The sequence below is a fragment of the Micromonospora sp. CA-240977 genome (assembly GCF_050942285.1).
Classification (GTDB): Bacteria; Actinomycetota; Actinomycetes; order Mycobacteriales; family Micromonosporaceae; genus Micromonospora.
This window is the reverse complement of sequence record NZ_CP192055.1, coordinates 5,176,787-5,232,874: the sequence shown is the minus strand read 5'-3', so window position 1 is coordinate 5,232,874 and position 56,088 is coordinate 5,176,787. Positions and strand designations below refer to the sequence as shown.

Genomic DNA, 56,088 nt, shown 5'->3' with positions numbered 1-56,088 from the left:
CGACGCCGGCGCTGAGCGGGTTGAGGTGTGGCGTCACCGGCACCAGCAGGCCGAGGGCCAGCAGGCCAGCCGTCCGGGATCGGGAGACCCGGGCGAAGACCTGGTATTCGAGGGCCATGCGGCCGGCGAGGAAGAGCGCCGGGCCGCCGAGGATGGCGGTGAGCCAGGCCGCCGGGAGATGCCGGAGTGGCTCGGTGATGGCCAGTTCGAAGCCGACGCCGGTCAGTACGATCCCCGCGATCATGATCAGGTGGGCGAATGCCATGTCGGTGGCGAGTCGGGGGGCGTCGCGGGAGTGGCTGATGGCGGCGTCCAGGAGTCCTCCCGCGACGTGGAAGTAGATCCGCCACAGCAGGACGGTGGTCGCCAGGGCGAGGAGGAAAGCGCCCGTCTGTTCGGCGTGGAACTCGCTGCCGCTGAACGCCAGCCCGATGACGAAGATCGCCTCGCCGAGGGCGATGAGCAGGAACTGTTGGTACCGCTCGGCCAGGTGCTCGGCCGCGATCGCCCGGACGCCGAGCCGCCGCGCGCCGAGCCGCGGCGTCGGCCAGCCGAGGAACAGGCCGGCGTAGTCGATAAGCACGGCGACGGTCCAGAGTGGGCCTCGGACGCTTCCCTCGGCGGCCAGGGCACCGATGACCCAGAGCGGCGCGCTCATGCCGAGCCAGAACAGGACCCGGATGGATTGCCGAGGATCCGGTCGGCCGTGCCCGGCGACGTGGAAGTAGATCACCCGGCCGATCTGCAGGCTCACGTAGGTGATGGCGAACAGGGGTGCCCGCGCGCCGAAGCCGTCGGGCACCGCTACCGCCATCGTCATGGCGCCGACCACCGTCATCACGATGACGACCTGGACGATCGGCGCCTCCGGGTCCAGCCAACTCGTCGACCAGGCGGTCAACGACCAGACCGCCCACAGCGCCAGGAACAGCAGCAGGGCCTGACCGAGACCCGCGTACGCGCCCCGCTGGCCGTCGGTGAAGTCGCTGATCAGCCGCGCCGAGATCCGGGTGAGGGCGAAGACGAAGACCAGGTCGAGGAAGAGTTCCAGGAAGCTCGCTCGTTGCCGACTGGCGGCGCTGCGCACCAGCCCTTCGTCGCTCATCGGTCCGCCACGGGCCGGTGCCGTCGAACGACCACGTGCCCTCCCGTCGTGGTGATCCCCTCACCCAACGAGCGACGGTCGGCGGTGGCACGTGGGGGCGAAGGAATCGACCTGTTCGCCTTACGGTTGTAAGGTTATGCCGTGACCACACCGAGCACGCGGGCTCGCAACAAGCGCGGCGAAGGCGCCCAGCTGCGCGAGGAAATCGTCAGCGCCGCCGGCAAACTGCTGGACGGTGGCGACTCGCAGAGCGTGACGCTGCGGGCGGTGGCCCGGGAGGCCGGCATCTCGGCACCGTCGATCTATGCGCACTTTCCGGACCTGGACTCGATTCTGCTGGTGGTCGCCCAGCGCGCGTTCGCCGCCCTGGAACAGGAGTTGGCCGGGCCGGACGACCCGGATCCGGCCGAGCGGCTGCGAGCCATCAGTGCGGCCTACCTGACCTTCGCCCAGCGTCAGCCGCACCGGTACCGACTGATGTTCGGGGCGGTCGGGGACGCCAGCCAGGCCCGCGACCGGACGCCGGCGGTGGCGGACGACCTCGCCGTGCTCGGCATGGGAGCCTTCGAGTTCATCCACCGCACCGTCGCCGAGTGTGCCGCGAAGGGGCTCTCGACAAGCGCGGATCCCTTCGCCGACGCGACGGCGCTCTGGGTGGGGCTGCACGGGCTCGCCCAACTCCAGGTGGCGACGCCGCTGTTCCCCTGGCCCTCCCACCTGCGGGAGGCCCTCATCGGTCGGCTGGCACTACTGGTCTGACCGGCCCATACAGTCGCCAATCCGTCACCAGGCGACTGCGTCCGGTGTTCGCCCCTACGCTCAACTGCGTGCCCGGACCTGCCGAGAAGGCCACCGAACAGGACCGGCGTGACCTCATCGTCACTGTCGCGCGCGAGCTGGCCGAGGCGGAGGGCTGGGCGGGGGTGAGCACCCGACGGCTCGCCGAGCGGGCCGACATCGACGTCGGCGACCTCTACCGGCACTTCCCGGATCTTGACGCACTCCTCGCCGCAGTGGCCGTCTGCGCCTTCGCCGACCTGGCCGCCGATCTGGCCGAGGCGCACGCGGAGGCCGTCGGCAGCCCCGAGGGGGCCTGGCCGGCGGTCGCGACCGCGTACCTGGACTTCGCGTACACGTTTCCGGAGGTCTATGACGCGATGCTCGCGCTGACCCCCGACCTGGCCCTCGGCGTCGATGGCGTCCCGGCCGCGCCGCGGGCGGTCTTCGCCGAGCTGCGCGCGGCACTGACCCCGCTGGCCGAGGGACGTGATCCGGACACCCTCGCCGAGGTCGGTTGGAGCCTGCTGCACGGCGTGGTGATGCTCACCCGGGGCGGTCGACTCCGACCGGAGGGGCAGGAGGAACGCGAGGTGTTGATCGCCCAGCGGTTGCTGCGGTGGCCGTGACTGACGAACGCCACGCCGAGACGGTTCACGCAGGAGCCCGAAATCCAACGGCGATCTCCCGCCTATCCTGATCCCTTCGACTGGGCGGTGACGTCACGGGGAGGGGACGGTATGACGGACGGCGCGGCGGCGCGGCGAGAGGCGCAGGTGCTGATCTTCGATGCGGACGACACGTTGTGGGAGAACAACGTCATCTTCGAGCAGGTGATCGACGACTTTCTTGAATGGCTCGACCATCCCACGTTGGACCGCACCGAGATCCGGATGATCCTCGACGACATCGAGCGGGCCAACACTGTGGCGCACGGGTACGGCAGCAAGGTCTTCCTGCGCAGTCTGGCGGAGTGCCTGGAGCGGCTGCGTGAGCGGCCGGCCACCGACGCTGAGCGCCAGGAGATTGAGCGCCTGGCGGTCGCGCTCGTCGAGCACCAGGTGGAGCTGATGCCCGGGGTCGCCGACGCGCTCGACGAGTTGGCCGCCCGGCACGAGCTGCTGCTGCTCACCAAGGGGGACCAGGCCGATCAGCAGCGCAAGTTGGACGCCTGCGGGCTGCTGCACCACTTCGGGGCGGCGCACATCGTCGCCGAGAAGGACGTCGAGACGTACCGGTGGCTGGTCCGGGAACACCGCCTTGATCCGGCTCGCGCCTGGATGATCGGCAACTCCCCGAAGTCGGACATCCTGCCGGCCCGCGCGGCCGGGTTGAACGCGGTCTTCATCCCGAACGAGAACACGTGGGTGTTGGAGCACGACGAACTGGACCCCACCGACGCCGGGGTGTTGCGGCTCGCCGCGTTCCGCGACCTGTTGCGGCACTTCTGAGGGTGCCGAAAGCCAACAGCGTCAGCGATCATGGTCGCGTTACGCCGGCTTGTCTGATTTTCACCCTGAGATCAGTCACGCCGTCGGTCGCCCGGCACGGCTTGTCCGCCCGGTCCGGCTCGGCCTAACCTGGCCCGGCGCTCACGGCCTTCGGGGTGTCTGCCGGGAGCGCACCGGTGTTCGGCGGCTGGCACCGTGGAGCTGAGTGCCGGAGCTGTCCGCTCCCATCCGGACGGCCGAACGTCAGGGCCGGGTAGTTGCGGACCCGGCCCTGACCCGGCCACGGATCAATCAGACCCGACGCGCGGGGCAGACCGTGCGCCGGTTGGACTGTCAGGATGACCGGATGAACCGCAGAGCCCTCCTGTTCGGCGCTGTCGCGGGTCTGGCGGCACCGGCCCTGCTCGCGCCGACCGCCCCCGCGCTCGGCGCGACCCGGCCGACGCCGCTCTGGGGTACCGCGCCGTTGCCCCGCCGCGCCGGATCGAGCACGCCACGCCGCAACCTGGCCGCCCGGTTGACTACCCTGCCGACGCAGACTCGGCAGGTCATCGTCGTCGGCGCCGACAGCTACACCACCACCTACGCCACCCTTGAGGCGTACGTGCGGATCAGGGGCCGCTGGCAGCCGGCCTCGGCGGCGTTGCCCGCCCGCCTCGGCTCCAAGGGTTTCAGCGACAACCACGTGGAGGGCGTGCCGACCACTCCCACCGGTGTCTACTCGATCGGCCCCACCATGTACGGCATTGCCGCCAACCCGGGAGTGCGATACCCCTACCACCAGTTGGTCAGCGGCGACTGGTGGAACGAGAACCCGTCCTCCCCGCGCTACAACACCTTCGAGCACAGCTCGACCAACCCGGGTGGGGCCAGCGAGGCGCTGTGGCAGGAAATCCCCTCGTACACGCACTTCGCGGTGATCACCTACAACATGTCACCGAACGTGGCGACCCCGATCCCCAACGCGGGCAGCGGCATCTTCCTGCACCAGTTCCGGGTCAGCGGCGGCAACGCCACTGCCGGCTGTGTCTCGCTCGCGCACGACCACCTGGTGGGCGTGCTCAACTGGCTGGATCCGGCCCTCTCGCCGCGCATCGTGCTCAGCCCGTACGCGCAGCTCGACCGATACTGACCAGCGTCCGCGGCGGGGTCTGGCCTCAGGAGGTCTCGCCCCGCACGATCGCCACCGCCACCCGACAGAACTCGTCCATGTCCGGGTTGAACCTGGCCGCGATGTCGGGATGCAACCCGGAGCGCGTCTCCTCCAACAGTCGCTGGCAGACCTGCTCGACCGGCTCGCCGCCGTAGCCGGAGCGGACCCGGTCGGTGGCCGCCTGAAGCGCCGAGGTCAACTGCTCTTCCAGCGGGCCCCGCAGCTTCTGCTGCACAGGGTCGAGCCCGCGTGGGTCGAGCGTGACATGTGGCTCCGACATCGGTGCTCCCTTCATCGGCGTCCGCGATACCCCACCGCGGTCGTCGGTCAAACCCCGTCCGGTACGGCGGCGACCCGCACCTGGTACGAGAAGTCCTCGGCCGGTTCCTCCTGGTACGACAACCGGCGGATCTGCCGGTCGTCGTTGTAGAGCGCGACGTCCACAAGCACACCGAGGTGGGTGAGGCCGATGGACGACACCCGCTTCTTGTCCTGCAACACCGCGCAGACGCCGCCGAGCAGGGTGCTGGCGTCGCCCGTACGGTGCCCGGGCGGACACCGCAGGACCAGCTCCACCTCGACCGGCCCGGGCAACGGCGTCCAGCCGGTGCGTTGAGCCGCCGCCAGGGCGGCCTGGAGCAGGGTGCGCACCCTCGTCGCCTGCCGATGCCCGGCGGCGAAGATGGACAACGCTTCGGTCTTGACCGGTGGCAGGCCGCTCACCTCGAACGTCAGGGCGAGAGCGCGGGTGTCCTGCACGAGCACCTCCTCGTTGGGACGATCCTGCCGAACCGGGGAAGCGGCGGTGGGACGTTCCCGCGATTACCAACCGATCGGGCAGGCAGGGGGGCGGCCGGAGGCGTGTCGACGGCGGCGGCGAGCGCGCTGGCTGCGGCGTGAGGAAAACGCTAGCCGACGCCGCCCGCCCCCGGTAGTCGGCCAGTCACCCGATGGGGTGCGGCGAAAAGGCGCAGAACTCGTTGCCCTCCGGGTCGGCCAGCACCCACCACCGGGCCTGGGCGTGTGGCTCGCGCAGCAGTGTCGCGCCCGCGGCGATCAGCGCCGTGGGCTCCGGGTCGATGAGGTCGACGTCCCAGTGCAGCCGGTTCTTGACCGTCTTGGGCTCGGGCACCCCGGCGAAGACCCAGTAGTCCCAGGGGAACCCGGCCGCGCCGCTGACCGCCGCGTGGGTCGACTCGTCCTCGATGACGCCACCGACCACACCGGCCCACCAGGTCGCCTGTGCGACCGGGTCGGCCGCGTCGACGACCAGCTCGAACGGCCCCGGCCCGGTGCCCTCGCGAGGCGGGAACGCGCAGAACTCGTTGCCCTCCGGGTCGACGAGCACCCACCAGGTGGCCGCGCCGGACGGCTTGCGGACCAGCCGGGCGCCGGCCGCGAGCAACGCCGCCGGGTCCGCGTCGGCCATCCGCAGATCCAGGTGTACGCGGGTCTTGCCGACCCGCGGTTCGGGCACCTTGTTCACCCAGATCGATTCGGCCTTCGAGCGCGCCGAGCGGGGGTCCACCCGGGTGTCCTCGTCGCCGGCGTCGGCCACGTCGGCGTCGAGTAGCCGCGCCCAGAAGCCGCCGAGGGCGAGCGGATCGGTGGCGTCCAGACAGAGATCCTTGAAGCGCGCGATCATGAGTCGGCCGGCTCAATGCTGCTTGGCGTAACCGACGAAGGCCTTCCAGGCCGCCGGGTCGACGCGCAGGGTGCCGCCGTCGCGGTCCTTGGTGTCGCGCACCAGCACCACGCTCGGCAGGTTGTCGGCGACCTCGACGCAGGAGCCGCCGTTGCCGCCGGACCGGGTCGACTTGCGCCACTGGGGGGTCAGCATGCCCATGACTTCGCCACTTCCTTGATCAGCTCGGTTGACTGCCGGCGGGGGAGCGCCTCGTTCCGCACGATCTCCCACGTCTTCGCCAGCTTAGCGACGTCGGTCGCTGCGTCGACGAACTGCGCGGTGAGTTGGTTGTCGGCGTGAGCCACCCGCTCACCGTCCGGCATCTCGGCGATGATGAACTGGCCGGCCAGCCCCAGGTACATCCCAGCATCCACCGGCACGATGTGCACCTGGATATGTTCCGCCGCCGCCAACTGGACCAGGTGCTCGCACTGCTCGACCATGAGCCCCGGCTGGTCGAGCACCGGCCGGCGCAGCACCGCCTCGTCCAGGACGGCGATGAGCTGCGGCGGGCGCGGGCGTTGCAGGATCGCCTGCCGCTCCAACCGGGAGGCGACGATCCGGTCCACGTCCTCGGCGTCGAACCGGCCACCGGCCAGGGTGGCCCGCGCGTACCGCTCGGTCTGGAGCAGACCCGGCACGTACGCCAACTCGAACCAGCGCAGCGTGGTCGCCTCCCGCTCGAACTCGATCCACTCGCGCAGCCAGGCCGGCTCGGCGTCGAGCCGGGCCAACCGTTCCAGCATCCGCTGGAAGCGCCCGGCGGTCGGGTGGTGCGTGTCGATCGCCCGCATGTACTCCTTCGTGGGCGCCCGCCCGCCGGTCTCCACCGAGCTGACGTGTGAGCCCGAATAGCCGATGCCCCGGCCGAAGTCGTCCTGACTGAGCCCGAGCCCGGCGCGGAACAGGCGCAGCTCCTCCAACACGTAGTCGGTGACGGTCCCCATCGAATCCCCAACCTTCGCTCACTGTGGATCGGCGTGTCCCTCGCGGCTGCTCGATTGTGCGGCTGAGCTGCACGGATGCCGCGAGCACGTATCGACCGTAGTTGGGTCCTCGCAAACTGTCACCAGTGGCGGGTCCGCTGGTGGCCGGAACGGGCGGCGGCGGGCTCTGCCCGGGGTCGCTCCCGTCTCCCCCTTGCGGGAGCGGCCCCTTCACCGCCCCCGAGGAGGTCGATGTGTTGAGCCCGACAGGCCACCAGGACGAGACGCGGTGGTGGTGATGGTGGTCCGGCCGCCCGTCCCGCACGTCGCCATGCGTCCGCTGTGGCGGTGCCGTAGCTGCGGCCGGGAATGGCCCTGCCAACCGGCCAAGCTCGCCCTGCTGACGGAGTACCGGAGCAGCAGGACCGCGCTGCTCATCTACCTCGGTACCCTGATGAACGAGGCAACGGCCCAGCTCAGCCAGCTGCACCCGGACCACCCGCCGGCCAGGATGACCGAGCGCTTCCTCTCCTGGGCGAGAGCCCGCGGCTGACGTTGTGCGTACCGTCAGGCGGGTTTGACCCTGGTGGCGTCCGGGTGTGACGGGTCGGGGGCGGGCCGGCCGTCGCGCAGCGCCAGGCGACGTGCCAGCACCGTGGCGCCCGCGAGCGCGGCCAGGACCAGGGCGACCTCGGCGAGCACCACCGCCGGTGCCGTGCTGTAGTCGGTGGACCAGGCGAATCCGACGGTGACCGGGGTGACGAGCAGGCCGGCCGCCGGCACCAGGACGCTCATCATCCGAGCCGTTCGCCGGATCTGGGGCAGGTCACGCAGCCACATCCGCACCGCGACCACCGCTGCGGCGGCGACCACCGCGGCCGGTACGCCGTAGTAGACGGCGACGGCGAGCTGGATCGGTACGTCGATCGAGCGGGGGATGTCGACCATGCGGACGAAGATCGGGGCGGCCGCCATCAGGAGGCCGGCGCCGAGCACTGCACCGAGTACCGCGCCGACCAGGGCGGTGCCGAGGACGCGGCCGTAGTCGCTGCGTACGCGGCGGACGCCGGCCTCGTCGGCGAGCCGCCGCGCGAAGCCGGCCACGTCATCGCCGATCAACTGGGTGGGATCGCCCCCGTCGGCAGCCGCGGCCCGCAGGTCGAGGCGTAGGTCCGCGGCGAGGGCCGCCCGGTCGGCCGAGCCGACCCCGTGGACCCGCCACGCCTGGTCGACCTCGCCCAGTAGGCGGTCGATGGTGTCCATGGTCAACTCCTCGTGGGGTTCTGGTCGAGCGGGTCGAGAACGGTGCCGACGGTGGCGGCGAAGCGGTCCCACTGTTTCCGCCAGGCGTCCAGGTGGACCCGGCCGGACCCGGTGAGCGCGTAGACCTTCCGGGGTGGGCCGGTCGGGCTGGGCTGCTGCTCGTGCGCGACGAGACCGAGCCGGCGCATCCGGGTCAGCAGGGGATAGATGGTGCCGTAGCTGATGGCGCCGAAGCCGGCCGCCTCCATCCGGCGAACCAACTCGTAGCCGTGCGCGGGCTCGCGGGCCAGCAGTGCCAGCAGGCACATGTCGAGCGCGCCCCGCAGGAGCTGGGTCTGCCGGTCGTTGTCGTCGATCGGCTGACTCTCCGCCGCTATCATGCGACACATATTACCTTGCTAGTTGGCGTCGCGATATACCGGAACGGACGCCCGCTGGTGACAGCCCAGGTTTCGCGACTTCGCGGGTGGGGCAGAGTAGCCGCACAGAGCTTCCGGGTCGGGGCGTTTCCGCAGCTCCTCGACCTGGACATGGCTCGCCGTGCGCCGGGGCACGGACGCCCTCCCCGGTCTTTCGCCGAGGAGAGGGGGAGGGCGATGACGGACCCCGAAACGGCACGACACCGACGCCGGCCGATTGTTCGGCTGGGGGCTACGGCCGCCGCGTTGGCGCTTGTCGCACCGCTCGCCGCGTGCGGCGCGGGCGACGACGGTGGCCCACCGACGATCAACCTGTACTACCCGCCCGAGCAGAACCTGCAGAAGGTCGTCGACGACTGCAACGCGCAGGCACAGGGGCGGTACGAGATCGCCTACCAGGTGCTGCCCCGCCAGGCCGACGACCAGCGGGTGCAGCTCGTGCGCCGGCTGGCCGCCGAGGACACCGGCATGGACGTGCTCGGCCTGGACGTGACCTGGACCCAGGAGTTCGCAAGCGCGAAGTGGATCCGGGAGTGGACCGGCCAGGACAAGGCCGAGGCCGAGCAGGGCACTCTCGCCGGCCCGCTGGCCACCGCCCGCTACGAGGACAAGCTGTACGCGGCACCGAAGAACACGAACGTCCAGCTGCTCTGGTACCGCAAGGACCTGGTGCCCCAGCCGCCGACCACCTGGGACCAGATGATCAGCGCGGCCCAGCAGCTCAAGGAGCAGGGCAAGCCGTACCAGGTGCTCACCATGGGCGCCCAGTACGAGGGCCTTGTCGTCCTCTACAACACCCTCGCCGAGAGCGCCGGAGGAAAGATCCTCAACGACGACGGCACCCAGGCCGTGATGGACGACGGTACGGTCCGGGCGCTGGAACAGCTGAAGAAGTTCGCCACGTCGGGCGTGACGTCGCCGTCGTTCAGCAACGCCACCGAGGACCCGGTCCGGTTGGAGTTCCAGTCCGGCTCGGGCGCGTTCCAGGTGAACTGGCCGTTCGTCTACCCGGCGCTTCAGGAGGCCAACCCGGACCTGGCCAAGCAGGTCGGCTGGGCTCGGATTCCCGGCGTCGACGAGGGCACCCCCAGCAAGGTCACCATCGGCGGGGTCAACCTGGCGGTCAGCTCCTACTCCAAGCACCCGGAACTGTCCTTCGAGGCGGCCCGGTGCATCCGCAGCGCCGAGCACCAGAAGTTCTCCGCCATCAAGGACGGCGTGCCGCCCACCATCGAGGCGGTCTTCGACGACCCGGAGATGACCGAGGCGTACCCGATGAAGGACACCATCCTGGAAGAGCTGAAGGAACCGGCCACCCGTCCCCTGACGCCGGCGTACCAGAGCATCTCCACAGTGATGTCGGCGATCCTGTCGCCGCCGTCGGGGATCCGGCCGCAGCAGACCGCCGACGAGCTGCGCGACGCCATCGCCGACGCCCTCCAGTCGAAGGGGGTCCTCCCATGAGCATCAGCGCCACGCCGACCGGCGCGGACGTCGCCGCCCAGGAGACCCGTGCGCCCGCCGCCGTGCCCACCCAACGCGGCGGCCGCCGTAAGCCGCCGCTGAGCGAGAACAAGAAGGCCGAACGCCGGCTCGGCTGGCTGCTCTGCGCGCCCGCCGCGCTGGTGATGGTCGCGGTGACCGCGTACCCGATCATCTACTCGGTCTGGCTGTCGTTGCAGCGCTACGACCTGCGCTTTCCCGACGAGCGCGAGTTCATCGGGCTGGAGAACTACGTCACTGTGCTCACCAACGAGTTCTGGTGGACCGCGTTCGGGGTGACCGCGCTGATCACGGTGGTCACCGTGATCGTCGAGCTGGTGCTCGGCATGGGCCTGGCGATCATCATGCACCGCACCCTGGTCGGCCGTGGCCTGGTCCGCACCTCGGCGCTCATCCCGTACGGGATCGTCACAGTGGTCGCGGCGTTCTCCTGGCGGTACGCCTGGACGCCCGGCACCGGCTACCTGGCCGAGCTGTTCAGCGACGGTGCGCCGCTCACCGAGCGGGCCAGCGCGCTGGCGATCATCATGCTAGCGGAGATCTGGAAGACCACCCCGTTCATGGCGCTGCTGCTGATGGCCGGGCTGGCGCTGGTGCCGGAGGACCTGCTCAAGGCGGCCTCCACCGACGGCGCCACCGCCTGGCAGAAGTTCACGAAGGTGATGCTGCCGGTGATGAAGCCGGCGATCCTGGTCGCGCTGCTGTTCCGCACCCTGGACGCCTTCCGGGTCTTCGACAACATCTTCGTGCTGACCGCCGGGGGCAACGAGACCTCATCGGTGTCGATGCTCGCCTACAACAACCTGCTCCGGGGCCTGAACCTCGGCATCGGCTCGACGATGTCGGTGCTGATCTTCATCACCGTGGCGATCATCGCGTTCGTCTTCGTGAAGCTGTTCGGCACCGCTGCCCCCGGCAGCGACGACGGGGAGAGGCGCTGACATGGCTGTCGAAACCACCACCCGAGCGAAGGTGCGTTGGGGTCTGCTGGACGTCCTCGTTGTCGTCTTCGCGCTCGTCCCGGTGCTCTGGATCGCGTCGCTGTCGTTCAAGACGTCGGCCACCCTCACCGACGGGAACTTCATCCCGCGGGAGTGGACGCTTGACAACTACCGGACGATCTTCGACACCGACCAGTTCGTCCGGGCGCTCGTCAACTCGATCGGCATCGCCCTGATCGCCACGCTGATCGCTGTGGTGCTCGGCGCGATGGCCGCGTACGCGATCAGCCGGCTGGACTTCCCCGGCAAGAAGCTGCTGGTCGGCGTCTCCCTGCTGATCGCGATGTTCCCGCAGGTGTCGCTGGTGTCTCCCCTGTTCGAGATCGAGCGTCAGCTCAAGATCTTCGACACCTGGCCCGGGCTGATCCTGCCGTACATCACCTTCGCCCTGCCGCTGGCGATCTACACGCTGTCGGCGTTCTTCAAGCAGATCCCGTGGGACCTGGAGAAGGCGGCGAAGATGGACGGCGCCACGCAGGCCCAGGCGTTCCGCCGGGTGATCGCCCCACTGGCCGCGCCCGGGCTGTTCACCACGGCGATCCTGGTGTTCATCTTCTGCTGGAACGACTTCCTGTTCGCCATCTCGCTGACCTCCACCGAGCGGTCCCGCACGGTGCCGGCCGCGCTGTCGTTCTTCACCGGCGCGTCACAGTTCGAGGACCCCACCGGGGCGATCTGCGCCGCCGCCGTCGTGATCACCGTTCCGATCATCCTGTTCGTCCTCTTCTTCCAGCGCCGCATCGTGTCCGGTCTGACCTCCGGCGCCGTCAAGGGATAGGTGAGTAGTCATGGCTGACATCGTGCTCGACAAGGTGAGCAAGAGTTTCCCGGACGGGACCGTCGCCGTGCAGGACGTCGACCTGGAGATCGCCGACGGCGAGTTCGTGATCCTGGTCGGCCCCTCGGGCTGCGGCAAGTCCACCACCCTCAACATGATCGCCGGGTTGGAGGACATCAGCTCGGGCGAGCTGCGCATCGGCGGCCAGCGGGTGAACGACAAGGCTCCCCGGGACCGGGACATCGCCATGGTCTTCCAGTCGTACGCCCTGTACCCGAACATGACGGTGCGGGAGAACATGGCGTTCCCGCTGCGGCTGGCGAAGCTGGACAAGGAGACCATCAACCAGAAGGTCGACGAGGCGGCCAAGGTACTGGAGCTGACCCCGCTGCTGGACCGCAAGCCGGCCAACCTCTCCGGAGGGCAGCGCCAGCGGGTGGCGATGGGCCGGGCGATCGTCCGCCAGCCCAAGGCGTTCCTGATGGACGAGCCGCTGTCCAACCTCGACGCCAAGCTGCGGGTGCAGATGCGCACTGTGGTGTCCCGCTTGCAGAAGCAGCTCGGCACGACCACCGTCTACGTCACCCACGACCAGACCGAGGCGATGACCCTCGGCGACCGGGTGGTGATCATGCGCGGCGGCGCGGTGCAGCAGGTCGGCGCACCGCAGGAGCTCTACGACCACCCGCGCAACCTCTTCGTGGCCGGCTTCATCGGCTCCCCGTCGATGAACTTCCTGCACGCCGCCGTACAGGACGGCGGGCTGCACACCGCGCTGGGTGACGTGCCGCTCGGCGACCGGGTCCGCCGTGAGCTGGAGGCCGCCGACGCACCCCGGGAGCTGATCCTCGGCATCCGCCCCGAGCACTTCGAGGACGCCGAACTGATCGACGACGACACCCGCCGCCGGGGCATGGAGTTCGAGGCGCCCGTCGACATCGTCGAGTCGATGGGCTCGGACAAGTACGTCTACTTCACAGTGGAGGGCGAGAAGGCCAGCGCCGCCGAGCTGGAGGAGTTGGCCGCCGACGCCGGCGCCGCCGACTTCGCCGGTGGCGGCGGCAACCTGGTGACCCGGCTGTCCGCGGAGTCGCCGGTGGCCGAGGGCCAGTCGCGGCGGGTCTGGTTCAACCTGGAGAAGATCCACCTGTTCGACCCGGCCACCGGCCGCAACCTGACCCTGCGCGAGGGGCGGGCTGCCGGCGCGCTCGGCGACTGACAACGAGCCCGGCACCACGATCGCGCGGGAGGCCACCGCGACAGGGATTCTGCGCGATCGTGACGATGGGGTCGGCGGTCGAAACCGCCGGCCCCCGTCCGTGTCCTGCGCCGCGCCGCCGGTCGTGGCAAGGTGGTCGAGGGTCGCATCGTGAGGCGGGGGGCGGGATGGACCGACGACTGGCCGCGCTGGCCAAGGCGCACGGCGTGTCCACCTGGTACGACGACTGGCGGCACCGCCGCGTCGAGGTCGCACCGGAGACCGTGGTGGGTGTGCTCGGCCTGCTCGGTGTGGACGCCACCACCCCGGCGGCCATCGCCGACGGCCTCGCCGCCGCTCGCGCTGTCGACCGGACCGCGCTACCGGAGACGGTAGTGCTCACCCACGGCGCAAGCCGGGCCCTGCCCGGCCCGGGAATGGTGACCCTCGAGGACGGCGGCCGGCGCGCCGTCGACAGCGAGCTGCCGAGGGACCTGCCACTGGGCTGGCACCGGCTGGCCTGCGCCGGCCGGGAGGTGACACTGGTGGTGGTGCCCCGCCGGCTGCCGGTGCCGCCGCGCACCTGGGGTTGGCTGCTCCAGCTCTACGCGCTCACCTCGGACCGTTCCTGGGGCATGGGCGATCTCGGCGACCTCGCCGACTTCACCCGCTGGGCCGGTGACACCGGTGCCGGCCTGGTGCTGCTCAACCCGCTGCACGCGGTCGGGCCCGCGCACCCGGTCGCAGCATCCCCCTACTCGCCCGCCAGCCGACGCTTCGTCAACCCGCTCTACCTGCGAGTGAGCGACACCGCCGCGTATCGGGCGGCCGACCCGGCGACCCGGGCCGTGGTCGACGCCCTGCGCCCCGACCGTGGTGACCTGATCGACTACGACGAGGTGTGGACGGCCAAGCGGCACGCCCTGGAGCTGCTGCACCCGTACGCCCAGCCGGTCGACCTCACCGCGGATCCGGCGTTGGCGAGTTTCGCCACCTGGTGCGCCCTGGCCGAGCGACACGGCAACGACTGGCGGGCCTGGCCGGCCGAGCTGCACCACCCGGACGCCCCGGCGGTCGCCGCGCTGCGCGGCCAGCTCGCCGACCGGGTGGCCTTCCACGCCTGGCTGCAACACCTGTGCGATGAACAGCTCGACGCCGTCACGGCGGCGGCTCGCGCCGCCGGGATGCCGGTCGGCGTGGTGCACGACCTGGCCGTCGGCATCGACCCGGGCGGCGCGGACGGTTGGCAGCTCGCCGACGTGCTGGCCCAGGGCGTGCGGGTCGGGGCCCCGCCCGACGACTTCAACCAGCTCGGGCAGGACTGGGGGCTCGCCGCGTGGCGCCCGGACCGGCTCGCCGCGACCGGGTACGCGGCGTACCGGGACATGCTGCGCCGGACCCTGCGGCACGCGGGCGGCCTGCGGGTCGACCACGTCGCCGGCCTGTGGCGGCTGTGGTGGGTGCCGCCGGGCGGCGGGGCCGCCGAGGGCACCTATGTCCGCTACGACGCCGAGGCGATGCTCGGCATCCTCGCGCTGGAGGCGCAGCGGGCCGGCGCGGTGGTGGTCGGTGAGGATCTCGGCACCGTCCAACCCGCGGTGACCCGCGGGCTGCGCGGGCGCAACATGCTCGGCTCGACGGTGCTGTGGTTCGCGCGTGACGACGAGGGTGACTTCGTCCCACCGGCCCGGTGGCCGCGCAACGCTCTCGCCACGATCTCCACCCACGACCTGCCGACCGCGCCGGGCTTCCTCACCGGCGAGCACGTGCGGGTCCGCGACAAGCTGAAGCTGCTCGACACCGACGTGGCGGTGGAGCGGGCCCGCGCCGTCGCCGACCGGGAGCGCCTGCTCACCATGTTGCGGACCGAGCGACTGCTGCCCGACCCGACACTGCCCGACCCGGCCGCGACAGCCGACCCGACGCTGCCCGACCGGGACGCGACAGCCGATCCGGCGTTACTCGACCGGGACGCGACAGCCGATCCGGCGCTGGGCCAGCCGGCGGCGACGGTGCTAAGCCGGCCGGCCGCGACATCCCGTGACGGCGAGGTCGTGGTGGCGATGCACGCCGCGCTCGCGGCAAGCCCGGCCCGGCTGCTCGGCATCTCCCTCTACGACGTGCTGGGCGAGGTGCGCCAGCCCAACCTGCCGGGCACTGTCGACGAGTATCCGAACTGGCGATTGCCCCTGCCGGCCACCGTGGCGCAGATCCGCGAGGACCCCCGGGTGGCCCGGGTCGCCGACCTGCTCAACACGGCGCGTCCACGATCGGGTGACGCGCGCTCAACGCGCCCACGATCGGATGACGCGCGGTCGGCGCGCCCAGCCAAGGACTGACGCCCGGCCAGCTCAGGCCGGGACCGGGTCGGGGTCGGTCAGGTCAGGCGCGATCGGGGGCGGGCCGCTGCTCGTCGGTCGAGGGCAGCGCTCAGGCCGGCCAGTCGAAGCGGGGCGGCAGCCCGAGGAAGTCGGCGTACCGCTGCAATGCCTGCTCGACGCGGGCCCGCTCGCCGGACGACATAGGGGTCAGCGGCTGGATCGTGATGGTGACCGCGGCCCGGCCCACCTTGCGTTTCCAGACGCCCACCACCCGACCGGCGCGGACCACGGTGGCCTGGAAGATGCCGTTGTTGCCCGGCACCACCGCCGCCTGGTGCGCCGGGTCGAGCATCAGCGTGCGGTCGCGGTAACCAAGCAGGTACTCGTCGAAGCCGGGCAGCACCACCAGGTCGTCGAGTGTGCCGCGCGGCGCGTCGGCCAGCGCCGCGTCGACGTGCATCGGCTCGCCGTCGACCCGGACCAGGCTCAGCACGTCGCCGGCGGCGGCCAGCCCGCGCCGGGCGTCGGTCAGGGTGAGGCCGGTCCAGCCGGCGAACTCGCGGGCGGTGACGGGCCCGTGCCCGCGGACGTAGCGGTGGGCGAGCAGAGCCAGGGCCTCGTCCCGCTCCAGCCGGCGCGCGTCGGGCGCCCACTCGTCGAGCAGGGCGAAGGTCTGTTCGGTGCCGACGTTCGGAGCCACACAGGTCACCCCGCGCACACTGGCGAACCAGAGCAGGTGGTAACCGCGCTGACCGTCGGTGCCCAGGCCGGCGGCGCGCAGGGTCGCCAGGCACTCCGCGCGGGTGAGCCGGCCGCCGCCGGCCAACGCGGCGCCGAGGACGTCCACCGCCCGATCGGCGTCGGCCTCAGTCAGCCCGAGCTGCGCCCGGCGGGTCGCCACGCCGGCCAGCGAGCGAACGCCGGTCAGCTCCAGCATCCAGCGGGCGTCGGCGGGTGGGACGAGGTGCACGGTGCCCCGCATCGGCCAGGTGCGCAGCGCCTCGCGCCGTTCCAGGGCCGCCTGCACGTCCGCGACGGTGCGGCCGGGCAGCCGAGCGCCCAGCGACCACAGCCCGCTGGCGAGGTCCTGTGCCTGCATCGCGCCGAACCACTCGACCACGTCGGCGACGCCAGCGGGTCGGGTGCCCGGATGCGGGCACAGCAGCAGGCTGGTCATCCGCAGCGCCAACGCGTCGGCCGCGCTGAGGTCGACAGGCATCGGGCCGTCCTTTCGGTGGTGCTGGACGGCCAGCCTAGAGCCGGCCACCGACACCGCTGCTGATCGGAGGCGTAACGGTGGCCGTCGGGGGAAAGCGGCTCGGCGGAAGTGCGCGCCCCGCGCGTACGGAAGGGACTCTCATGACTGCCGCAAGCGAGCCGGCCCGGGGTGCCGGCGTATCGGCCGGATCCCGGAGCCATCGAGGCGACGACCGCGCGAAGACGAGCGCTGCCGCCACCTTCGCCCTGGTGTTCGGGGTGGCCGGTCTCTTCAGCGTGTTGACGGCGATCCTCGCCTGGTTGGGGCTGGTGCTCGGCATCATCGGCATCATCCTCGGCATCGTCGGCCTCAAGATGGCGCGCCGACCCGGGGTCACCGGGCGCGGCGTGTCGATCGGTGGGCTGGTGCTGAGCATCCTGGCCGTGCTGATCGGCCTCGGACTGGCCGCGGGCATCACCACGTTCGTCAACAACGAGAACGCGGTGGACCGGCTCCAGACCCAGGTCGACAAGCTGCGCGACAAGCTCGACTGACGCCGCGTCGACTCGGTCCGCGCGTACCGGTGCAGGGCGGGGCCGCCACCCGCCACGGCCTGCCACAGTAGGGTGGGCGGCGTGCTCCGCCAGGTCACCGCGATCCGCTACGTCACCCCGCTGCGCGAGGGTGGGTCGTTGCCGGGCGTGGTGGAGGCCGACGACCTGGGCACGTACGTGGCGAAGTTCCGCGGCGCCGGCCAGGGACCCAAGGCGCTGATCGCCGAGGTGATCTGCGCTGAGCTGGCCCGCCGTCTGGAGCTGCGGGTGCCTCCACTGGTAGTGCTCGACATCGACCCGGTCATCGGGCGAGCCGAGCCCGACCAGGAGGTGCAGGAGCTGCTGCGCAACAGCGGCGGGGCCAACCTGGGGATGGACTTCCTGCCCGGGGCGCTGGGCTTCGACCCGCTGGCGCACCCCGTCGACCCGGCGCTGGCCTCCCGGGTGCTCTGGTTCGACGCGTACGTGGAGAACGTCGACCGGAGTTGGCGCAACCCCAACCTGCTGATCTGGCATCGGGAGCTGTGGCTGATCGACCACGGGGCCTCGCTGTACTTCCACCACAACTGGCCGCGCGCCGAGGCGGCAGTGCACCGTGCCTACCGAGCCGACGACCACGTGCTCGCGCCGTACGCCTCCCGGCTGGCCGACGCCGACGCCGAGTTGGCTCCCCGGGTCACCCCGGAGTTGCTCACCGAGGTGTTGGCGCTGGTGCCGGGGGAGTGGCTGACCGCTGCCGACTTCGAGACGGCCGACGCGGCTCGCGCCGCGTACCTGGAGCACCTGTCCCGCCGGGTCGCCCGCACCGCCGACTGGCTGCCGCAGGGGAGCGCGGCATGAGGCACCCCTTCGAGTACGCGCTGATCCGGCTGGTGCCGCGCATCGAGCGCGGCGAGCAGATCAACGTCGGGGTGTTGCTCTACTGCCAACAGCGCGACTTTCTGGCCGCCCGTACGCACCTGGACGCCGAGCGGGTCCGCGTGCTGGCGCCGGACGTCGATCTGCCGGCGGTGGCCGCGGTGCTCTCCTCCTGGGACCGGACCTGCTCCGGTGACGGGCCGGCGATCCGGATGCGGCTCGGTGAGCGGTTCCACTGGCTGGCCGCTCCGCGCAGCACGATGATCCAGACCGGGCCGGTGCACACCGGGCTCACCGTCGATCCGGCGGCCGAGTTGGAACGGTTGATGGCTGCGCTGGTCCGCTGAGCGGCGGCAGCCGGGGTGGGCCCCTGATCGCGCTGCGCCAGCTCCGTTGCTGACGGAGCGCGATCCCCCGTTCAGGTGCGCGGTGCGGGGCGGCGGTTGGTTCCCGCCGGCACCGGTGGCATCAGGATCGCGGTCCGTAAGGGTCGCGTGGCCGAAACGGTCGGGAAGTTGCGGAAAACTTGAGCCGGCGGACCGGAACAGGGTCCGCGCGCCCTGTCGTTAGAGGTCCCGCCCACCGGGTAGTCGCGGGAGCTGACCCGAGACGAGGAGGGGACATCCGATGGCTGCCCAGATCAAGGTAGCGGTGATCTACTACAGCGCCACCAGCATCACGTACCAGATGGCGCAGGCCGTCTGCGAGGCCGCCGGGGATGCCGGCGCCGACGTGCGCCTGCGCAAGGTCCGCGAGCTGGCGCCGGACGAGGCGATCCGCTCCAACTCCGGCTGGCAGGCGCACCATCTGGAGACCCAGGATGTGCCCGAGGCGATGGTCGACGACCTGGCCTGGGCCGACGTGGTGATCATGGGCGCCCCGACCCGGTACGGCATGGTCGCGGCCCAGCTGAAGCAGTTCATCGACACCACCGGCCCGCTCTGGGCGCAGGGCGCGCTGGCCAACAAGGTCTACGCCGCCTTCACCTCGACGGCGACCGCGCACGGCGGCCAGGAAACCACGCTGACCTCGCTCTTCAACGTCTTCTACCACTGGGGTGGCGTCGTGGTCGCCCCCGGTTACACCGACACCAGCCAGTTCATCGCCGGTAACCCGTACGGTGCCTCGCACACGAGCAACAACGGCGAGATCGCCCCGGACGCCGTGGCGCTCGGGGCCTGCGCGCTCACCGCCCGACGTGCGGTGCTGCTCGGATCCGCATTGAAGGCGGGCATGGCCGGCTGACGCCGTGCGGCGACCGGTGGCACGGGCGGGGGCTCTCGGCCCGTCCACGCCACCGGTCGCATCAGCCCTACCCGGGCGACGGGACGGCTATGCGCGCCCGCCCGTGGCGGACAGTTCGTCGGCGCGCGGCGCCGGCAGCAGATCGGTCAGCAGCTCGGTGAGCACCGCGAGCCCGTCCGGGCTGAGCACCGACTCCGGGTGGAACTGCACGCCGGCGAAGCCGCGCCCCCGCAGGGCGTGCACGGCGCCGTCGCCCGCGTCCCGGGCCAGCTCCACCGGCCCGTACGCGCCGGTCAGCCGGTCCGCGTCCGCGCGTGCCGTGAACGTGGAGTAGAACCCGACCCGGCGGGACCGGCCGAACAGCGACACCTCCCGCTGCATGCCCTGATAGGGCGCCTCCCGGCGATGCAGGGGCAGCCCCAGCAGCCCGGCCAGCACCTGGTGGCCGAGGCAGACCGCGAGGGTGGGACGCCCGGTCGCCAGCAGCTCGGTCAGCAACTCCCGCAGCACCACCATCTTCGGCTCGTCGGGGCTGCCCGGGTCGCCCGGCCCGGGACCGACCACCACCAGGTCGTAGCCGTCGACGGGGCCACCCTCGTGCCACGGCCGCAGGCTGACCGCGAGGCCCAGCGCGCCCAGTTGGTGGGCCAGCATGCCGGTGAAGGTGTCCTCCGCGTCCACGATCAACACGTGGCGGCCGACCAGGCCGGGCAACCGGGACGCGTCCGGCGCCCGCTGGTCCAGCCAGAACCGCGCCAGTGGCGCGTTGCGCGCGGCCAGCGCGTCGCGTACCTCCGGGTCGTCGGCCAGGCGCGCGACGGAGCCGCCGCCGGCGGACGCCGCCGGACCGAGGCCGAGCGCGGCCAGCACACCGGCGGCCTTGGCGTGCGTCTCCGCCACCTCGCCGGCCGCCGTCGAGTGCCGGACCAGGGTGGCGCCCACCGGCACCCGCAGGTGACCGGTGGGGGAGATCTCGGCGGTACGGATCAGGATCGGCGCGTCCAGCGTCTGCCGACCGGCCTCGTCGTGGCCGAGCAGGGCCAGCACTCCGGCGTAGTAGCTCCGGCCCCGACCCTCGTGTCGGGCGATCACCCGGCAGGCGTTCTCCATCGGGCTGCCGGTCACGGTCGGGGCGAACATCGTCTCGCGCAGCACCTCCCGCACGTCGCGGGTGCCCCGTCCGGCCAGCAGGTACTCGGTGTGCGCCAGGTGCGACATCTCCTTCAGGTACGGGCCGATCACCTGGCCGCCGTCCTCGGCGACGGTGGCCATCATCTTCAGCTCCTCGTCGAGCACCATGTACAGCTCCTCGACCTCCTTCGGGTCGGCGAGGAAGCGCAGCAGCGCCGCCCGGTCCGCAGTGCCACCGCCGGACCGGAAGGTGCCGCTTATCGGGTTCATCATGACGAGCCCGTCGTCGACGCTCACGTGCCGCTCCGGGCTGGCGCCGACAAGCGTCCGGGTGCCGGTGTGCACGACGAACGTCCAGTACGCGCCGCGTTCGGCGACAAGCAACCGGCGCAGCGCGGCCAGCGCGGCCACCAGTGGTCGGCCCTGCACTGTGGCGTGCAGGGTGCGGTGGATGACGAAGTTCGCGCCCTCGCCGCGGCCGATCTCCTCGGCGAGCACCCGCTGCACGGTCCGGGCGTACTCCTCGTCGGTGACGTCGAAGGCGGCGTCGGTGGTGCGGACCGGTTCGTCGGGCAGCGTGGCCAGGGCGTCGGCCAGCGCGATCCGCCGATGCTCGCGGATCTGGAGGCACTCCAGCGGAGCGCCGTCGTCGACGCAGGCGAAGCCGCGCTCGGTGATCTGGCGGTACGGCACCAGGGCCAGCGTCCGCGCTCCGGGCGTGCCCGGCGGCAGCGGAATGTCGGCGAGGCGGTCGACGGTGTCGACGGGGCCGGTGAACAGCTCCAACTCGTCCGCGCCGTCGCGGCGCAGCAGCGCGAAGGGGCCCGGGTCGACGCCGCTGGTCACGGCGGTGAGCAGGTCGGTCAGGTGGGTCATCGAGGTCTCCGTGGGGCCGGGCGCCGCCGGTCGGGGCGGCCATCCGGGCCGGGGAGAACCGGCGGCCGCCTCGATGGCGGCCGCGTGGATGGAGCTACGCGCGGAAGGTGGCCGCCGGGTTGGCGGGCCACCAGCAGGTCGGATGCGCGAGCATGTGATCCACCCTACGCGCCCGGCGCCCGCCTGGCACCGGGTAACTTGACCGGCGATGAACATTCTCGCGCTCGATCTGGGTACCTCGTCGGTACGCGGGCTCGTGCTGGACGGGGACAGCCGTCCGTTGCCCGGTGCCCTGGCCCGGCGCAAGGTCGACCTCGCCATCGGCGACGACGGCACCGGCACGCTGTCCGGCCCCGGTTACCTCGCGTGTCTGATCGAGTGCCTCGACGAGCTGGCCGACGCCGGGCACCTGCAGGACGTCGACCTGGTGGCGGTGTCCGCCCAGTGGCACTCGGTGCTCCCGCTCGACAGCGACGGCACGCCGATGGGCCCGGTGGTCACCTGGCTGGACACCCGGCCCGCGCCGGTCGGCGGTACGGCCGGACCGGCCGATCCGGACGGCTTCCACCAGCGCACCGGCTGTTGGTGGCACCGCTCGTACTGGACGATGCGGTTGCCCTGGCTGCGCGAGCGGTCCGGCAGCCAGATCGCCCGGTTCGTCGGCCTGCCCGAGTACGTGCTCGGCGAGTTGCTCGAGGCCGCGCCCATGTCGGTGTCCCAGGCCTCCGGGACCGGTCTGCTGGACCTGCGCACCCTGCGCTGGGACGAGGAGGCGCTGACCCTCGCCGGGGCGCGGCCGGGGGACCTGCCGGCCCTCGGCGAGTTGGACTGGCACGGCCGCCTCCGACCCGACCTGGCCCGTCGGTGGCCGCAGCTGGCGCAGGCCCGGTGGTCACCGCCGGTGGGCGACGGTGGGGCGTCGAACGTCGGCTCGGGCTGCGTCGATCCGAGCCGGGCCGCGGTCACCGTGGGCACCTCGGCGGCCGTACGGCTGATGCAGCGGATCCCGGCCGGCGAACCGATGCCCCGGCTCCCCGAGCGACTGTGGCGCTACCGGGTCGACCACGACCACGTGGTCACCGGGGCGGCGTACGGCTGCGGTGGCAACCTGTTCGCGTGGGCGAACCGGGAGCTGCGGTTGCCCCAGGGCGCCGAACTGGACGCGGCGCTGGCGCTGGTGCCGGCGGGCGGTGGCCGACCGGCCGACCCCCGCTTCGGTGGCGACCGGCCGCCCGGCCTGGCGCCGGCGGGCAGCGGGCAGCTCCGTGAGCTCAGCTTCAGCACCACCTCGGTGGACATCCTGGCCGGGCTGATGCAGGGGCTGTGTGAGCTGGTCGCCGAGGATCTCGCGGTGCTGGAGTCCACGATCGACAAACCGGTCGGTGTGGTGCTGGGCGGGGGTGCGGTGGCCGCCTCGGTGTGGTGGCGGCAGGCCTTCGCCGCCGCGCTGGCGCCGCGGCCGGTGTCGCACCAACGCAACCCGGAGATCGGTGCCACCGGCGCGGCACTTGTGGCGTTGGGTCGGTTCGGAGACGCGATCGAGCTCGCCGACATCGGCCGGACGGACGAGCTGGTCTTGCCTGCCACGGCAGGACGTTCGCACCCGCAGTATCCTTCCTGAACCGTCGTTCGCCCGGGCCGTTGACAGCGCTCCCGAGCCTGGTTGGATGGACTGCGCTCCCCGGACCGCGGTGGACGCGGTAGGACCGAGGAGGCAGGGTGGCGGTGGGTTCCGACCCGGCGAACGGCAGGGTGTCGAACCACCGCCGACGCCGCTTCGACGTCCGAGTTGTGCCGCATCGACGCCGGTCTCCGTTCCGGCTGCGGGACTGGCGGATCAGCACGAAGCTCGCGACAGTGCTGATGGTGCCGTCGCTGGCGTTCCTGGTGCTCGCCGGCGTGCAGACCAGCGCCCTGGTGGGGCGGACGACAGCGTTGAACGACTTCTCCCGCCAGGTCGGCATCGGCCGGCAGATCACCGCTGTGGTGCACCAGCTCCAGCAGGAGCGTGACCGCTCGGCGGGGGAGCTGGGTGAGCTGCGCCGGGGCAGCGACCGGGAAGCCACGGTGAACAACCTGCGGCCGTTGCAGGCGGCGACCGACCGGGCGGTCGAGGCCCTGCGTCGGGCCGCCGACCCGCTCGCCGACGCCGACGCGTCGTGGCGGTTCGCCTACTCGGAAGCGTTGGAGGCGTACGACCAGGTCGTCGACATCCGCCCGGCGATCCCCCCGGCGGTGCTCAGCAGCGACACGATCCTGAGCAACTACTTCCGGGCGGTCAGCGCGATGCTCGACCTGCTCGCCGAGCCGACCCCTGGTCAGGGCCGGCCCGCGTTGAACGACGCGGTCCTGCGTTACGTGCAGCTGGCCCGGGTCAAGGAGCTGTCCTCCCGGATCCGGGCCCAGCTCTACGCCGCCTCCCGCGCCGGCGGGTACGGCACCGAGGACCGGGTGCTCCTCGCGGATCTGCGCACCCAACAGTTGACAGCGCTCGGCGCGTTCCGGGTGGCCGCGACCAACGACCAGATCCGCCGCTACGACGAGACAACCGTGAACCCGGCGTTCCTGGTCGCCACGCGGCTGGAGGAACGCAGCCTGCCGGTCGGCGACGCGGCGCCGGAGGTGCTGCCGTCGGAGCAGTGGTGGGCGGCCAGCCAGCAGCGCCAGGGCCTGCTGCGCCAGCTTGAGGCGGGGGTGCTGGACGACGCGGTGCGCCAGGCCGACGACGCCAGCGACGGTCAGCTGCGGGCGACCCTGCTGGTCGTCGGTGGAGTCGTCGCGGTCCTGCTTGTCGCCCTGCTGATCTCGTTGCTCGTCGGGCGGTCGGTGGCCCGTTCGATGCGGTTGCTGCGCAGCCAGGCGCTCCGGATCGCGCAGATCGAGCTGCCGGACGCGCTGGACCGCCTGAAGACCGTCACCGGTGGGGTGCCCAGCATCGACGTCGCGCCGGCGGTGGTCCGCTCGCTCGACGAGATCGGTGAGCTGGCCGAGGCGTTCGTAGCGGTGCACCGCAGCGCGGTCACCGTCGCCGTCGAGCAGGCGCTCATGCGGCGCAACGTCAACGCGATGTTCGTCAACCTGGCCCGCCGCAGCCAGGTGCTTGTGGAACGCCAACTGGAGCTGCTTGACGACCTGGAGCGGGAGGAGAGCGACCCGGACCAGTTGGAGAACCTGTTCAAGCTCGACCACCTGGCCGCTCGCATGCGCCGTAACGACGAGAGCCTGCTGGTGCTCGCCGGCACCGATTCGACCCGGCGGTGGAATCGGCCGGTCGCCATCGGTTCGATGCTGCTGGCCGCCGCCTCGGAGATCGAGCAGTACCAGCGGGTCCGCATCGAGTCGGTGGCCGACGTGTACGTGGTCGGGCACGCCGTCGGCGAGCTGGTGCACCTGTTGGCCGAGCTGCTGGAGAACGCCACTGCCTTCTCCCGTCCGGACACCCTCGTGGTGGTGACCGCCAGGGTCGAGGCGGCCTCCGCGCTTATCGAGATCGTCGACAGTGGGCTTGGCATGAGCCCGGCCGCGTTGGCCGAGGCGAACGCGGTGCTGGCCAGCCCTCCGGCAGCGGATGTCGCGGCGGTGGAGCGGATGGGTCTGTTCGTGGTCAGCCACCTGGCCGCCCGGTTGGGGGTCACCGTGCGCCTCGACGGGGGCCAGGGTGGCCTGACCGCTCGGCTCGTGCTGCCCGCGGTGCTGCTGGCGCCGGCGGGCGCGGTGGAGCTGGATCCACCCGCGCCGGCCCGGATGCTGGCGACGAGCGCCGCGCGGGGAGTGCCCGCGCAGCCCGGGGGCGCCTGGGAGGCAGGTGCCCCGGGGCTGGGCCTCGGAGCCAGGGACCTGCCGGTTGCCGGTCGGCGGCCGGCGGTGGCCGTGCCTCGTCAGGCCCGTCCGGTGCCGGTGCGCTCCGAGGATGTGCTGACCTCGCCCGCGGCCCCTTCCGGTGGTGCGGGCTGGTGGTCCCGGCAGGGTCCGTTCGCGCCGACGGTGCCCGCCGCGGCGGTGCCGCCGGCCATCCCGGTGACCGGCGGCACGAACGAGCGAGGGCTGCCGGTGCGGGTGCCGATGGCGCAGTTGAGCGCTGTCACCAACACGGCACGACCGACCTCGACGCCGGCCCGCGTCGACCTGGACCCGGAAGCGGTCGGCGGCATGCTCTCCCGGCTTTACAGCGGGGTGCGGCGCGCCGAGGCCGAGGACACCACCGAGATACCCGTGCCACCGTCCGGGGGGCACGACGAAGGGGGACGACGACAGTGACGACGTTGAGCCAGGAGGCGCGTGACCTGAGCTGGCTGGTGAGCGCGTTCGCGGAGCGGGTGCCGGGCGTGGCACACGCGATTGTGGTCTCGTCCGACGGGCTGCTGGTGGCGATCTCCGACCACCTGCCCCGCGACAACGCGGACAAGCTCGCGGCGGTGACCTCCGGGCTGATGAGCATCACGGCGGGCGCGGCGCAGATGTTCGACGGCGATGTCGTCAAGCAGACGGTGGTCGAGATGGGCCGCGGCTACTTCCTGGTGATGCAGATCCGCGACGGTTCGATTCTGGCCACCCTGGCGGCCGGGGACGCGGACATCGGTGTGGTGGGCTACGAGATGGCCCGGCTGGCCAAGCAGGCGGGGGAGATGCTCACCCCGGCACTGCGGGCGGAGCTGCAGCAGGCGCTGCCGCGCTGACCGGCCGGTCCGGACCCGGACGGTCACCGGCTCACCCGAGCCGAGCCGTCCGGGCCCGGCATTCCGGGTGGCGGCCCGCTCAGAAGCCGCCGTCGGTGATGACGGAGCGGTACCAGGTGGCGCTGCTCTTGAGCACCCGCCGCTGGGTCGGGTAGTCCACGTAGACAAGCCCCCAGCGCTGGTCGTAGCCCGCGTCCCACTCGAAGTTGTCGAGGAGCGACCAGACGTGGAAGCTCTCCAGTGGCACCCCGGCGGCGATGGCCCGGTGCACGGCGGTGAGGTGGTCGCGCAGGAAGCTGATCCGGCCCGCGTCGTGGACGGTGTCGTCCTCCGCCAGCGTGTCCGGTGTGGGCAGGCCGTTCTCGGTGATGGTGAGGGGGATCGGGCCGTAGTCGCGGGTGACCCGGGTCAGCAGGTCGTACATTCCCTCGGGGTAGATCTGCTGCCACTCGGCCTCGGAGGTCGCCCAGCGCCGCACGGTGCCGCCGTCGCCGGTGACGTAGATCGGTGTGTAGTACTGCACGGCGAGCAGGTCGACCGGCGCCGAGATGATCTTCAGGTCGCCGTCGCGGATGCCCTGGACCATCCGGCTCTGCGGGCCGAGGTCGGCCAGCAGGTCCTCCGGGTAGCTGCCCCTGAGCAGGGAGTCGAGGTAGAGGCGGTTCTCGTAGCCGTCGTAGAGGTGGGCGGCGGCGGCGGCCTGCGCGGAGTCGTCGGCGGGGTAGCAGGGGTGCAGGTTGAGCGCGGGGCCGATCCGGCTGTCGCTGCCGCTGGCCCGCAGCGTGCCGACGGCGAGCCCGTGCGCGAGTTGCAGGTGGTGGGCGACCAGGTAGGCGGCGTCCGGGTCCTGCCGGCCGGGGGCGTGGTGGCCGGTGAGGTAGCCGTTCTGCACCACGGTCTTGGGTTCGTTGATGGTGAGCCACGCCGGCACCCGGTCGCCCAGGGCGCGGAAGACCACGTCGGCGTAGTCGGCGAAGCGGTGGGCGGTGTCGCGCGACTCCCAGCCGCCGGCGTCCTGTAGCGCCTGCGGGAGGTCCCAGTGGAACAGGGTGGCCATCGGGGCGATGCCACGCTCGTGCAGGCCGTCGATGAGCCGGCGGTAGAAGTCGAGCCCGCGCTGGTTGGGCAGACCGCTGCCGTCGGGCTGGATGCGGGGCCAGGAGATGGAGAAGCGGTAGCTGCGCAGCCCGAGGTCGCGCATGAGGTCGAGGTCCTCGGCGTACCGGTGGTAGTGGTCGGCGGCCACGTCGCCGGTGTCGCCGTTTCGGGTGCTGCCCGGGACGCGGCTGAAGGTGTCCCAGACGGACTCACCGCGCCCGTCCTCCTTCGCGGCGCCCTCGATCTGGTACGCCGAGGTGGCCGCGCCCCAGCCGAAGTTGTCGGGGAAGCGCAGTGGGCCGGCGGGCCCGGTAGGTATCGACATGGATTCTCCTCATGGATACGGGGCCACCGCCGAAATTCGGGAGCGCTCCCAGAATAGGCCAGGGGCGGCCGGCCCGGTCAGCTGGCCGTCATGGCGGCCGGCGATGGCGGGTCGAGGCGGTTGGGGGCCCCAGACAGCGAACGAGGCCGCCGGGCGGCGCGGCGCGCCTGTCCCGTCGGCCTCTTTTCCCATCGTGTACGGGGGTTTAGTGTGGGGACGGGGGAGGGCAACCCCCGTCCCCACCGTAACTGCACACACACGGGCGAGATTTGGGTCCTGCCGTGCGTGTCGCGCGGGAGCCGGGCCACGCGAGTGGCTCTGGTTCCACCTCCCTCCATAAGGCGGGACGATGGCTGACGACGGCGTCCGGGCTGGCCCGTCGTCGGCCCTCGGGCTGGTTCGCCGAGCCCGTCAGAAACGACCTCAGCGATCTTCTTGTTGAACCTTGTCGATGGAAGCGCTCCCATCGACCGATGTTGCGACTGTAACGCCCGTCACGGCTTTGTGAAAGACCCAAAACGAGATCGAAACAACGAGCTGAACGAGTGGCGTCTGCGCTTGTTGTGGGAGCGCTTCCATGGCAGACTGTCGATTCAACGCGACAGGAGCCACATCGCGTGAGCGCGGGTTCACCGAGGGCAGCCGGGCAGCACGATTCCGGTCACGGTCACCCGATCGCAGCCGGCGGGACCCCCTCCCGTGCGGGCCGCACCGCCCTACCCCGGCCGGGCCCGGGGGAGACCACCTTCCCGGCGCCTCGAATCTCCCGCGGACCACCACCACCCTCGCGGGCAGGCGCCTTCGCCGGGGACCGTCCCGGCCTGGTCCGAGGAGACACCGCGCACATGAGACAACTGGCAAGACGCCGTCGAGTGGCGATCATCGCTGCCGCCGCGCTCGCCGCGGGCGGGGTGACCCTGCCCGCCGGCGCCGCACAGGCCGCGCCCGCCTGCGACGTGGTCTACGCGACCAACGACTGGAACACCGGCTTCACCGCCAACGTGACGATCAAGAACCTGGGCGACGCGGTGAGCAGCTGGACGCTCAAGTGGACCTTCCCGAACAGCAGCCAGCGGGTCACCCAGGGCTGGTCGGCCAAGTTCAGCCAGTCCGGCAGCGAGGTCACCGCGACCAACGAGTCGTACAACGGCAACCTCGGCACCGGGGCCTCCACCACCATCGGCTTCAACGGCTCCCACTCGGGCAGCAACCCGAAGCCCACCTCGTTCACGCTCAACGGCACCCCGTGCAACGGCACCCCGGCCAACCAGCCGCCGACGGTCTCTCTCGGCCTGCCGAGTGGGCCGTTCACCGCGCCGGCCGACGTGCCGCTGACCGCGACCGCCAGTGACCCGGACGGGACGATCAGCAAGGTCGAGTTCTACCGCAACGGCCTGCTCATCAACACCGACACCTCCGCCCCGTACGCGTACACCCAGGAGGACCTGCCGGCCGGCAACTACACCGTCCAGGCCAAGGCGTACGACAACGCCAACGGCATCGGGGTCGCCGAGAAGGCGTTCACCGTCGACGCGGCCAGCGGTCCGACCCTCGTCGCCACGCCGTCCGCGGTGAGCGTCAGCGAAGGTGGCACCTCCACCTTCAACCTGAAGCTCAGCGCCGCGCCGACGGCCAACGTGCCGGTCACCCTCACGCCCACCGGCGACGCCGACGTCACGGTCTCGCCGACCAGCACCACGCTGACCCCGAGCAACTGGAACACCGGGGTCACCGTCACGGTCGCCGCGGCGGAGGACACCGACACCCTGGGCGGCGCCGCCACCATCACCGCCGCCGCCACCGGCCTCGCCTCGCTGGCGGTCACCGCCACCGAGATCGACAACGACACCCCCGGCGGCGACAACGCCTACATAGCGAAGTTCCTCGAGCAGTACGGCAAGATCAAGAACTCGGGCTACTTCAGCCCCGAGGGCGTGCCGTACCACTCGGTGGAGACGCTGATCGTCGAGGCGCCCGACCACGGGCACGAGACCACCTCGGAGGCGTTCAGCTTCTGGCTCTGGCTGGAAGCGAACTACGGGCGGGTCACCCAGAACTGGGCCCCGTTCAACAACGCCTGGACGGTGATGGAGAAGTACATCATCCCGTCGCACGCCGACCAGCCCACCGCGGGCTCCGCCGGCACCCCGCAGTACGCCGCCGAGTACAACCTGCCCAGCCAGTACCCCTCGGCGTTGAACCCGAACATCTCGGTCGGGCAGGACCCGCTGCGCTCGGAGTTGCAGTCCACCTACGGCACCGGCGACATCTACGGCATGCACTGGCTGATGGACGTCGACAACACCTACGGCTTCGGTCACTGCGGCGACGGCACCACCAAGCCGGCCTACATCAACACCTTCCAGCGGGGCACCCAGGAGTCGGTGTGGGAGACCGTCCCGCAGCCCTCCTGCGACACCTTCAAGCACGGCGGTCAGTACGGCTACCTCGACCTGTTCGTCAAGGACACCGGCGCCCCCGCCAAGCAGTGGAAGTACACGAACGCCCCGGACGCCGACGCCCGCGCCGTGCAGGCCGCGTACTGGGCGCTGACCTGGGCCAAGGCGCAGGGCAAGCAGGCCGACGTGGCGGCCACCATCGCGAAGGCCGCCAAGATGGGTGACTACCTGCGGTACGCGATGTTCGACAAGTACTTCAAGAAGATCGGCAACTGCGTCGGGGCCAGCACCTGCCCCGCCGGCAGCGGCAAGGACTCGGCGCACTACCTGCTGTCCTGGTACTACGCCTGGGGCGGCGCGTACGACGCCAGCCAGAACTGGTCCTGGCGGATCGGCTCCAGCCACAACCACTTCGGCTACCAGAACCCGTTCGCGGCCTGGGCGCTGACCAACACCCCGGAGCTCAAGCCGCAGTCGTCGACAGCGGTCGCCGACTGGACCAAGAGCTTCGACCGGCAGCTGGAGTTCTACACCTGGCTCCAGTCGTCCGAGGGTGGCATCGCCGGCGGCGCCACCAACAGCTGGGACGGCAGCTACGCCCAGCCGCCGTCGGGCACCAGCACCTTCTACGGCATGTTCTACGACGTCGACCCGGTCTACAACGACCCGCCGTCCAACCAGTGGTTCGGCATGCAGGCCTGGTCGATGCAGCGGATCGCCGAGCTGTACCTGCAGACCGGCAACGCGAAGGCCAAGGCGCTGCTGGACAAGTGGGTGCCGTGGGCGATCGCCAACACCACAGTCGGCACCAACTGGTCGATCCCGTCGGACATGGCGTGGACCGGTCAGCCGACCACCTGGAACCCGTCCAGCCCGCAGCCCAACACCAACCTGCACGTCGAGGTGATCAGCAAGGGCCAGGACGTCGGCGTCGCCGCCGCCTACGCCCGGACCCTGATCGCGTACGCGGCCAAGTCGGGCAACGCGGCGGCCAAGACGACCGCCAAGGGCCTGCTCGACGCGCTCTCCGCCGCAAGCGACGCCAAGGGTGTCTCCACCACCGAGAAGCGTGGCGACTACCGGCGCTTCGACGACGTCTACAACGCGTCCACCGGTCAGGGCCTCTACGTGCCGCCGGGCTGGACCGGGAAGATGCCGAACGGCGACGCCATCGCCGCCGGCAAGAGCTTCCTCGACATCCGTTCCTTCTACAAGAACGACCCGGACTGGCCCAAGGTCCAGGCGTACCTCAACGGTGGTGCGGAGCCCGAGTTCAACTACCACCGGTTCTGGGCACAGGCTGACGTCGCCATGGCGTACGCCGACTACGGCAGCCTGTTCCCGAACGGCTGACGACGACCCGGGGTGGGTGGCGTGGACCGCCCACCCCGGGATCCGACCAGGGTCCGAGGAACGACGGACGCTGGTCGGCGGGACGGCCTGACACCCACGGTCAGGCCGGGGTGGGCCGGCCATCTGGCCGACGCAGCGGATCGGCTGGCCCACCCCACCGCCCGGACTGGAGCCAACCGCGAAAAAGCCCAGAAATTCGGGCCGTCACGGGATCACGCCGAGGTCCGCAACGGAGTAACGTACGTCACCGGAGAGGCCGCTCCCCCCGTGGCGGCCTCTCCACTTTTTTGCCCGCACAGCCCGGCTCGGCGCCGTCTCAGCCCGGCGGTGCCGTCGGCTCTCCGCCGACCGGATGACGCAGACCGGGGTGCCCGGCCGGCAACGACCGCCGCAGCACCACCCAGCTCACGGCCAGCGCCGCGGCGACCAGCGGCCAGGTCAGAGCCACCCGGGCCACCACCAGCGCGAGCACCTGCCCACCCAGGTACAGCGGCACGAACACCGCCAGCCTCAGCAGGTAGGTCGCCGTCCACACCCAACTCGCCCGGCTGTAGCCGCGCAGCAGCGCCCGGTCGCGCCGCCACCGGGTGCGCTGGCCCAGCACCCCGCCCACCAACACACCGAGCAGCGGCCAGCGCACCACGATGCTGACCGTCCAGGCGAGCGCGCTTGCGGCGTTGGACAGCACCTGAATGAGAAAGAAATCCTCGGCCCGGCCGGTGCGCGCCGCGATCAACGCCGCGACGCAGACGGCCAGCAGACCGATCAGCACCGACCGCGGCCGGTCACCCCGACGTAGCCGTACGCCGGCCACCAACGCGCCCACGGCCACCGCCGCGCCGATCCCACCCCACAGCGACTCGCCGCCCAGCAACCAACCCACAGCGAACGCGAGGGGCGGCACTGTGGCGTCGATGGCGCCGCCCCGCCCGCCCAACAGGTCTGCCAGCGACTCGGCCCGCGCCCGCCCGCCATGGCCCAGGTCGGTGCCCACCTGCTGGTCCGGGTCGGGTGCGGCCTGGCCACTGCCGTGCTCGGGTGTTCCGCGCATCGCCGCCTCCTCGCTCTGGCACAACCTAACCGTCGGCGGGCGGCGGGCCACCGGTCGGCCTGCCGACACCGGCCGCTACGGTGTGCGGATGCGCGCGACGGCACGGGGTTGGACCGCGGTCTGGTTGGTCGTACTGGCCCTTGTCCAGACGGCCGCTCTCTTCGCCGTGTGGCGGGTGGCCCTGCACACCGAGATCGGCCAGTGGGTGGACACTGTCGCCCTCACCGGCAACCGGATCGGGCAGGACACCATCGATGGTCCGGTCGATCGGATCCTCAACGCGATGTCGGTGGTCTCCCTGCTGGCCGCCACCGCGATGATCGGGTTCATCGCGCTGATCCGGGGACGGATCGCGCTGGCGATCACCGCGACCCTCCTGATCGCCGGGGCGAACGTCTCCACCCAACTGTTGAAGTACGGGCTGAGCCGCCCCGACTACGGCGTCGACCCGGAGCGCGCCGCAGTGGGCAACAGCCTGCCCAGCGGCCACGCCACGGTGGCCGCGGCGGTCGCGGTCGCGCTGGTGCTCGTGTTGCCGGCCAAGGTGCGGGCGGTGGGTGCCTTCCTCGCCACTGCCTATGCCGCCACCGCCGGGGTCGCCACTCTCTCCGCCGGCTGGCACCGGCCCAGCGACGCGATCGCCGCGTACCTGGTGGTGGGTGTCTGGGCGGCGGTGGCCGGGCTGGTCCTGTTGATCACCCAGCGGGAGCAGGCCGAGATCGCCCCCGGCGACGCACACCGGACGGCCACGCTGGTGCTCGGGGTGGGCGGCGTGCTCGCCCTTGTCGCCTGCGGGCTGTCCCTCACCTGGCTTGTCGACCTGCGCGACACCGGCCCGGACGAGTTGGGCCGCCAGCCCCTGTTCGTCGGGTACGCCGGCAGCGCCGCCGGGATCGCCGGCACGATGGCGGTGGTGATGGCGTTGGTGCTGATCGTCGTGCACCGGCTGGTGCCCAGGGTCAAGGGCTGAGCGGACCGATGGACCCGGTGCGCGCGGCGTTCTCCGCGGAGTGCGCCCAGCTCACCGAGGTCCTCGCCGAGCTGGTCGACGCCGACCTTGACCGGCCCACCAACTGCCCACCGTGGACGGTGCGGGAGTTGGTCGCGCACGTGCGCACCGGAGTCGGCCGGCTCGCCGACATGCTCGCCGCGCCGGCCCCGCCGCGCGCCGAGGTCGACGCCGCCGGCTATTTCGGCACTGCGAAGTTCACCCCGCAGGTCGACGCCGACCGGATCGCCGGAGGCCGGCGCGACGCGTCGCGGGTGGACCGGGCGACGCTGGCGACCGAGTTGGACCGAGCCTGGCGAGCCACCGACGCCGCCGTCGCCGCCGCGCCGCCCGACCGCGTCGTACGGACCCGGCACGGCGACGCGATGAACGTGACCGAGTTCCTGCGGACCCGGGTCGTCGAGGTGGGCGTACACGGTCTGGACCTGGCCGCCGCGCTGGGCCGGCCGCCCTGGCTCACCCCGCCGGCGGCCGGGGTGATCGCCGACCTGCTCACCGGGGGACGACCGACACCGGCCGGGTTGCGCTGGGACCAACTGACCCTGATCCGCAAGACCACCGGACGAGCGGCGCTGACCGCCCCGGAACAGTCCGCGGTCGCCGCCGCCGGCTTCCGCTGGCTCGCCTTCGGCCGCTGACGCACGCGGATCTCGGACGGCGACGGTGTCGCCCGGGGACTGGCCCGCTGACCGTCAGCTCGCGGCGCGGGGCGCGGGGACGTGCGGGGCGACGCCGCGCAGGTGGGTCAACACCACCGGGTCGATCCGCCCCGGCACCAGCCGCTCCTCCAGGTTCTCCAACCCCGCCCAGGAGACCAACGCCGCCTCGGTGCCGCCATCGGCCACCGGGTGGCCCAGCGCGGCGAGCAACGCCGCCACCTCGTCGGCGACCGCGCCGCTCAAATCGAGCAGGGTGGCCGGATCGGGCCGGCTGAACAGCATTGTGTGCACGGCGAGCAGCCGACCCAGCTCGGCGACCGGGTCCGGGTGGTCGTCCACCCGAAGGTCGACAAGCACGTCGCTGGTGCCGCCGTACCCGCCGCCACGCTCGACCACCAGCAGACCGGCGCTCTGCCGGCCCCGCCGGTCACCGCCGGCCTCGTCGCCGGCCCGCAACGCGGCCACCAGCCGCTCGGCGAACGGCAGCCCCGACCCGGCCAGCCAGGCGTCGCCCAGGGCGTCGACGACCTCCGGGCCGGTGAGCACGTTGCCCTGGGCGGCCCACCCGTCACCGGTCCGCCCGCCCGCCCACGGGTGGCAGGCCGGCCCGGTCCAGTTGGCACCCGGACCGTCGACGCCCACCACGCCGAGCTGGCGGTGCTCCCGCTCGGGATCCGCGGCGATCAGTCCGGCCACCACGTCGGCCGGGGCCACCCCGGTGCGCAGCAGGGTGAGGCCCTGCGGACGGTAGGCGAGGTTGACGTGCGCCTGGGTGGCCAGCGCGCCGACCTCGGCGGCGGCGGCCGGCACCAGCGCCCCGGCGGCGAGGAACTTGCTGGCGACGGCGACGCCGTGCAGGCGACCGTCGGCGGATCGGGCGACGAGCGAGAAGGTCACCCGCCGAGCCTAGACCCGCCCGGCCCGCACACCGCCGGGCCGTGCTCGGCTCAGAACGGTGGCGCGGCGGGCTCCGGCGGGGCACCGTGCGCCCGGCGGGCGTCGATGACAGCGACCCCTGCCAACACCACCACCCCGACCGCTGTCGCGACCACACCGGGCAGCCGCAGCAGCGGCACCGACGCCACCACCAGCACCGTGAGAGCGATCCACCGGGACGGGGAGATCCGCCCGAACACCTCGTACTCCAGGCGGGCCCGGCCGGCCAGGAACAGCGCCGGCCCGCCGAGCACCATGGCCAACCAGGCGCCGGGGATCCTCTCCAACGGATGCTCGATGATCAGCTCATAACCGACAGCCGTGGCGGCGAGACCGATCACCATCAGCAGGTGGGTGTCGGCGGCCGAGCGGCCGATGTTGGCGGGGTGCCGGGCCTTCACCACCGCCTCGCCCAGGATCCGCCCGGCCCGCTGGACGTAGATCCGCCACAGCATGATCGAGGTGGCCAACGCGAGCGCGAACGCCCACACGTGCCCCGACTCGTACGGCCCCATGCTGTACGAGAAGCCCGCCACCAGGATCGTCTCGCCAAGCGCGACGAGGAAGAACTGCTGGTACCGCTCGGCCAGGTGCTCCCCGGCGATCTCCCACTTCGAGATTGTCGAGCGGCCCAGCCCCGGCACCGGCCAGCCGCAGCGGGCGGCCAGATACTCGATCAGGAGCGCCGCCGACCAGAGCACCACCTGCGTGTTGGTGCTCAACATCGCACCACTGATCCAGAAGATCCCGCTGAACGCGTACACCACCGCCATGCGCACCTTCAACCGGCGGTACGGGTGGGCGCCCAGCGCGAACGACAGGATCACCGGTCGGGTCACCTGCGCGATCACGTACGCCACCGCGAACATCAGCCCGGTCTCGCTGAACGCCCGGGGGATCGCCACCCCGAGCAGCATGCTGCACACCAGCGCGGTGATCACCACGGTTTGCAGCGGCACGCGGTACGGGTCGTAGCGGCTGGTCGTCCACGCGGTGCCCTGCCAGACCGACCAGAGCGCGAGCAGCAGCAGCAACGTCTTGCCGCTGCCGGTGATCGCCGCCTCGACGTGCTCCCGAGCCGGCCCGTCGGTCAGGTCCTCGAACGCGCGGGCCGAGATCCGGGTCAGCGCGAAGACGTACACAAGGTCGAAGAAGAGCTCGAGGAAGGTGGCCCGGCCCGGGTCGCGCTTGGCCGGCTCCAGGTGCCCCGCTGCCCCGGAACCCATGGTCAGCGGCCTGCGCCGTCGGTCCGGTCCACCTCGAAGTCGTAGCACCCGCGCCGGCACGCTCGGCCGGAAACCGGCGATTATGCCCAACCCGGGGATCTTGCCCGTGCCCTCGTCAACGGGCACGATCGATCGGTGACGAATCGATGGGGCATGACGGTGCCGATGACCGGGATCGCACTGGCGCACCACGACGCGGCCTATGCGGCGCTCGACCAGGCCGGGTTCACCGACGTCTGGTCGTCCGAGGTCGCCGGGACCGACGCGTTCACCCCGCTGGCGCTCGCCGCGGCCTGGCAGCCGGGGCTGCGACTGGGCACCGCCATCGCGCCGGTCTTCACCCGAGGCCCCGGGCTGCTGGCGATGAGCGCGGCGGCGCTGGCCGAGGCCGCGCCGGGCCGGTTCGCCCTCGGCATCGGCGCGTCCTCACCCGTGCTGGTGCGGGACTGGAACGCCGTGCCGTTCGACGAGCCGTTCCGCCGCACCCGCGACGTGCTGCGCTTCCTGCGCGCCGCGCTGCGCGGCGAGACCGTCGACGAGGTGTACGACACGTTCACCATCCGCCGGTTCACGCTGGAACAACCGCCGGCGGTGCCACCACCGATCCTGCTTGCCGCACTGCGCCCGGGGATGCTCCGGCTGGCCGGAACGGAGGCCGACGGCGTCATCCTCAACTGGCTCGGCGCCGACGACGTGCCACGTGCCCTCGCCGAGGTGGGCGAGCGGCGCGCCGGCTTCGAGGTCGCCGCCCGGATCTTCGTCTGCCCCACCGAGGACGCCGCGTACGCCCGAGCGCTGGGCCGCCGCCTCATCACCAGCTACCTCACCGTCCCCGCGTACGCCGAGTTCCACCGCTGGCTCGGCCGGGACGAGACGCTCGCGCCCATGTGGGCGGCCTGGGCCGCCGGTGACCGGCGCGGCGCCAGCGCGGCGGTGCCGGACGACGTCGTCGACGCGTTGGTGCTGCACGGCGCACCGGAGCGGTGCCGCGCCGAGGTGCGCCGCTACGCCGACGCCGGTGTCGACGTGCCGATCATGGCGCTGCTCCCCACCCCCGAGGTCACCGCCGGCGGCGCGACAGCGCTACTCAGCCTCATCGCCCAACTGGGGGCCGACCCCGTGGGAGCGTCCGCATGAACCTCACCGACCGGATCGTGGTGGTCACCGGCGGGGCCGGCGGCATCGGGGCGGCGCTGTCCCGCCGCTTCGCCGCGGAGGGGGCCGCCGCAGTGGTGGTCGCCGACCTGAACGCCGACGCGGCGGACGCGGTGGCCGAGGGCATCGGCCCGGTCGCGCACCCCATCGCCCTCGACGTCACCGACGAGCAGCAGGTACGCGACCTGGTCGCCGACACCGAGGAGCGCTACGGCCGGATCGACCTGTTCTGTGCCAACGCGGGGGTGACGAGCGGCGGGGGAGTGGAGGTCGACGACGCCGGCTGGGACCGGGCGTGGCGGGTCAACGTGCTCGCCCACGTCTACTCGGCCCGTGCCGTGTTGCCCGGGATGCTCGCCCGGGGTGGCGGGCACCTGCTGCACACCTGCTCGGCGGCGGGCGTGTTGACCGCGGTGGGCGACGCCGCGTACACCGCGACGAAGCACGCCTCGGTGGGGTTCGCCGAGTGGCTCGCCATCACCTATCGGGACCGGGGCATCCGGGTCAGCGCGCTCTGCCCGCAGGGGGTGGACACTCCGATGCTCGCCGACGGGCTCGTCGAGGGTCAGCTCGGCGCCCGGGTGATCGCCGCGTCCGGGGCGGTGCTCACGCCCGACCAGGTTGCCGACGCGGCCGTCGCCGGGCTGGCCGAGGAACGTTTCCTGATCCTGCCGCATCCGGAGGTCGCCGACTACGCCCGCCGCCGCGCCGAGGACCCGGACGGCTGGCAGGCCGGCATGCGCAAACTCATCCGCCGCCTGACCACCTGACCGGGCCCCGATCACCGACGGGACCGGCGCAGGGGAGACGGGTGGACGGACCAGAGCAGCCGACGCCACCAGGGTCGGGCGGCGCGCAGGTTGGCGACGTAGGCGGTGGCCAGCTCGGCGGCGCGGGCCGCCTGCCCGGCCGCTGCCGCGTCGGGGGCGAAGCCCACCTGATTGAGCAGGCCCGCCAACTCGTCGACCGACGGCCCGTCGCCGGTAGCGCCATCCCCGGTAGCGCCATCCCCGGTCGCGCGTGCGCGGGCCTCGGCGAGGGCCTCGCGGGCGTGCCCGGCCACCTCGGTGGCGGCCAGGTCGTCCCCGACCGGTCGGCCGGCCAGCCGCAGCGCGTCGGTGACCTCCCGCCAGGCGCCGGCGATGCGTTGACCCGGATCACCCTGGACGAGCCGGGCGCGGGTGAGGGAGCGGCGCATCGCCCACAGGGTGAGCAGCAGCGCCCCCACCAGCAGCAGCAGCCCGCCGCTGCCGCCGGCGACAAGCAGCGGAGTGGACACGCCACCCCTGCCGGGCGGCCCGTCAGCGGCGACGACCGGCTCCGGTGACGCGGTCGGCTCCACCGTGGGCGCCGGCGCCTCCGACGGCGGTGGATCCTCCGGGGTCGGGCGGAAATCCTCCTCCACCGGCCTCGGCTCCTCGTTCGGGCGAGGCAGCGGGTCGAACGGCACCCAACCCAGCCCGTCGAAGAGCACCTCCGGCCACGCGAACGCGTCACCGGCGAGCACCGGCCCCTGCCCGCCGGCCCGGAAACCCACCACCACCCGGGTCGGCAACCCGGACAACCGACCGAGCACCGCGAACGCGGCAGCGAACTGCTCCGACGTGCCCTCCTGCCCGCCGCCGGCGCGGGGTCCGAAGAGGAAGAAACCCAGATTCGGGTACGCGTGTCCGCTCGGCGCGTCCGCCACCACCCGGTAGTGCTCGCCCAGGAACTGCTCGATCGCCAGAGCCCGCGCGTACGGGGCGCCGTTGTCCTCGGCGAGCTGCGCGGCCAGCCGGCGCATCGGGTCGGGCACCCCGTCGGCCACCCGCAGCACCCGAGCCACCTCCTCGCCGGCGGGCACGTTCGCGCTGGCCAACAGGTTCTCGTCCGGCTCTGCCTCGGCGGAGGTCACCGCGTACCGCAGCCCCGGCGTCAACCCCTCCGGCCGGATCAACGTCCCGCTCGCCGGGTCGTACGCCACCCGGGCGCCGCTGACCTCCCGGGGCGTCGCCACGGCGGGCAGCAGCCGGCCACTCAGCTCCGCGACGGTGATCTGCTGGCGGACCGTCTCCACAGTGCTGTCCCGGGGCGGGGAGGCGGCCGGCAGGATCCGCCCGGCGTTGCGGTACGTCGCGCCGACCCGCCAGGTCACCCCGTCGTAGTCGCTGAGCACCGCCAACCGGATCCGCACACCGCCACCGGCGGCGCCGGCCGGCTCGCCCTCCGGCGGGACGCCACCGGACGCTGGAGGCGCCACACCGGCGCGTTCCGTGCTCACGTCGAGGAGCTTCTGCTCCGGGTGCAGCGCCCAACCGGAGATCCGGATCAACGGGTTCTCGTCGAGCGTCTGCACCTGCGGCGGCTCCACGTACCGGCGCGGGTCCACCGGCCGCCCGTCGACCTGGTCGGCGACGACCGGTCCGAGCAGCGCGACAAGCCCCACCACCAGCGCCACCCCGAGTGCCGCGCCGGCGGCCAGCCGCAGCCGCACCGCCGCGCGTACCCGGGGGGCCAACTCGGTGGCCGGATCGGCGGCGGCCGGCGCCGCCGCGGTGGGGGCCGCCAGGCCGACCGCCGCGACCGCGACGAACGCCACGGTCACCCCGACCGCCGGGGTGGCATTCGGACCCACCACGTAGAGGGCGGCGGCGTAGAGCCCCGCCGCCGGCAGGTAGCCCAGCAGCACCCGGCCGGTGCGCAGCGCGACCTCCGCGCCGGCCAGCCCGGCCAACCAGGCGGCGACCACTGGCACCAGCACCGTGTCCGGGGTGGGCTCCACCGGGATCATCGCGGTCAGCAGCCGCGGAATACCGTTGCGCGCGGCGTCGCCGGTGATCTCCAGCAGACCGCCCGGAAGCTCGGCCCGGTTGGCGGCCAGCCGCAGCGACCACAGTGTCCAGCCGGCCATCGCGGCCACCGACACCGGTGCCACCAGCCAGGACGGCAGCCGCCGGGCGGCCACGCTGACCAGCACCGACCCGGCCGCCGCACCGACGACAAGCCCGGTCAGCAGGTCACCCGCGTACACCCGGCCCAGCACCACCCCGGCGAGCGCGGTCAACGCGACAAGCGCCAGCGGGACCACCGCCGCCCGCAGCACCCGCGCGGCGCCCGTCACCACCGGCGTACCCCGTCCCACTCGGCGGCGAACTGCGCGCCGTCCGCCGCGTCGACCACCACCAAGCCGGCCGCGCCCGGCGGCGTCGGCTCGGCCGCGCCGAACACCCCGACCACCACCGACGGGTACGCCCCACGCAGCGCCCCGACGTGCCCCAGATCGTCCCGCCCACCCGGCCCGGTCAGGAAGATCAGCGTGTCACCGAGCCGGTCCTGGCGCAGCCGGGTCGTTGCCGCGCGGACCGCCTCGTCGGCATCCGAGAGGTCGGCGGCGGCGAGCCGGTCCAGCGGACCCAGCGCCGAACCGACGTCCGGCACCCCTCCCGGCGCGCCCGGCTCCGCGCCGGCGAACAGCAACACCACCGGCAGGTCGGCGCGGTGTGCGGCGGTCACGATCGACGCCGCGGCCTCGCAGGCCGACTCGAACGACTCCGCCACCCCACCCACCCGCCGCGGGTGCGCGACGGCGCGATTGTCCACAAGCACGATCAGGTGCGGCAGGCTCGTGTCCACGTTCTCCCGCACCATCAGCTCACCCACCCGGGCGCTGGTCCGCCAGTGCACCCGGCGCAGCTCGTCGCCGACCACGTACTCCCGCAGCGAGTCGAACGTGATCGAGCCGTGCGGCACCCCGTCCACCCGGCCGTCCAGGCTGCGTCCCGCGCCGCGCGGCACCGCCGTCAGAGGGTGGACCCGTGGGTACACCCAGACCGGCACCGCCGCGCCGTACGGGCGGGCCAACGCCACCAACCCCAGCGGATCGCGCCGGGTCACCCGCAGCGGCCCCACCGGCACCACCCCGCGTCGATGGGTCGGCACGTCGTAGCGGACCTCGGTGTCCCGGCCGGGCCGCAGGCGCAACACCGGCACCGGCACGCTGCGGTCCCCGCACCGGTCCTCGGCCAGCAGGTTCGCCGACCGAAGCCGGCCCGCGTTGCGCACCGTCAACGTCATGCTCGCCGGCTCGCCGCGCGCCACCCGGTCCGGATCGGCGTGGCGGGTAACGGTCAGCCGGGGCCGCCAGGCCGCGATCAGCGCGGCGTAGCCGACGGCCGCGCCGGCCGCCGCGCCGAGCAACGTCAACTCGGGGTACGCGAACCGGAAACCCGTCCCCAACAGCACCACGGCGGCGACGAGCAGCCCGATCCCACGGGCGGTGATCCCCATCGCGCTGCTGCCGGTCAGCCCTGCACCGGAGCGGGCTGCCCCGACGGCAGGGGCACCGGCACCGAGGCGACGGCCTGGCGCAGCACCTCGGCGGCGGTCATCCCGCGCACCTGGGCGTCCGGCGTCAGCAGCAACCGGTGCGCGAAGACCGCCTCGACGAGCGCCTTCAGATCCTCCGGCATGATCCAACCTCGCCCGTCGATAAGCGCGTACGCGCACGCCGCACGGGTCAACGCGATCACACCCCGGGGGCTGACCCCGACCCGCACCTGCGGGTGGGTGCGGGTCGCGGCGGCCAACCGGACCGCGTACGCGTACAGCGGCTCGGCGATGTGCACCCGACGGGCCATCCGGACCATCTCCCCGACGGTGGCGGTGTCGGTGACCGGGGCGAGCGCCTCCGGGGAACGCACCGTCGCGCCGCGCAGCACCTCCACCTCGACCGCCTCGTCCGGGTAGCCGACGGACAGCTTCACCAGGAAACGGTCCAACTGCGCCTCGGGCAGCCGGTAGGTGCCGTCCATCTCCACCGGGTTCTGGGTCGCCACCACCAGGAACGGCGACGGCACCGGGTGCCGGACCCCGTCCACTGTGACGGTGCGTTCCTCCATCACCTCCAGCAGCGCCGACTGGGTCTTCGGCGACGCCCTGTTGATCTCGTCGGCGATGACGATGTTGGCGAAGACCGGCCCCGGATGAAACTCAAAGTCCCGGCTCGCCTGGTTGAAGATGGTCACCCCGGACACGTCCGACGGGAGCAGGTCGGGCGTGAACTGGATGCGCCGCCACTGACCCTTCACCGTGGCGGCGATGGCCCGCGCCAGGGTCGTCTTACCGACCCCCGGCACGTCCTCCAGCAGCACGTGACCCTGCGCGAAGAGCGCGGTCAGCGCCAGCCGCACCACCTGCGGTTTGCCGAGCACCACCGCGTTGACGTTCTCGGCCAGCCGGGCGGCCAGGGCGGCGAAGCCCTGCACCTCCGGCTGGGTGAGCGGCTCGTGGGTGTTCACGGTCGGCGGTGCTCCTTGCCTGGTGGTTCAGCAGGTGGGCAGGACGTTGATGTTGTCGCCGCCCTCCAGGTTGAGCCAGGCCCAGGGAATGTAGTTCTTCCCGCTGTACTCGACCTGCACCCACCAGGTGCTGCGCTTGTCGTTGTTGTAGATGTACGCGTAGACCTCTTCACCCGACTTCTTGCAGTACGCCTTCAGCCGGGTGCCGGGCTCCGCCCAGCCGACCTGCTTGTCGTTGTCCTGCTCGGCAACCTTGAAGATCTCGTTGCCGTTGCGGCCACTGACGTCCTGGTCGCAGTAGGTCGACTCCGGCCCGGAAGCGCCGTTGCGACAGGTCGCGACCCCGTACAGCGCCTGGGTGGCCTGGGTCCTCGTGGCGGTGCCCTTACCGGCGGCGTTGGTGGCCGTCACAGTGAACGCGTACGCCGTGCCCGGCGTCAGGCCCGTCATCGTGATGCTGGAGCACGCCCCGGTCTTCGTCGGCTCGCCCGGCGTGCTCACCGCGCAGGTGGCCTGACCGCCGCCCGCGTCCACTGTGAACGTGACAGTCGCCGCGACCGCCGTCGACGACGAGCCGGTGACCGTGACCCGCGGCTCGGCGACCGTACGCGCGGTGGCGGTGGCCTCCGGACCGGGACCCGCCTCGTTCACCGCCTTCACCTTCACCGTCACGTTCTGGCCGTTGCCCAGCCCGGTGACGGTCGTGCGGGTGTCGGTCACCTCGCTGACCCGCCCACCGACGTCCACAAGGTATTTCGACACCGGTCGGCCGTTGTCCTCGGCCGGCGACCACTGCACCGTGACCGCGCCGGGCTGGTTGGCGACGGTGCCGGCCCGCAGGTCGAGCGGCGCGCCGGGCGCCGCGAAGGGCACCACGGTGTTGCTGACCGGCGACGCCGCCGAACCGGCGCCCTTGTCGTTGACCGCGACGACGGTGAACGCGTACTGGGTGCCGAACTCCAGCTCACCGGCGGGCACCACAAGCTCCGTCTTCCTCGACTCGCCGACCGGCGCGTTCGTCCCCGCCGAACTGGCCGTCACCGCGTACCGCGCGATGGTGTTGCCCTGGCCGTTCGCCGCCGGCCACTTCACCAGCACCGTGCCGTCCGGTCGCTCCTGGGCGGTCACGCTCGCCGGCGGGTCGGGCACCGCGGCCGTCGGGGTCACCGGGTTGCTGTTGCGCGGCGGACCGTCGCCCTTGGCGTTGACGGCGTGCACCGCGAACCGGTACGTCTCGCCGTTTGTCAGACCCTTGACCTCCACCGCGCGTTGGTTGGCGCCCACCTCCAGGCGCTGGCCGGCGCCCTCCACCACGTACTTGATGATGTCGGCGCCGTTGGCGGCGGCCGGCCGCCAGCTCACCCGCGCCTGGGCGTTGCCGGCGGCGGCGGTGACACTGCGCGGCGCGCTCGGCTTGCCCACCCGGGGCTTCTTCGGCGGGGGCGGCGGCGGGGCAACCGGTGGCGGGTCACCGCCGAGCACGTCGTTGGCGTACTTGTCGACCTCGCGCACCTGGTGCTTGTCGTCCACCACCCGGGCGGTCGCCGAGTCGGGCGAGTTGATGAACAGGTGATTTTCCCGCACCTCGAGCTCCAGCGGGCCGTTCGCGCGCCCGTTGATGGTCTCGACCAGCTGACCGCCAGCGTCGAAGGTGTAGATCTTGCCGGTGGCCTCGTCCGCGCAGTAGAACCGGTCCGCCCAGGCCACCGCCGGACTGAGCCGGTCGCCCTCGCCCGGCACCGTGAACGCCCGCTCCTCCCCACCGTCACCCACCACCAGCACCCGCCGCTCGGCGGGCACGGTGACCGGAACCCGCTGCCCGCTGGTGCGCGTGGGCATCGCCGCCGCACCGGAGAGCGTCAACGACGTCGGGTGGACCTTGCCCTGCTGCACCCGCACCAGCTTCCCGGCCGTGCGGTCGAGCACCGCCACCCCCTCATCCAGGGTGGACACCACCAGCTCGTGACTGGCCTCGGCGACGTCGTACGACTCGACCTGCTTCGGGCTGAGCCCGGCGCCGGCGGGCGCGGCCGAGGCCGGCGCGGACGGCAACGTGGCGGCGGTGATCGCCGAGACGGTGCCCTGGCTCGGCACCGCGATCCAGAGCCGGCCCGCGCCGTCGAACGTGCCGCCGGTGATGCCCGGGGGATAGTGCACCGGCTCGCCGACCGGGGTCAGCGAGCGCGGGTCGAGCTGCCGCACAATGCCCTGCACGGCGTCGACGACGAACGCCGAGTCCTCGTGCAGAGCGACACTCACGCCCAGGCCGGGGGTGGTCCGGGTGGTCGCGGTGAGTTGCAGGGTGGCCAGGTCCAGTGAGCTGACCTGCCCGGTGTGCAGGTCACGCAGCACCAGCAGCCGGTCGGTCTGGGTGATCTGCATCGGGTGCCGGACGGCACCGGGGATCTCGGTGCGGGTGTCCACCCGGGCGGTGACCCCGTTGACCCGGGCCAGCTCGCTGCGCGCCGCGCTCCACAGCCACGAACTCGCGTCGTAGTTGGCCACCGCGTTGTCGGCCGCGCCGAGCCCGAGAACCGTCAGCCCCATGGCCGCCAGCAGCGCGGCCACCGTGCCGACGGTCACCAGCCCGCCCCGCAGCCGGGACCGGGAACGGGGGGCGTCGGTCTGAACGGCGTCTTCGATGCTGGCCACAGCCGGCTGCCTCCCGTGAGTCGTGGCAGGTGGCGTGCCTCGCGGCAACCCCTCCCCTGAGCCGGGTGCCATCATATGGCGCTGCTGGTGACGGGGGAACCCGCACCGTCACCCCTGTGGATACCGAGCGTGTGCGCAGTGGACGCCCAGCTCAGCTCGGTTGAGCGCGGCACGCCTCAACTCGGCGACGGGCGGACCGAGGGACCGCCCCCAGGCGGGGTGGCGCGCTCCCGCGTCGTACAGACCTGTCCCGAGGTCGCGAAGCTGTCTGTGGAGTAGACCGCCAACACGGTGAAACAGTGATCCACTCGCGAGTTCAACCCGTTGACCGTGTAGCTGGTCCTACCCGGGTCCACGGTGGCCATCACCCCCAGGGGCTGCCCGGCCCGACCGGCGGCAACCATGAACGGCACCGCACCACCGGACGGGTCCGTCCAGGTCAGCGTGATCGTGGTCGCGTCGTCGCGGAGTTTCAGATCGCCGGGGGGCGGCCCGACCGTCGCCTGCGCCGCGGCGGTCGGCGTGGTCCCCGCGGGCGGCGGGTCGTCGCGGGTCAGCACCACCACACCCAGACCGGCCACCGCCACGATAGCCACCCCGGCCGCCACCGCCGCGCCGATCAGCGTCGCGCGGCTGCGCCCCGCCGACCCACCCCCATCGGGGTACGACGGCCGGTACCCGTCGTGCGCCGGGTGGTACTGCTGTCCCGGGTACGGCACCTGGATCGGCTGGTGCTCCCGGGGCAGGTACGGGTCGTGAGTCGGGTACTGATTGTGAGTCGGGTACTGGTCCTGGCCCGGGTACGGGTCGTGGGTCGGGTAGTGGTCGTGGGTCGGGTAGTGGGCAGGGTGCTGCTCCGGCGTCGTTCGCGGTGCGGTCGGCAGCGACCCGGCCGGGTCGGCGGCCGGGTCCGTCGACCACGCTGCCGGAGTCGGTTCGGCCGACGGCACGATCACGCTCGACTGTGCGGCGGTCGGCGCGGGCGGGACGGCGGCGGACGGGGCCGAACTGGCGGCACCCCTGGCCGGGTCGCTGTCCGGCTGGACGGACGGGATCACCTCGGTCTGATCGGACATCACGGCCCGGGTCCGCTGTGTCGGCACCACCGCGGCATCGGCGCTACCCAACCCGAGCTCACCGTCCGCGCCACCGTCGTCCACGTCGGTAGGGGACCCCTCGGCGGGGTCGACACCGGGAGTGGGCAGGGGTTGCGGTGGGGCGTTGCGGCTCCACGGCGGCGCGGTCAACCCCCACGGCGGTACGGGCGGCGCACTCACCGGTGGTGCGGAGACGGGGTGCCCGAAGCCGGGTGGTGCGGAGACGGGGTGCCCGAAGCCGGGTGGTGCGGAGACGGGTTGTCCGTGGCCGGGTGGTGCGGAGACGGGGTAGGTGTGTCCGGGTGGTGCGGAGACAGGGTGCCCGAAGCCCGGTGGTGCGGAGACAGGTTGTCCCTGGCCGGGTGGCGCGGAGACGGGGTAGATGTGTCCGGGTGGCGCGGAGACAGGGTGCCCGTGGCCGGGTGGTGCCGAGACGGGGTAGGTCTGTCGGGGTGGTGCGGAGACGGGCTGTCCGTGGCCCGGCGGCGCGGAGACCGGGTAGGGATGGGCCGGCGGTCCGGACGTCGGGGACGGGTGCGCCGGCGGTCCGGAGACCGGGTACGGGTGGCCGGGCGGCGCCCCGATCGGTGGTGCGGCGGCGGGTGGCCCGCTGACCGGAAGGGCTGGCGGTCCGCTCACCGGATGCGCCGGCCCTGACTGCCCAGCGGCCGGTGACGGTTGGCCCGATGACGTCGCGTCGATGGCGGACGCACTGACCGGTCCCGTCGCCCCGACTGGTCCGGCTGCGGTTCGGGCAGCCTCCTCGGCGAGTAGCGGCTCGATCTGTCGTACCTGGATCGTCGGGTTGTCCCACGGAGGTGCCGGCACCCCCGACGTTGGCGCGGTGCCGGCCGGCGTCGGGGCGGGTGGGGTCGCCGGCCGGTGCGGCACGTCGACCGTCGGCTGGGTCGCCTGGGCGCCCGGCCGCTGACGGGGCGGCGCGGTTGGCCCGGACGCCGGTCGCGGTGGCGGCTGCTGCACAGACGGCGGTGGCTGGCTCTCGGCCCTCGGCCGGGGTGGTTGGCCCTGGGTGCTGGGCTGGGCTGTTGGGCCTTCCGCTCCCGATCGGAGCGGCTGGCTCTCGGGCACCGGCCGGGGTGGCTGGCTGACCGCCGGTCGGGCGGACCCGGGCGGTTGCTCGTCGCCGCGTTGGCGGGGCGCCACCGCGGGTGCGGCGGGCGGCGTGCTCGGGGGAGGTGCGGGCGTACGCCGAGAAACCGGAGCCGGTCCTGCGGCGGCGGGGCCGGGTGGATGGGGTGCCGCGGGGCCGCGTACCCCTGGAGGGGTTGCCCAAGGTGAGGCCGGCGGGGGCGGCGGAGCCCAGGGCGAGTTGGTGGGCGCCGGGCCATCAGCGGAGGGCCGCATCGCGGCCAGGGTCGCCATGGACAGGGTCGGGCCGGACAGTGCCGACCGGATGCCGGACTCCGCCGCCGCGGCCGGACCCGGATCGGGGACCGGCCCGTGCTGCTCGGTGGGCATCGACGCGGACGGGCCGAGGTAGGCGCGGGCGGCGCGTACCGCCGGGTGGTGCTCCCCGAGGGTGGCCGGCCCGGCGGCGGCGACGCGGGTGTAGTTGCGGCGGGCCTCGTGCCGGTTGCCCAGTTCCTCAGCGACCTCGGCGAGTTCGAAGGCGAGCGCGAGCATCACCGGATCGGAATGCTCCCAGCGCCGCTCGCCCGCGGCGAACGCCTCCTCCAGGACCCGGCGGGCGGCGAGCGGGTCGTCCGCCTCGCGGTGCAGCCGGGCCAGCAGATGGGCGGTGTGCAGCATCTCAGGATGATCCTCGCCGTACGGCGGGGGAGCGGATCCGACGGCCTCCGCGAGGAGCTGCCGGGCGGCCCTGAGGTCGCCCGTGGCACGCAGGGCGAGGGCGCGGTGTTGGGCGGCTGCCAGGGGGGAGGGATGGGACACGTGGCAATGCTGCCGTCAGAGGGCCGCCGGACGCTACCCGGACACGCCCCGGGCGGCGAGTCGGTGGACGCGCAAGAGGTGGTGTGAGCAGCGGCGAAAGTGCCGGGAGAGGGGCGCCGGAAGGCGATGTGCATGATCCACGAGTGGCGTGTACAGTAACTCCCCGTGCGGCCCGCCGTACCGACCATCGGGTGGCAAGATCATCTGGTCGGCAAGGTAGGCTGAACGTGTAGGTCCGGGTGGCGGAATGGCAGACGCGCTAGCTTGAGGTGCTAGTGCCCGTATAGGGCGTGGGGGTTCAAGTCCCCCCTCGGACACGAGTACGTATCATGTGTGCGACGTGAACGTCGCGGTGGTCAAGGATGCTTGACCACCGCAGAGTCCCCTCTGACGCCTCGCCTTCCGCTACTCTCAGTAGCTGTCGTTGAGCGAGCTCCCCGATGACGCGCGGCGATTCTTCAGTGATCCCCGCCGTTGTCCTGCCGGGTTCGGCGCCGGGCGTGCGCGTCGCTCCTGGCACCCCCGCGGCGGCCATGAGGCGTCCTCCGCTAAGGCTTCCGAGCCTTGCTGTCACTCGAAGCCGTACAGCCCTCTATGGACTGGCAACGCTCGATTCGCGCGGCCGAATCGCCGATCGGTCCGCCATGAAGGAACTCCAGTGGCCCCCCGGATTGCGGCTAAGTATCCGGGAACGTCGAGGGCTGATCGTCGTATCAGCTGACAAGCAAGGCGTCTTCAAGGTAACGAAGGAAGGCCACGTCCGACTGCCGGCAGTGGTCCGTCAATGGTGCGGCCTCGCCGCTGGCGACCGCGTACTCATCGTGGCTGAATCAGCCAGCAACCGCCTGGTGGTTCATCCGCCAGCAAAGCTCGACGAGATGATTGGGCAGGCTCACGATGCGGTCTTCGGGGGCGAGCATGAGTGACGCATCGGCGAGTCAAGCTGAGTTGGACGCGGCTCGGCTCCTTCTTGCTCGGATGGGCATCTCGCCCGCCGACCTTCTGGAGGCCGCCGTGGCTCGGCCTCCGTCGCCGACCTTCGCCGAATACGTTCCCGTGGTGGCGGCTGCGGTGTCGGCGGGTACGCGGCGTGCCTATGGCTCCTACTGGAACCGAGTGGTGGAGCACTGGGGGCAACGCAGGCTGGACGAGCCCACGCCGTCGGAGATTGAGAAGTTGGCGGAGTACGTCAAGGCGCACGTTGTGGCCCGGCGGAATGCCCGCGGAGGCCGAAGTGCGGCGGAGCATCTGATTGCCGCCTTGCGATGTCTCTACAAGAGGGCGGTAGCTGATGGATTCATCGCAGAGTCTGACAACCCTGCTTTAAAGGTGGCGAAGCCGCGGCGTTTGCCCAGCACGCGTCGGGCGGTGGCGGACACGCGGCTGGCCGAGATAAACGAGGTCGCAGCCAGCACGGGTAACGATCCGGCCCTCGACACCTTGCTCTTGCGGCTGCATACCGAAACGGCGTGTCGGCGCGGTGGAGCTCTGGCGCTCCGTCCGGTTGACCTTGACCCGGACCAATGTTTGATTCTGCTTCGAGAGAAGGCGGACTCGGTACGTTGGCAACCAGTTTCTCCCACGCTGATGAGATACCTACAGCGGCATGCTGAGGAGCGGGGGGCGACAGTGACGGGGCAGCTGCTGCGCTATCGGGACGGTGCGCCCATCACGTACCGGCGTTACGACCATCTGTGGGTACGCATCGGCGAGCACCTGCCGTGGGTCTACGTGCAACAGATCAGCACCCACTGGTTACGTCACACTACTTTGACGTGGGTGGAAAGGAATTTTGGCTGCGCTATCGCCAGAGCCTACGCCGGCCATTCAGAGAGTGGCGGCGATGCTGGCACTACAGCCACCTACGTGAAAGCAACATTGCAGGAAATCGCCGCTGCCCTGTCGGCGCTTACCAATGAGCCGCACCCTCTAGCCTAGTCGTCTGGTGGGGTCCGGTCTTGCGGGGCCGGACCCCACTGCGGGATCTGTCGGCGGTATGGAAGCGCAAGTAGGGACCTCACCGTGAATTGGGCGGCTGTCATTAGCATCTGCCTCCGAGGAGTTCTGAACGACTGGTTGATCTGGTTAATGAAGCGGCGCGGACTTGCCGCAATCGGGATAAGAGCAGTAGCCATTGGCTCCTGGGGTGTAGGAGTGACTTGGGCGGGTGTTCGATGAGCTTCGCGCGGTGGGACGATGTTTGTTGTTTGGATCCAGTCCGGCAGTCGTACTAGATCTGTCCGGCTGTCGTACTAGCGGTGGTTCTGTGGCCGTACCAACCCCTGAGTCCGTGGGAACTCGAAGGCGATAGGCGGTCCGGGCCTTTCTGCGGCGAGCATCTTCCACCTTCGGCCTGAACCGGATGACCCAGCCCAACTTCTCAAGTCGGTTCAGCCAGACACCGATGGTGGAACGGGCCAAACCTGTCGCCTTTTCCAAATCTGTCAAGCTCGGCGAGAATTGCGGAGGGATCACCGCGGTTGCGGTATCGGTCCAGGTCAAAAGTGTCAGGATAACGTGGCGCCCGGAAGGGTCAAGACAACAGTCAGCGTCTCGAACTGCACGCTCTACGGCCCATCGATCTACCATGCAATACGCCCCTTCCGGCCGTGGCGTTCACCGGTGGCTCTTGACGCCGTCTGGCATCGGAGCCTCGTGACGCTAGCGATGAACCTCAGCTCTGACCAGGCATGCACCTGCTCGTCATGCGCTTTCGAGGTGTCGGAGGCGACGGTGACCTGCGGCTTTGGCGTACGTGGAGATGCGACCACCATTGGTTGGTTCGGTTCGTGATTCCGGCAGGCTGGCAACTGCAGACGGCAGCCCGAAGTCGCCGCAGGCGCGCGGCCGGTCGTCGCGGTGCAGGCGAGAGTGTGGGATTGCCGGGGCCAGATTGCGGCTGCGGGCGAGTCGGGTGGTTCGCCCGCGTTGTGGACAGCGAGATCAGTGCGCGTCTCGCCGGGCTTGCTCGGCGGCGAGTTGGGCGGCCTCCCGCGCGGCTCGCTCCATCCTCAAAGTGCTTTGGATGATGGCGTCGATGCCCTCTTTTGCCCCGTCGGATAGTTGTTCGATGGAGCGGGTCATCACTTGTACCTTCGCGCTGACCGGGGCCGGGTCAAGGAAGTAGCCCGCGCCGACGCCGAAGAATTCGGCCAGGGCCGTGAGCGTGGAGGCTGTGGGGTTGTCGTGCGCTCCGATTCGGAGCTTGCGGAGGGTCTCCTCTGAGGTGCGGAGCCCTTTGGCTTTGAGCGCGTCGGCCACCGATGGTGGCGCACCGCTCAGAATGCGTCGGTTATCGCTTCGAATCTGGCGTCCGGCAGTTCGATCGTGGCGGCCGGGACGTTGTTGTCAAGGTGGGCAACGGTCAAGGCGCTGGGCATGGGCAGCATTGCGGGGGAGCGTCGGAGGAGGCAAGCGGGGCATGCTGCGATGGCGTCGCGTCATGCGGCCTCGCCAGATACAGGAGGGAACCCGAACTTTTCGTCAGCGCGACGGTTGCGAGCCGAACCAGGGAATGAAGGCGATTCCGCTGCCGGTGGCGTAGTCCAGCAGCGGCTCTGCTTGGCGGTTCGTGAGGTTGAACAGGTTCTGTACGGATACGATGTCGTCGCCATCATCGACCCGCGGATTTCGTCTTGGCGGGCAACCACGGCGTTGTGGGCGACCGTTCACGATGCTGCTTCGGCGGCGAGAGCTGTTCCGCGAAAGGTATGCCCGGGCGAGAGGCTCGCCAGCATCACCTGTCAAGCGGATCAGCCCGGCGCGACTTCTTTCGGAGTACGCTTCCCTCAGGGGATCACGGCGTGGATGGCTGTATCGATCTTGCCCGGCCGGGTATCGCTGCTACATGGCCGCACCACGCCGCCTCGCCGACCTTTCGCACCGGACAACACGGCTGCAGGCGTTACCGTTGTGCGGCCGCCACCGCCATGCGAACCTTCCCGATGCTGACAGGCCGGCCAAGCGGGTCGGTGTAGCTGCCGTAGATCGTGCCGGTCGCGGGCTGGTGGGGTTGGACCCGCCAGCTGTCGGCCAGGGAGCCGACATCGACGACATCGTACCCAATCTTCTTGAGGAAAGCCGTGGCCGCGAGCTTGGCGTTCAGGTCATCGGCGGCAACCGTCAGGGCGGTACGGTCCTTGGCCTGGGCAGGGCGGGCCAGGGATTCCAGATGTGTATGTTTGATGTTGTTGAATACCTTGACCAGGTGGGCGCGGCCCATCTGCTGCTGTTGCAGTTCGGCCGTTGTCAGGGAGCCGCTGTCGAGCTGGGGTATGTTTCCGTCCCGATCGGCGTAGTAGTTACTGGTGTCGAGAACCACCTTGCCTGCCATGTCGCGGAAAGGGACCTGTCTATATGCCTTGAAAGGGACGCTCACGACGATGAGGTCTGCTACGGCTACCGTTTGCGTCACCGTGGCAGCGCGGGCGCGCGGTCCCAGTCCGGCCACCAGATCAGCAAGAGTTTCTGGCCCACGAGAGTTACTGACCACCACGTCGTAGCCAGCTTTGACGGAGAGCCGGGCTATGACGCTACCCATTTGACCGGCTCCTACGAAACCGATGGTCGTCATCCTGATCACAGTCCTTGATGCGCGCGCTCATCAGTTGAAGGTTCGGCGGCGAGGAGTTCGCGTACCCGAGGAATGACCTTGGATCCGTAGAGTTCTATGGCATGCATCAGATCTGCGTGGGGAATTCCGCCGTTGCCGTACTTGAGGTCGAAGCGGTCGATGCCGAGCAGGCGAACGTTACGGGCGATCTTTTGGGCGACCGTTTCCGGGGAGCCCACCGCCATGGCACCGGACGGTCCGATGTACCGTTCGTAATCAGCGCGCGTCATGGGTGGAAAGCCGCGCAGCTTCCCGATTCGTTCCGCCATCTCTCGTAACGCGGGCCAGAAGGCTTCCCTCGCTTGCTCGTCGGTGTCGGCGATATGGCCGATGGAATGCATGCCGACCGGCTGTCGTGCTTGCCCGAATTTGTCTGACGCTTGGTGGAAAAGATTGACATATGGTCGGAAGCGGCTCGGTGACCCCCCGATGAGTGCGAGCATCAGGCGGAAGCCGTGCCGGGCGGCTCGGACAACTGATTCTGGGCTTCCGCCGACGCCCACCCAGGTGGTGAGCAACCCGTCCTCCACCAACGGGAAGACTTGCTGGTCCTGCAGGGGGTCCCGTGTCGAGCCGCTCCAGGAGAACGGGCGCTGTTTGCGGGCAAGGGCGAAGATTTCGAGTTTTTCCTCGAACAATTTTTCGTAGTCGCGAAGGTCATAGCCGAACAGCGGAAATGATTCAGTGAATGATCCGCGGCCTAAAATAACCTCGGCGCGGCCCTCGGAGATCCCGTCGAGCGAGGCGAACCGCTGGAACACCCGGATCGGATCATCGGAACTGAGCACCGTCACGGCGGTGCCGACGTGGATGTGGCGGGTACGGGCTGCGATGGCGGTTGCCGGGATCTCGGGCGCCGACGCGGCGTATTCCCAGCGGTGGTGCTCACCGATACCGAAGAAATCGATGTTCACGGCGTCGGCGAGCACCCCCTGCTCTACGACATGGCGTAGCGCCTGAGCGTAGGTTTCCCGCGGCTCATCGGTGGTGCGCAGTACGTCTCCGAAGGTCTCGACGCCGAACTCAAGTTCCATCACGAACTCCCAACGGACGTTTCACGGCTCGATGAAGCACCACAACTACGAGGCTTCGATAATGTGGTTGGCCCGCACTGGCTGGACGACAACAGCGCCGGCCAGAGGGTGCGCCGTTGGAGGCGCGAACATTTCTGTTGAACGCGCCCAACGATCTGGTCCCGGAGACCCGTCAAAACCATGTCGCCGACGCGGCCCCGGGGGCGGCACCCGCCAACGAGGTACCGCTTGCCGTGATCGTGCTCCTGGCCGCTCGAGGTGAGAGCGCGGCATTCTGTCAGTGGCTGACTGCCCGACCGCCGTCGATGTTGATGACGGTCCCCGTGATCGCCCCGGATCGCTCGGAGGACAGGACGGCGCAGGTCCAAGCGACCTCGTCAGGGTGGATGACTCGCTTGATCGCCATCTGCTCGGTGGCGGCCCTGCGCACTGCTGTGGAGTCGTCCAGTCCGGAGTCACGGGTGACGTCGACGAAGCCTGGGTTGACGTCGTTGACGGTGATCCCGTACTGGCCGAGTCCGGAGGCAAGCGACTTGGTCAGGGCGTGCAGGCCGGCTTTCCCGGATGAGATCGGGGCGGCTGCCCAGGACCCGGTCCAGGCGTTCGGTCCGTTCATGTGGATGATGCGTCCCCAGCCGGCGTCTCTCATGGCGGGCACGAAGGCCTTCGCGAGGTACCAGGAGGCGGTCAGCTGCTGGTTGAGGTAGTAGTGCCAGTCCTCATCGGTCGTGTCGAAGAACGACTCGCGGTACATGCGGTGCATCGCGTTGCTGACGTAGATGTCGACGCGGCCGAAGTGCTGCTCGGATGCTTCCTTGAACCGGGCCACTGTGTCGCGGTCGGCGGCGTCGCCGAGGACGACGAGTGCACCGACGCCGTGCTTCTCGGCTTCGCTTCTGACTTCTTCGGCCTCGGCCCGGTCGGTGTCGGTGTCGCGGGCATTGATGACGACGTTCGCGCCCCGTGCGGCGAACTCGAGGATGACCGCGCGGCCGATGTTGCGTCCCGAGCCGGTCACGAGAACCGTTTTGCCGGTGAAGTCCAGGTCTGATGCCATCGTGTGATCACGCCTTTCGTTCGTTCGAGGTGTGCCGCTCGCTCAGGCGGCCATGCCGTCGGATGCTGTGAATCCGTGGGAAGCGGGGGTGACGAAAACGCCGGCGTCGGCGTTGACGTGCGCGGGCACGACCCGTGTATGCGCGTGCGCCGCGCGTGTCAGTAGGTCGCGGCGCGCAGCGCGGACCCGGTCCGGGTCGTCATCAATCCAGTGGTCGCCGTACTTGGCGCACAGATCGGGCTGGCTCAGCATCATCGGCGTCGACAGCAGATCACCGACGAACACCGCGCTGTCTTGTTCGGAGCGGGCCTTCAGAACGGCAGAGCCGGGAGTGTGTCCCGGTACCTGTTCCAGATCCAAGCCCGCAGCGATGGAGAATGAACCGGTCCACAGCTCTACCTGATTGCTGGCCAGGATCGGCGCAATGCTGTCAGCGAATACGAGCGCCTGGTCCGCGTCCGGGTTACCAGCTGCGCGGCTGCCTTCTGGGTTCCAGTAGTCGAACTCCGCCTGCGAGATCAGGTACCGCGCATTGGGGAACGTGGGAACCCATACTTCGCCGTCGAGCCGAGTGTTCCACCCCACGTGGTCCGAGTGCAGATGGGTCAACACCACCGTGTCGATGTCCTCGGGCGCTGCGCCCGCCTCGCGGAGGCGTTCCAAGAAGGAAGTACTTAAGTTTTCGAACGGCGGAGCGGTCGGACGCTTCTTACCGTTGCCGATGCCGGTGTCAACCAGGACAAGCTTGCCGTCGCTCTCCAGCAGGAACGACTGGATCGTCAAGGTGACCGCGTCGTTCTCCGCGTTCCAGAACCGCGGCTCAAGCCAGGACCGCTGCGCCAGCCACTCCTGCCGACTGGAATCGGGGAACACCTGATCCCGGGTAAACAGGTGGGCGTTCCACTCCACGATGCGACGTGCCTCAATCCGGCCGATCCGGTACTTCGGGCCCAGACTCGCCGTGTCACTGCCGTTCATGCCCGTTCACCGCCTGCGCCGATGGCGGCAGCCAGAATCCCAGGCCGAGACAGCGTTTGCGCTGCACTATCCGACATTGCGTGAGCTCCTTTCGAGGTTGTCTGCGCTTTCACCGACGGACCGACGAGGAAGGCGCA

General features: G+C 71.2%; 49 protein-coding genes and 1 tRNA gene (1 of these 50 running past the window's edge). 25 read left to right on the top strand and 25 right to left on the bottom strand.

The window, feature by feature from the left end:
- A protein-coding gene (locus ACQPWW_RS23670) for a low temperature requirement protein A (protein WP_433125623.1) crosses the window boundary here: on the bottom strand, nucleotides 1–1,105 show its 5' portion. Its footprint begins 89 nt before the window's first position; only the first 1,105 of its 1,194 coding nucleotides appear in the window; it begins with the start codon at nucleotides 1,103–1,105; its stop codon lies off the left edge, out of view.
- Between the two features lie 141 nt (nucleotides 1,106–1,246).
- Here ACQPWW_RS23670 and ACQPWW_RS23665 point away from each other — a divergent pair, with 141 nt between their 5' ends.
- From ACQPWW_RS23665 to ACQPWW_RS23650, 4 genes are all read left to right on the top strand, one after another.
- On the top strand, nucleotides 1,247–1,864 hold the full coding sequence (locus tag ACQPWW_RS23665; RefSeq protein WP_433125622.1) for a TetR/AcrR family transcriptional regulator: 618 nt from the start codon (nucleotides 1,247–1,249) through the stop codon (nucleotides 1,862–1,864).
- A 68-nt stretch (nucleotides 1,865–1,932) separates the two neighbouring features.
- Nucleotides 1,933–2,511, top strand: a complete 579-nt coding sequence (locus ACQPWW_RS23660; RefSeq protein WP_433125620.1) for a TetR/AcrR family transcriptional regulator — start codon at nucleotides 1,933–1,935, stop codon at nucleotides 2,509–2,511.
- 111 nt (nucleotides 2,512–2,622) lie between these two features.
- Complete coding sequence (locus ACQPWW_RS23655; protein WP_433125619.1) at nucleotides 2,623–3,333, top strand: HAD family hydrolase; 711 nt, start codon at nucleotides 2,623–2,625, stop codon at nucleotides 3,331–3,333.
- 346 nt (nucleotides 3,334–3,679) lie between these two features.
- Entirely contained in the window at nucleotides 3,680–4,465 is a 786-nt protein-coding gene (locus ACQPWW_RS23650; protein WP_433125618.1) for a L,D-transpeptidase family protein, read from the top strand.
- Nucleotides 4,466–4,490: 25 nt separating this feature from the next.
- Here ACQPWW_RS23650 and ACQPWW_RS23645 read toward each other — a convergent pair whose 3' ends face one another.
- From ACQPWW_RS23645 to ACQPWW_RS23625, 5 genes are all read right to left on the bottom strand, one after another.
- Nucleotides 4,491–4,766: a hypothetical protein gene (locus tag ACQPWW_RS23645; protein WP_433125616.1), complete on the bottom strand. Its 276-nt coding sequence runs from the start codon at nucleotides 4,764–4,766 to the stop codon at nucleotides 4,491–4,493.
- Nucleotides 4,767–4,813: 47 nt separating this feature from the next.
- Complete coding sequence (locus tag ACQPWW_RS23640) at nucleotides 4,814–5,245, bottom strand: hypothetical protein (protein ID WP_433125614.1); 432 nt, start codon at nucleotides 5,243–5,245, stop codon at nucleotides 4,814–4,816.
- Nucleotides 5,246–5,429: 184 nt separating this feature from the next.
- Nucleotides 5,430–6,131: a VOC family protein gene (locus tag ACQPWW_RS23635; RefSeq protein ID WP_433125613.1), complete on the bottom strand. Its 702-nt coding sequence runs from the start codon at nucleotides 6,129–6,131 to the stop codon at nucleotides 5,430–5,432.
- 12 nt (nucleotides 6,132–6,143) lie between these two features.
- Nucleotides 6,144–6,326: a DUF397 domain-containing protein gene (locus ACQPWW_RS23630; protein WP_354978377.1), complete on the bottom strand. Its 183-nt coding sequence runs from the start codon at nucleotides 6,324–6,326 to the stop codon at nucleotides 6,144–6,146.
- Nucleotides 6,320–7,120: a helix-turn-helix domain-containing protein gene (locus ACQPWW_RS23625; RefSeq protein ID WP_433125612.1), complete on the bottom strand. Its 801-nt coding sequence runs from the start codon at nucleotides 7,118–7,120 to the stop codon at nucleotides 6,320–6,322. Before ACQPWW_RS23625 ends, ACQPWW_RS23630 begins: the two co-directional genes overlap by 7 nt.
- A gap of 277 nt (nucleotides 7,121–7,397) precedes the next feature.
- On the opposite strand from ACQPWW_RS23625, the gene ACQPWW_RS23620 reads away from it, so the two are divergent.
- Nucleotides 7,398–7,652 carry a flavin reductase gene (locus ACQPWW_RS23620; protein ID WP_433134508.1) on the top strand — a complete coding sequence of 85 codons (255 nt, stop codon included), beginning with the start codon at nucleotides 7,398–7,400 and terminating at the stop codon, nucleotides 7,650–7,652.
- Between the two features lie 14 nt (nucleotides 7,653–7,666).
- On the opposite strand, the gene ACQPWW_RS23615 is transcribed toward ACQPWW_RS23620, so the two are convergent.
- Nucleotides 7,667–8,362 carry a hypothetical protein gene (locus ACQPWW_RS23615; protein ID WP_433125610.1) on the bottom strand — a complete coding sequence of 232 codons (696 nt, stop codon included), beginning with the start codon at nucleotides 8,360–8,362 and terminating at the stop codon, nucleotides 7,667–7,669.
- Between the two features lie 2 nt (nucleotides 8,363–8,364).
- Entirely contained in the window at nucleotides 8,365–8,742 is a 378-nt protein-coding gene (locus tag ACQPWW_RS23610; protein WP_433125609.1) for a PadR family transcriptional regulator, read from the bottom strand.
- Nucleotides 8,743–8,958: 216 nt separating this feature from the next.
- Between ACQPWW_RS23610 and ACQPWW_RS23605 the strand changes: the two genes are divergently transcribed.
- From ACQPWW_RS23605 to malQ, 5 genes are all read left to right on the top strand, one after another.
- The gene (locus ACQPWW_RS23605) at nucleotides 8,959–10,245 is read left to right on the top strand and encodes an ABC transporter substrate-binding protein (RefSeq protein WP_433125608.1); all 1,287 of its coding nucleotides are present in this window, start codon (nucleotides 8,959–8,961) and stop codon (nucleotides 10,243–10,245) included.
- A complete protein-coding gene (locus ACQPWW_RS23600) occupies nucleotides 10,242–11,225 on the top strand; it encodes a carbohydrate ABC transporter permease (RefSeq protein WP_433125606.1) in 984 nt (327 codons plus the stop codon). Before ACQPWW_RS23605 ends, ACQPWW_RS23600 begins: the two co-directional genes overlap by 4 nt.
- Before the next feature lies 1 nt (nucleotide 11,226).
- Complete coding sequence (locus tag ACQPWW_RS23595; RefSeq protein ID WP_433125604.1) at nucleotides 11,227–12,063, top strand: carbohydrate ABC transporter permease; 837 nt, start codon at nucleotides 11,227–11,229, stop codon at nucleotides 12,061–12,063.
- A 10-nt stretch (nucleotides 12,064–12,073) separates the two neighbouring features.
- On the top strand, nucleotides 12,074–13,282 hold the full coding sequence (locus tag ACQPWW_RS23590; RefSeq protein WP_433125602.1) for an ABC transporter ATP-binding protein: 1,209 nt from the start codon (nucleotides 12,074–12,076) through the stop codon (nucleotides 13,280–13,282).
- A gap of 167 nt (nucleotides 13,283–13,449) precedes the next feature.
- Nucleotides 13,450–15,600, top strand: coding sequence for a 4-alpha-glucanotransferase (gene malQ / locus ACQPWW_RS23585; protein WP_433125601.1), 2,151 nt, complete (start codon nucleotides 13,450–13,452; stop codon nucleotides 15,598–15,600).
- A gap of 91 nt (nucleotides 15,601–15,691) precedes the next feature.
- Here the strand turns inward: malQ and ACQPWW_RS23580 are convergent, their stop codons facing one another.
- A complete protein-coding gene (locus ACQPWW_RS23580) occupies nucleotides 15,692–16,801 on the bottom strand; it encodes a winged helix DNA-binding domain-containing protein (RefSeq protein ID WP_433125599.1) in 1,110 nt (369 codons plus the stop codon).
- Nucleotides 16,802–16,941: 140 nt separating this feature from the next.
- Here ACQPWW_RS23580 and ACQPWW_RS23575 point away from each other — a divergent pair, with 140 nt between their 5' ends.
- The 4 genes from ACQPWW_RS23575 (at nucleotide 16,942) to wrbA (ending at nucleotide 19,437) form a co-directional block, all read left to right on the top strand.
- Entirely contained in the window at nucleotides 16,942–17,334 is a 393-nt protein-coding gene (locus ACQPWW_RS23575; RefSeq protein ID WP_433125598.1) for a hypothetical protein, read from the top strand.
- 81 nt (nucleotides 17,335–17,415) lie between these two features.
- Nucleotides 17,416–18,174 carry a HipA family kinase gene (locus ACQPWW_RS23570; protein WP_433125596.1) on the top strand — a complete coding sequence of 253 codons (759 nt, stop codon included), beginning with the start codon at nucleotides 17,416–17,418 and terminating at the stop codon, nucleotides 18,172–18,174.
- The gene (locus ACQPWW_RS23565) at nucleotides 18,171–18,539 is read left to right on the top strand and encodes a DUF3037 domain-containing protein (RefSeq protein ID WP_433125595.1); all 369 of its coding nucleotides are present in this window, start codon (nucleotides 18,171–18,173) and stop codon (nucleotides 18,537–18,539) included. The genes ACQPWW_RS23570 and ACQPWW_RS23565 overlap by 4 nt, the downstream gene beginning before the upstream one ends.
- Before the next feature lie 280 nt (nucleotides 18,540–18,819).
- A complete protein-coding gene (gene wrbA / locus ACQPWW_RS23560; RefSeq protein ID WP_433125594.1) occupies nucleotides 18,820–19,437 on the top strand; it encodes an NAD(P)H:quinone oxidoreductase in 618 nt (205 codons plus the stop codon).
- 87 nt (nucleotides 19,438–19,524) lie between these two features.
- On the opposite strand, the gene ACQPWW_RS23555 is transcribed toward wrbA, so the two are convergent.
- A complete protein-coding gene (locus ACQPWW_RS23555; RefSeq protein ID WP_433125593.1) occupies nucleotides 19,525–21,444 on the bottom strand; it encodes an anthranilate synthase family protein in 1,920 nt (639 codons plus the stop codon).
- Between the two features lie 208 nt (nucleotides 21,445–21,652).
- On the opposite strand from ACQPWW_RS23555, the gene ACQPWW_RS23550 reads away from it, so the two are divergent.
- From ACQPWW_RS23550 to ACQPWW_RS23540, 3 genes are all read left to right on the top strand, one after another.
- Entirely contained in the window at nucleotides 21,653–23,065 is a 1,413-nt protein-coding gene (locus ACQPWW_RS23550; protein WP_433125591.1) for an FGGY family carbohydrate kinase, read from the top strand.
- A gap of 98 nt (nucleotides 23,066–23,163) precedes the next feature.
- On the top strand, nucleotides 23,164–25,701 hold the full coding sequence (locus tag ACQPWW_RS23545) for a sensor histidine kinase (protein ID WP_433125589.1): 2,538 nt from the start codon (nucleotides 23,164–23,166) through the stop codon (nucleotides 25,699–25,701).
- Entirely contained in the window at nucleotides 25,698–26,120 is a 423-nt protein-coding gene (locus tag ACQPWW_RS23540; protein WP_433125587.1) for a roadblock/LC7 domain-containing protein, read from the top strand. The genes ACQPWW_RS23545 and ACQPWW_RS23540 overlap by 4 nt, the downstream gene beginning before the upstream one ends.
- 79 nt (nucleotides 26,121–26,199) lie before the next feature.
- Here ACQPWW_RS23540 and ACQPWW_RS23535 read toward each other — a convergent pair whose 3' ends face one another.
- A complete protein-coding gene (locus tag ACQPWW_RS23535) occupies nucleotides 26,200–27,543 on the bottom strand; it encodes a GH1 family beta-glucosidase (protein ID WP_433125586.1) in 1,344 nt (447 codons plus the stop codon).
- A gap of 845 nt (nucleotides 27,544–28,388) precedes the next feature.
- Here ACQPWW_RS23535 and ACQPWW_RS23530 point away from each other — a divergent pair.
- A complete protein-coding gene (locus ACQPWW_RS23530; protein WP_433125584.1) occupies nucleotides 28,389–31,295 on the top strand; it encodes a glycoside hydrolase family 48 protein in 2,907 nt (968 codons plus the stop codon).
- Between the two features lie 316 nt (nucleotides 31,296–31,611).
- On the opposite strand, the gene ACQPWW_RS23525 is transcribed toward ACQPWW_RS23530, so the two are convergent.
- Nucleotides 31,612–32,346 carry a DUF3159 domain-containing protein gene (locus ACQPWW_RS23525; protein WP_433125583.1) on the bottom strand — a complete coding sequence of 245 codons (735 nt, stop codon included), beginning with the start codon at nucleotides 32,344–32,346 and terminating at the stop codon, nucleotides 31,612–31,614.
- 82 nt (nucleotides 32,347–32,428) lie between these two features.
- Between ACQPWW_RS23525 and ACQPWW_RS23520 the strand changes: the two genes are divergently transcribed.
- Both ACQPWW_RS23520 and ACQPWW_RS23515 read left to right on the top strand, forming a co-directional pair.
- Nucleotides 32,429–33,316, top strand: coding sequence for a phosphatase PAP2 family protein (locus ACQPWW_RS23520; protein ID WP_433125581.1), 888 nt, complete (start codon nucleotides 32,429–32,431; stop codon nucleotides 33,314–33,316).
- Nucleotides 33,317–33,324: 8 nt separating this feature from the next.
- A complete protein-coding gene (locus ACQPWW_RS23515; protein ID WP_433125579.1) occupies nucleotides 33,325–33,993 on the top strand; it encodes a maleylpyruvate isomerase N-terminal domain-containing protein in 669 nt (222 codons plus the stop codon).
- Nucleotides 33,994–34,047: 54 nt separating this feature from the next.
- On the opposite strand, the gene ACQPWW_RS23510 is transcribed toward ACQPWW_RS23515, so the two are convergent.
- Nucleotides 34,048–34,911 (bottom strand): DUF1028 domain-containing protein, encoded by an 864-nt coding sequence (locus ACQPWW_RS23510; RefSeq protein WP_433125577.1) that lies wholly within the window; start codon nucleotides 34,909–34,911, stop codon nucleotides 34,048–34,050.
- Between the two features lie 50 nt (nucleotides 34,912–34,961).
- Entirely contained in the window at nucleotides 34,962–36,176 is a 1,215-nt protein-coding gene (locus tag ACQPWW_RS23505) for a low temperature requirement protein A (RefSeq protein WP_433125575.1), read from the bottom strand.
- 153 nt (nucleotides 36,177–36,329) lie between these two features.
- On the opposite strand from ACQPWW_RS23505, the gene ACQPWW_RS23500 reads away from it, so the two are divergent.
- Both ACQPWW_RS23500 and ACQPWW_RS23495 read left to right on the top strand, forming a co-directional pair.
- Entirely contained in the window at nucleotides 36,330–37,313 is a 984-nt protein-coding gene (locus ACQPWW_RS23500; protein ID WP_433134506.1) for an LLM class F420-dependent oxidoreductase, read from the top strand.
- Nucleotides 37,310–38,101: an SDR family oxidoreductase gene (locus ACQPWW_RS23495; protein WP_433125573.1), complete on the top strand. Its 792-nt coding sequence runs from the start codon at nucleotides 37,310–37,312 to the stop codon at nucleotides 38,099–38,101. Before ACQPWW_RS23500 ends, ACQPWW_RS23495 begins: the two co-directional genes overlap by 4 nt.
- Nucleotides 38,102–38,112: 11 nt before the next feature.
- Here the strand turns inward: ACQPWW_RS23495 and ACQPWW_RS23490 are convergent, their stop codons facing one another.
- The 5 genes from ACQPWW_RS23490 to ACQPWW_RS23470 form a co-directional block, all read right to left on the bottom strand.
- The gene (locus ACQPWW_RS23490; protein WP_433125571.1) at nucleotides 38,113–40,434 is read right to left on the bottom strand and encodes a transglutaminaseTgpA domain-containing protein; all 2,322 of its coding nucleotides are present in this window, start codon (nucleotides 40,432–40,434) and stop codon (nucleotides 38,113–38,115) included.
- Nucleotides 40,431–41,600: a DUF58 domain-containing protein gene (locus tag ACQPWW_RS23485; RefSeq protein ID WP_433125570.1), complete on the bottom strand. Its 1,170-nt coding sequence runs from the start codon at nucleotides 41,598–41,600 to the stop codon at nucleotides 40,431–40,433. The genes ACQPWW_RS23490 and ACQPWW_RS23485 overlap by 4 nt, the downstream gene beginning before the upstream one ends.
- 14 nt (nucleotides 41,601–41,614) lie before the next feature.
- Nucleotides 41,615–42,610 (bottom strand): AAA family ATPase, encoded by a 996-nt coding sequence (locus tag ACQPWW_RS23480; RefSeq protein ID WP_357407216.1) that lies wholly within the window; start codon nucleotides 42,608–42,610, stop codon nucleotides 41,615–41,617.
- Nucleotides 42,611–42,637: 27 nt separating this feature from the next.
- Nucleotides 42,638–45,262: a fibronectin type III domain-containing protein gene (locus ACQPWW_RS23475; protein WP_433125569.1), complete on the bottom strand. Its 2,625-nt coding sequence runs from the start codon at nucleotides 45,260–45,262 to the stop codon at nucleotides 42,638–42,640.
- Between the two features lie 176 nt (nucleotides 45,263–45,438).
- Nucleotides 45,439–48,270, bottom strand: a complete 2,832-nt coding sequence (locus tag ACQPWW_RS23470) for a tetratricopeptide repeat protein (RefSeq protein WP_433125566.1) — start codon at nucleotides 48,268–48,270, stop codon at nucleotides 45,439–45,441.
- 233 nt (nucleotides 48,271–48,503) lie between these two features.
- On the opposite strand from ACQPWW_RS23470, the gene ACQPWW_RS23465 reads away from it, so the two are divergent.
- From ACQPWW_RS23465 to ACQPWW_RS23455, 3 genes are all read left to right on the top strand, one after another.
- Nucleotides 48,504–48,587: transfer RNA gene (locus ACQPWW_RS23465), tRNA-Leu, on the top strand.
- 327 nt (nucleotides 48,588–48,914) lie between these two features.
- Entirely contained in the window at nucleotides 48,915–49,196 is a 282-nt protein-coding gene (locus ACQPWW_RS23460; RefSeq protein ID WP_279519566.1) for an AbrB/MazE/SpoVT family DNA-binding domain-containing protein, read from the top strand.
- Entirely contained in the window at nucleotides 49,189–50,208 is a 1,020-nt protein-coding gene (locus ACQPWW_RS23455; protein WP_433125565.1) for a tyrosine-type recombinase/integrase, read from the top strand. Before ACQPWW_RS23460 ends, ACQPWW_RS23455 begins: the two co-directional genes overlap by 8 nt.
- A 1,005-nt stretch (nucleotides 50,209–51,213) precedes the next feature.
- On the opposite strand, the gene ACQPWW_RS23450 is transcribed toward ACQPWW_RS23455, so the two are convergent.
- From ACQPWW_RS23450 to ACQPWW_RS23425, 6 genes are all read right to left on the bottom strand, one after another.
- Nucleotides 51,214–51,531 (bottom strand): hypothetical protein, encoded by a 318-nt coding sequence (locus ACQPWW_RS23450; protein ID WP_433125563.1) that lies wholly within the window; start codon nucleotides 51,529–51,531, stop codon nucleotides 51,214–51,216.
- A gap of 222 nt (nucleotides 51,532–51,753) precedes the next feature.
- Nucleotides 51,754–51,942 (bottom strand): hypothetical protein, encoded by a 189-nt coding sequence (locus ACQPWW_RS23445; protein ID WP_433125561.1) that lies wholly within the window; start codon nucleotides 51,940–51,942, stop codon nucleotides 51,754–51,756.
- 232 nt (nucleotides 51,943–52,174) lie between these two features.
- A complete protein-coding gene (locus tag ACQPWW_RS23440; RefSeq protein ID WP_433125560.1) occupies nucleotides 52,175–52,843 on the bottom strand; it encodes an NADPH-dependent F420 reductase in 669 nt (222 codons plus the stop codon).
- A 5-nt stretch (nucleotides 52,844–52,848) separates the two neighbouring features.
- Nucleotides 52,849–53,916 (bottom strand): Atu2307/SP_0267 family LLM class monooxygenase, encoded by a 1,068-nt coding sequence (locus ACQPWW_RS23435; RefSeq protein ID WP_433125558.1) that lies wholly within the window; start codon nucleotides 53,914–53,916, stop codon nucleotides 52,849–52,851.
- Nucleotides 53,917–54,193: 277 nt separating this feature from the next.
- Nucleotides 54,194–54,973, bottom strand: a complete 780-nt coding sequence (locus ACQPWW_RS23430; protein ID WP_433125557.1) for an SDR family NAD(P)-dependent oxidoreductase — start codon at nucleotides 54,971–54,973, stop codon at nucleotides 54,194–54,196.
- A 42-nt stretch (nucleotides 54,974–55,015) separates the two neighbouring features.
- The gene (locus ACQPWW_RS23425) at nucleotides 55,016–55,951 is read right to left on the bottom strand and encodes an MBL fold metallo-hydrolase (protein WP_433125555.1); all 936 of its coding nucleotides are present in this window, start codon (nucleotides 55,949–55,951) and stop codon (nucleotides 55,016–55,018) included.
- Between the last annotated feature and the right edge of the window lie 137 nt (nucleotides 55,952–56,088).

What these genes read in the sequence shown, in the direction of transcription:
- malQ (WP_433125601.1), top strand. Translation starts at nt 13,450, where the DNA reads ATGGACCGACGACTGGCCGCGCTGGCCAAGGCGCACGGCGTGTCCACC.
- ACQPWW_RS23600 (WP_433125606.1), top strand. Translation starts at nt 10,242, where the DNA reads ATGAGCATCAGCGCCACGCCGACCGGCGCGGACGTCGCCGCCCAGGAG.
- ACQPWW_RS23650 (WP_433125618.1), top strand. Translation starts at nt 3,680, where the DNA reads ATGAACCGCAGAGCCCTCCTGTTCGGCGCTGTCGCGGGTCTGGCGGCA.
- ACQPWW_RS23435 (WP_433125558.1), bottom strand. Translation starts at nt 53,916, where the DNA reads ATGGAACTTGAGTTCGGCGTCGAGACCTTCGGAGACGTACTGCGCACC.
- ACQPWW_RS23535 (WP_433125586.1), bottom strand. Translation starts at nt 27,543, where the DNA reads ATGTCGATACCTACCGGGCCCGCCGGCCCACTGCGCTTCCCCGACAAC.
- ACQPWW_RS23575 (WP_433125598.1), top strand. Translation starts at nt 16,942, where the DNA reads ATGACTGCCGCAAGCGAGCCGGCCCGGGGTGCCGGCGTATCGGCCGGA.
- ACQPWW_RS23430 (WP_433125557.1), bottom strand. Translation starts at nt 54,973, where the DNA reads ATGGCATCAGACCTGGACTTCACCGGCAAAACGGTTCTCGTGACCGGC.
- ACQPWW_RS23580 (WP_433125599.1), bottom strand. Translation starts at nt 16,801, where the DNA reads ATGCCTGTCGACCTCAGCGCGGCCGACGCGTTGGCGCTGCGGATGACC.
- ACQPWW_RS23645 (WP_433125616.1), bottom strand. Translation starts at nt 4,766, where the DNA reads ATGTCGGAGCCACATGTCACGCTCGACCCACGCGGGCTCGACCCTGTG.
- ACQPWW_RS23515 (WP_433125579.1), top strand. Translation starts at nt 33,325, where the DNA reads ATGGACCCGGTGCGCGCGGCGTTCTCCGCGGAGTGCGCCCAGCTCACC.
- ACQPWW_RS23530 (WP_433125584.1), top strand. Translation starts at nt 28,389, where the DNA reads ATGAGACAACTGGCAAGACGCCGTCGAGTGGCGATCATCGCTGCCGCC.
- ACQPWW_RS23625 (WP_433125612.1), bottom strand. Translation starts at nt 7,120, where the DNA reads ATGGGGACCGTCACCGACTACGTGTTGGAGGAGCTGCGCCTGTTCCGC.
- ACQPWW_RS23525 (WP_433125583.1), bottom strand. Translation starts at nt 32,346, where the DNA reads ATGCGCGGAACACCCGAGCACGGCAGTGGCCAGGCCGCACCCGACCCG.
- ACQPWW_RS23595 (WP_433125604.1), top strand. Translation starts at nt 11,227, where the DNA reads ATGGCTGTCGAAACCACCACCCGAGCGAAGGTGCGTTGGGGTCTGCTG.
- ACQPWW_RS23590 (WP_433125602.1), top strand. Translation starts at nt 12,074, where the DNA reads ATGGCTGACATCGTGCTCGACAAGGTGAGCAAGAGTTTCCCGGACGGG.
- ACQPWW_RS23565 (WP_433125595.1), top strand. Translation starts at nt 18,171, where the DNA reads ATGAGGCACCCCTTCGAGTACGCGCTGATCCGGCTGGTGCCGCGCATC.
- ACQPWW_RS23425 (WP_433125555.1), bottom strand. Translation starts at nt 55,951, where the DNA reads ATGAACGGCAGTGACACGGCGAGTCTGGGCCCGAAGTACCGGATCGGC.
- ACQPWW_RS23440 (WP_433125560.1), bottom strand. Translation starts at nt 52,843, where the DNA reads ATGACGACCATCGGTTTCGTAGGAGCCGGTCAAATGGGTAGCGTCATA.
- ACQPWW_RS23500 (WP_433134506.1), top strand. Translation starts at nt 36,330, where the DNA reads ATGACGGTGCCGATGACCGGGATCGCACTGGCGCACCACGACGCGGCC.
- ACQPWW_RS23630 (WP_354978377.1), bottom strand. Translation starts at nt 6,326, where the DNA reads ATGCTGACCCCCCAGTGGCGCAAGTCGACCCGGTCCGGCGGCAACGGC.
- ACQPWW_RS23635 (WP_433125613.1), bottom strand. Translation starts at nt 6,131, where the DNA reads ATGATCGCGCGCTTCAAGGATCTCTGTCTGGACGCCACCGATCCGCTC.
- ACQPWW_RS23655 (WP_433125619.1), top strand. Translation starts at nt 2,623, where the DNA reads ATGACGGACGGCGCGGCGGCGCGGCGAGAGGCGCAGGTGCTGATCTTC.
- ACQPWW_RS23605 (WP_433125608.1), top strand. Translation starts at nt 8,959, where the DNA reads ATGACGGACCCCGAAACGGCACGACACCGACGCCGGCCGATTGTTCGG.
- ACQPWW_RS23615 (WP_433125610.1), bottom strand. Translation starts at nt 8,362, where the DNA reads ATGGACACCATCGACCGCCTACTGGGCGAGGTCGACCAGGCGTGGCGG.
- ACQPWW_RS23460 (WP_279519566.1), top strand. Translation starts at nt 48,915, where the DNA reads ATGAAGGAACTCCAGTGGCCCCCCGGATTGCGGCTAAGTATCCGGGAA.
- wrbA (WP_433125594.1), top strand. Translation starts at nt 18,820, where the DNA reads ATGGCTGCCCAGATCAAGGTAGCGGTGATCTACTACAGCGCCACCAGC.
- ACQPWW_RS23505 (WP_433125575.1), bottom strand. Translation starts at nt 36,176, where the DNA reads ATGGGTTCCGGGGCAGCGGGGCACCTGGAGCCGGCCAAGCGCGACCCG.
- ACQPWW_RS23610 (WP_433125609.1), bottom strand. Translation starts at nt 8,742, where the DNA reads ATGATAGCGGCGGAGAGTCAGCCGATCGACGACAACGACCGGCAGACC.
- ACQPWW_RS23620 (WP_433134508.1), top strand. Translation starts at nt 7,398, where the DNA reads ATGGTGGTCCGGCCGCCCGTCCCGCACGTCGCCATGCGTCCGCTGTGG.
- ACQPWW_RS23455 (WP_433125565.1), top strand. Translation starts at nt 49,189, where the DNA reads ATGAGTGACGCATCGGCGAGTCAAGCTGAGTTGGACGCGGCTCGGCTC.
- ACQPWW_RS23550 (WP_433125591.1), top strand. Translation starts at nt 21,653, where the DNA reads ATGAACATTCTCGCGCTCGATCTGGGTACCTCGTCGGTACGCGGGCTC.
- ACQPWW_RS23485 (WP_433125570.1), bottom strand. Translation starts at nt 41,600, where the DNA reads ATGGGGATCACCGCCCGTGGGATCGGGCTGCTCGTCGCCGCCGTGGTG.
- ACQPWW_RS23555 (WP_433125593.1), bottom strand. Translation starts at nt 21,444, where the DNA reads ATGACCCACCTGACCGACCTGCTCACCGCCGTGACCAGCGGCGTCGAC.
- ACQPWW_RS23495 (WP_433125573.1), top strand. Translation starts at nt 37,310, where the DNA reads ATGAACCTCACCGACCGGATCGTGGTGGTCACCGGCGGGGCCGGCGGC.